Source organism: Clostridium kluyveri DSM 555 (genome assembly GCF_000016505.1).
GTDB lineage: Bacteria > Bacillota > Clostridia > Clostridiales > Clostridiaceae > Clostridium_B > Clostridium_B kluyveri.
In genome coordinates, this window is the sequence record NC_009706.1 from 1,210,908 (window position 1) to 1,268,578 (window position 57,671).

The following is a 57,671-nucleotide window of genomic DNA, read 5'->3' on the forward strand; positions in this document are numbered from 1 at the left end:
TAAAAGGTGATGCTATAGCAGGACTTGTAATTATGGTGGTAAATATAATAGCGGGAATAATAATTGGGGTTGTGGTAATGGGAATGGATATTGCAACATCAGCCCAGACCTATACCAAACTTACCATAGGTGATGGGTTAGTAACTCAAGTTCCAGCTCTTTTAATATCTACAGCCTCTGGTATACTTGTTACCCGTTCTGGAAGCAGTGAAAACTTTGGTACTTCTGCTATGAAACAGCTTACTGGATTTCCTAAAGTAATAGCTATGGCAGGAGCAGTTCTTCTATTTTTAGCAATTATACCAGGTCTTCCTCATCTGGCATTTTTTATATTGGCAATAGCTTGCAGCATAGCAGCTTATCTCCTATATAAAGATGAGAAAGAGCAGAATATGCAGCAGATTGAAATGGAAAATCAAGAAATGACTGAAATAGAAAATAAGGAACCAGAGAATGTAATGAATCTCATATCTGTAGAGCCTATGGAAGTAGAAATAGGGTATGGTTTAATACCACTTGCAGATGAGAGTTCAGGGGGAGATCTACTTCAAAGGATAACCTCGGTTAGAAGACAATGTGCCATTGAGATGGGAATAATAGTACAGCCTATTAGAATTAGAGATAATCTTCAGTTAAAGACCAATGATTATGTTATAAAAATAAGGGGTACTGTAATGGCTAGAGGAGAACTTATTCCAAATATGCTGTTATGCATGGATCCTACTAATTCCAATGTTGCTATTCAGGGTATAAGTACTGTGGAGCCCTCTTTTGGGCTACCGGCTACATGGATTAACAGAGATCAAAGGGAAGAAGCAGAAATTAAAGGATTGACGGTAGTAGATCCTACCACTGTTATGGTAACCCATTTAACAGAAACCATAAAAAATCACTCCTATGAATTACTTGGAAGACAGGAAGTTAAAATAATAGTGGATTCTGTAAAGGAAAAATATCCTACAGTGGTGGAAGAACTTATACCGGATTTACTTACAATAGGAGAAGTTCAGAAAGTACTTCAGAATCTCTTAAGAGAAAGGGTATCTATAAAGGACATGGTAACCATATTAGAGTCTCTGGCGGATAATTCAAGAAGCACGAAGGATATTGAGCTTCTAACAGAATATGTAAGATTCTCTTTGGGAAGAAGTATATGTAATTCTTTCATAGATGAAAATGGTGCTGTAGTAGTAGTTACTTTATCACAAGAATTAGAGAGTTTAATAGGCGGTAATATTCAGAAATCTATGCAGGGTTCTTTTCCTTCTGTAGATCCTGAAACTACAAATAAAATATTAAATTCTATAAAAAAAGTTCTGGATTCAGTTTATTTCTATGAAAATCAGCCTATAATATTGGTTTCGCCTAAAATAAGGGCACCTTTTAGAAAGTTAATTGAGATGGTATTTCAGTCTGTAAATGTGCTATCGTTAAATGAAATACCAAATGATGTGGAGATAAAGACTGAAGGAGTGATTTCAATATAATGATCATTAAAAGATATAAGGCCAATAACATGAACGAAGCTATTACTAGAATCAGATATGAGTTAGGTAATGAAGCTATAATTATAAGTCAGAGAAAGATTAGAAAAAGCGGAGTAATAGGTTTTTTTTCCAAAAGGATCTTAGAGGTTACTGCAGCTGTGGACAACAAAAAAGAAGAGGATAAAAAGAGACGCCATGATAATAAAGATGATATGAAACAGAGTGTTGAGGCTATAAAAAGAATAATAGATAATAAAATCAAAGATACAACTTTAGATGATAAAGCTGTACCAAATAATATTATAAAAAGTTCCAATACGCCTAGAGGATTTTATGAAAATAGTATAGTAGATAAAAATAATGATGCTATTATAAGAGAAGTACAACAGATGAAAAATATGTTAAATGAAGTAATACAAGGTTCTTACGGAAATATTGGAAGAAGCAAGCTTCAAATAAGACTTGAAAATAGTGACTTTAGCCATAGTGTAGTAAAGAAAATATTAAATAGTATAAATGCAATGGATGATGATAGAGAAGAAGAGGTAAAATTAAAAGAAGTAGTAAAAAGCATGATAAAAGTGGACAATAAAGAACTAGAACATGTGGTTGTCCTAGTAGGACCTACAGGAGTGGGTAAAACAACCACCATTGCAAAACTTGCTGGAAAACTTGTGCTTATTGAAAAGAAAAAAGTAGGTCTTATAACCATAGATACATATAGAATAGGAGCGGTAGAACAGCTTAGAACTTATGCGGATATAATGAATATACCTTTTCAGGTGATATTTTCCATGAAGGATATGGCAAAAGCTATAGATAACATGAAGAGCTGTGATATTATTTTAATAGATACTACAGGAAGAAGTAGTAAAAATGAAATGCAAATATCAGAGTTGAGGGCATTTATAGACAAGGTTCAGACCAGTAATGTACATTTAGTAATAAGTTGTACTACTAAAAATAAAGATATAGATGTAATAGTGAATGGATATAAGAAGCTAAATTACAGTGACATAATAATAACTAAGTTGGATGAGACATCAACTTATGGTTCTATATTGAATATATTACAATTAGCCAAAAAGCCTATAAGTTTTGTCACAACAGGACAAAATGTACCAGAAGATATAAAAATTATGGAGCCTGAAGAATTAGCAAAGCTTGTATTGGGAGAGGATATTATATGCTAGATCAAGCTGAACAATTGAGAAAATTAGCTCAGGTAGATAAACAATCCAAAGTGGACCTGGTATGTAATGCAAAACCCAGGATAATAGCAGTTGCTTCTGGTAAAGGAGGGGTTGGAAAAAGCAATTTTGTAGTGAATGTATCTATAGCTTTGCAAAAAATGCACAAAAAAGTTCTAATATTTGATGGGGATATGGGGATGGGCAATGATGATGTGCTTATGGGATTTTTACCTAAATATAATGTGTATGATGTAATCTTGGGGAATAAAACCATAGAAGAGGTTGTTATTAAAGGGCCTTTTGGAGTAAAACTGCTTCCAGGAGGAACTGGAATTTTAAAAATTGAAGGTATAACAAAAACTCAACGGGAGGATTTTATAAAAAAATTATCTTCTTTAAGTGATGTGGAGTATATAATATTAGATACAGGAGCTGGTATAAATAGAGATGTGTTGGCTTTTATAACTTGCTGCGAGGAGTTTATTACAATAACTACTCCAGAACCCACCTCACTTACAGATGCATATAGTTTGTTAAAAGCTGTAAACCACTTTAAATTGAAGGATAGAGCCAAGGTAATTATAAACAGAGTCATGGACATTAAAGAAGGAGAAAAAACTTTTAACAAATTTAACAGTGTAGTAAATAAGTTTTTGAGTATTGAACTTGAATATTTAGGGTATATATCAGATGATAAAAATCTTATACAAGCTGTTAGAAATCAAATTCCACTTTTAATAAACTATCCAAGTTCACAAGCTTCAAAAGATATAAATTTTATAGCAAATAAGCTTACAGGAATTAAAAATTTCGAATCAAAAGCTAGTGTTCAGAATTTATTTAAGAAAATTTTTAATATTTTTTCATAAAAAGATTAAAGCATACTATGACAGAATATAAGAAAAATGAAGGGAGATTAAAATTATGGCTTTGGCAAATGAATTAAATATAAAAGAAGAATTAGTTAAAAAATATCTTCCTCTAGTGAAATATATCGCGTCTAGAGTCATAATAGGGAAGACTAAATATATTGAATATGAAGATTTAGTCAGCTATGGAACTTTAGGCTTGATGGATGCCATAAATAAGTTTGATAAGGATAGGGGGATGAAATTTTCCACTTATGCTTCCATAAGAATAAAGGGCTCTATGATAGATGAACTAAGAAGAAATAGTCCTATTTCCAAAGGAGCTATGGACAAGCTTAATAGATATAATGCGGCGGTGGAATATCTTCAAGGAGAATTAGGCAGAGAACCTAATAGTGTTGAAATAGCAAGTAAGCTTGGGATATCTTTAAAAGAAATGATGGAAATTGAGAATTATATAAATTATATATCTATGGTTTCTTTAGAGGATCTGGTATTTTCCGATGAGGATAATATTCCTATTATGGGTACCATAGAAGATACTAAAAGTCCCAGTCCAGAAAGGAACTTGGAGGAGAAAGAAAAATTAAAATATTTAGCCAAAGCTTTAGAACTTTTAAATGAAAAAGATAATTTAGTACTTACTTTATATTATTATGAAGAGTTAACATTAAAAGAAATAGGTCATATTTTAAATGTATCTGAGTCTAGAGTATGTCAACTTCATAGTAGGGCAATAGTGCATTTGAGAAAAGCCATGGCAAAATTGAAATATATGTAAATTCATAATAAGTAATTAGTGTTTTAAAAGAGGAGTTAATATGAATTTAATTATACTGATGATTATAATGGGAATACTTCTTATAGTATTGAATTTAAATGCAGTGATTAAGGAAAAGAAATCTTTTCAACATCAATTAACTGTGAAACAAAATAACATGGAGGATTATAGAGCTGAAATTGCTAAGATAAAAAAAGAATTTTCAGAAACAATACTCAAACTTCATGAGGAAATAGAGAGTTTAAGATATGAAAGAAAAAATCCAGCTGCTGAAGTAATGCTTTATAATGGCAGAGGTCAAAAAATTACTGAAAATATTGGTTTGGATAATAATGAGGCAGATAATAATTCAAGATATAATCCGGTTGATATTTTAGAAAATAAAAATGGGGATATATACAATGAAAATATTATTGTAAAGCAGCCTGAAGAATATGAAGAATTCACCAGCGGCGGGCAGGAAAGAGAAACTGGCAATAATGTTAAAATCCATAAAATAAGAGAATTGCTTAAAGAAGGCATGTCTATAAATGAAGTGTCTGAAAAAACGGGCATTGATAAGGGGGAGGTTTTATTAATAAAAGAGTTATATACAGAATAAAATTAATTTTTGATTTTTTTAGCGATAGAAAAATATTAATAGGCATAGGCATAGGTATTCTAATAACTACATTTGTTATGAGTGGCGTAAAAATTCAATATGAAATGAGTAAAAGTCAAATTGAGGATAAGGCCCGTTCTATGGGAATGAAATATCCAGATGAAGTGAAGGTCATCAATAGTGGGGAGGAAAATAAATGATTAGAAGCTTTTATACAGCTGTATCTGGTATGATAGTTCAAGAGGCAAAGCAGGATGTAATAACAAATAATTTAGCTAATGTAAATACTGTTGGATTTAAACAGGACGACTTAAAAAGTACCCCATTTAATGAAGTACTTATACAGAATTATGATAAAGTAGTAAATGGAAAAAATGTAAGAAATGTAATAGGATCTATGACACTAGGAAGTAAAATAGATTCAGTGGATACAGGATTTACTCAAGGTACCATAGAGTCCACTGATATATCTACAGATTTTGCTATTGATGGTAGAGGATTTTTTACAGTTCGGAGAGAGGACGGAAATGAGTTTTACACAAGAGACGGACATTTTCATGTAAATACACAGGGAATACTGGTAGATGATTCTGGAAATACAGTTATAGGAAGAGATAATCAGACAGGAGCACTGGGTGCCATAAATGTAGGTAATGGAGATATAACTTCAGATGCTTATGGAAATATAAGTATAGATGGAAATGAAAGGTATAAAATATATACGGTAGATTTTAATGACTATAATGATTTAACCAAAGTTGGAGATAATTTATATACTGGAGAAAATGCAGCAGAGATAAATACAGTAGTAAGACAAAAATCACTGGAAAAATCCAATATAAATTTAGTAAATACAATGTCTGATTTAATAACCACTATGAGGACTTTTGAAACAGATCAAAAGGTAGTTCAGTCAATAGATGGAACTTTGGATAAATTAATAAATGAAGCGGGAAAAGTATAGAGTATATAAGAATTACTTTAGGAGGGATTTTCATGCTTAGAGCTATATGGAACAGTGCAAGTGCCATGAATGCCGAACAGGAAAAACTCAATAGTATATCTAACAATATGGCAAATGCAGAGACTGTTGGCTATAAAAGAGAGGTTGTAAATTTTCAGGATCTGGTATATGAAACTTTAGATAGGAATGGATATCCGGTCAATGATGAAGGGCAAAACACTATTAACGGTACGGGAGTTAGAACTACAAACTGGCTTAGAGATACTTTACAGGGCAGTCTTCAGGAAACAGGGTTAAAAGCAAATATGGCAATAGACGGAGAAGGATTTTTTAGAGTGACTCTTCAAAACGGTACTCAAGGCTATGAAAGAGCAGGAAATTTTAATGTGAATTCAATGGGAGAACTAGTGGATCCAGATGGAAACAGGTTGGAGGTAAATCTTACAGAAGAAGGAGTTAACTTGATAAATTCAGGGGTTTTACTTAATAATGATAATTTTACAGTAGATAAAAAGGGACAAATATATGTGAATGTAGATGATAATAGTGTATTGTATGGAAAGATAAATGTATATAATGCAGTAGGGCAGGATTCTATGTTATCCATTGGCGATAATCTATATTTGCCTGCAGAGAATGTTCAAGTCACTGAAAATCAAGATGCAAATATACTTCAGGGGTATTTAGAGCAATCCAATGTTGATTTGGGTAGGGAGATTACAGATATGATATTGGCTCAAAGAGCTTTTGCCTTGGGGGCAAAAGGGCTTACCACCGCTGATGAGATGTGGGGACTTATAAATAATATGAAAAGATAATTTTATGTAAACATATGTATTATATAAACATATAATGTATAGATGTAATATTTTCAGGAGGAGTTATATTATGTACAGGTGGCCAGATATGGAGCCGGATGAATATATGGACGAAAATGATTATATGTACGATGACATGGAGGATGATTATCAATACCCTATAGATATGCCTTATTATTATGAACCTGCTTTTTGTAAAATGTATCCTGTTTTTATGGGTGGTGTAAATCCATATATGAGATATATGTATCCGGCGAATTACATGCCTCAAATGCCCCCACCAATATATCCTTATTATGAGGGATATTCCATGCCTTATTACAGGCAGGATTTAAATGAGGAAGAAGATTTAAGAGAAGAAAGTATTAAAGAGGATAAATTGGAAAAAGAGGATGAAGCAGATGATTTAGAGTACTTAGAAGAGAATGTATTACCATATGATGAAAATTGTGATGTAAAGATGAGAACTGTAGATATGTCAGATATACGAGATTAAATATATAAAGGACCTGAAAAAGCATACTTTTTCAGGTCCTTTATATATTTTAAACTAAAAATTGCTTGATAATAAATTAAAAAATAATAAACAAATACATATAAATATATACAAACAGTTAAATTACAATGATATAATAATAAATAGCTTATTAGAAAAATTTTTAATGTTCTTTTATAATTTTTGTAAGGAGAAGAGGTAATATGAAATGCAAGGTTGAGTTTGTGATTAATAATAGAATTGAAATAGATGATGGCGGAGAAATATATAAAAGTAATATTCAGGATGTATCGGAAGATTATATAGGCATAAGTGTTCCTATATGTAATCATAAGTATATGTCTCTTCGAAAGGGAGATAAAGTGGAGGGAATATACTACGAAGGGAAAAATATATATAAATTTTTTACGGTGGTTATTGGGCGTAAAATAGAGAAAATACTTATAATAATGCTTAGAAAACCAGAAAAAATGGAACTTTTTCAAAGAAGAAATTTTGTAAGAGTGCCTTTGATAGTAGATATATTGTGTGCATTAATTCCTGTGGAAAAAAGTTTAAATAATTTAAATGATCAAGTAGAGGTATTTAAAGCATGTTCTTTGGATATGAGCGGTGGAGGAATGAAAATGATTGTAGATGCCAGTTTAAAAGATAAATTAAAACTGGGAGATAAAATTATGATAACACTTCCCCTTGAAAATAATAGATTAGATGTAAAGGGAAAACTGGTTAGAATTCATGAGAATAGGGAAAATAAAAAATTAATATGTGGAGTATCTTTTATAAACCTAGATAGATTAAGCAGGGAAAAGATAATAAGAGGACTATTTCAAATAATGAGAGAACATATGAAAAAAGGTGTAAAACAGGATTAAAGCATAATGCAGGTTATTATTAATAACCTGCAAGTTTTATATATTTGGTTTTTTAAGAAGACATTGCGGCAGTAAGAGGTGGTATAACTTGTTTTTTTCTTGATAAAATACCAGGTACATAAGCTCCATTATCTATTAAATTCACTCCAAAAGCCTTGGATACAATATCTTTTTGTGTACCTGCAGCTATGAGTTCAGAACCTTCCCTTAATAGATCCGTTACCATAAGTATTATAAGTCCGAATTCTTCTTCAGAAGATTTTAATTCCATAAAATCCAATACATCCTGCCTTATGCACTTGAATTCTTCAGCATCCATAATTTGAACCTGACCAACTCCTACTTTAACATCAGAAATATTAAAAGTTTTAAAATCTTCATTTAATATTTCTTGTGGAGTTTTTCCCTTAAGAGAAGAAGAAGCTTTGAACATTTCTTTTGCAAAAGCTTCAGGATTTATGCCAGCTATAGCAGATAGCCTTTTTAACATCATTTTATCTAAATCCGTAGAAGTTGGAGATTTAAATAATAAAGTATCTGAAATTATAGCAGCACAGAGAAGTCCGGCGGTTTTTTGAGAAGGCCTTATTCCGTTTTCAAAAAACCTTGAGGCTACTATAGTTCCTGTAGATCCTACAGGTTCATTTCTAAAGTATATAGGAGAACCAGTCTTTACATCACCTATTTTATGGTGATCCAGTATTTCTAGAATTTCTGCATCCTCCAGTCCCTGGACAGATTGAGCTTTTTCATTATGATCCACAAGTATTACTCTTTTTTTGTTCTGCGAGATTAAATGATATCTGGAAATATTTCCTATGACCTTATTTTCAGAGTCTACTACGGGATAACTTCTATATCTGGTTTTTAACATGACTTCTCTTACTTTATCTATAAAGTCATAAGTTTTAAAAGACAATATATCATCCTTTTTCATAACATATCCCACAGGAATACTTTGGGGAATCAACCTGGAAGTAGTAAAGGTATCAAAAGGAGTAACTATAATTGTACACTTCATTTCATCTGCCTTTTTTATGATGTCTTCATCTACTGTGTGGTTACCTGTTATTATCATAAGAGAAGCTTTGCAATTTAGTATTGCATCCTGTGCATCCTGTCTGTCACCGCATATTACTATGTCTCCTTCTTCTATCATAGCCGTCATGCTTTCAGGCTGCATGGCAGCAACTATAATTTTTCCGTTAAATGTGGAGTTTTCATCAAAGGTATTTAGACACTTAGCTGAAAGAGTATCCAATATGTTCTCAAGAGTGGTACCACTTTTTTCTATTATATTGGCATTCCATATATCCATATAATAAGAGGTCACATTTGATTGAGATGCAATTCCTATTAACCTATCCTCTTCATCCACAACAGGAAGAGTCTTTACGCTGGTCTTACTTATCATGGACCATGCGGTTTTTAAAGAGGTCTGTGGAGAGATAGGGTTTACACTATCGATATCTAAATCTGAAATCTGAGCTTTAACATTTGTCATTAACCTTTGGGGCTTTACGTTAAAATAATCTAGAACAAACTGAGTTTCTTTATTTATATCTCCCAATCTTATGGGAATTGCGTTTAAACCTGTTTTATTTTTAAATTCTGCATAAGCTATGGAAGAGCATATGGAATCCGTATCTGGATTACTATGTCCCGTGATGTATATAATGTCGTTCATAAATTTTTCCTCCTAAATATAAAAAACAAATAGAATATTATCCAAAGGCTGTAATATATAACCCTTAGAATCATTTGATTGGTATATAAACAATAATATTATAGCAAAACTCTAATTAATTATCTACATGCAATAGTAACAGCATTCATATAAATAGAGATTATTCTGTCATAATATAAGCTGAAAAGGGCATATATTAGTTGTATAAAATAAATATCCTGGAGGGATAGAATTGGTAGATGAGAGAGAATTAGAAAATGGATTAACTCAAGGGGAAGCAGAGAGAAGACTTAAAAAGTATGGTGCTAATTTACTAGAAAATAAAAAGAGAATATCCCCAGTAAAAATATTTCTTTCCCAGTTTAATGATTTCATAACATGGATTCTTATAGTAGCTACTATAATATCTGGATTTATAGGGGAGAGGGCAGATGCTGTAACTATACTTATTATTGTAATTATGAATGCCATATTAGGATTTGCTCAGGAATTTAAAACGGAGAAATCTCTGGAGGCATTGAAAGAATTGGCATCTCCCACATCAAAAGTGATTAGAAGTGGTAAATTAAAGGTTATAAATGCTAGAGAATTGGTTATAGGAGATGTAGTACTTCTGGAAACAGGAGACAAGATACCTGCAGATTGTATTCTAATGTCTGAAGGTAATTTTATGGTAGATGAATCTATTTTAACTGGAGAATCTTTAGGGGTAGAAAAAAGTACTTCAGGAAAAAATAATTCTATATACATGGGCACCATAGTTGTAAAAGGCAAAGGGAAAGCAAAAGTAGTGGCAACCGGTATGGATACAGAAATGGGAAAGATAGCAGGTATGCTACAGAATATTGAAAAGGAGAAATCCCCTCTTAAAGAAAAACTCTCTTCTTTGGGAAAAGTATTAGTTGTAATATGTATTGTAATATGTATTATGGTAACTTTAACTGGTATGTGGAGGGGACAGGATAAATATCAGATGTTTCTGGTAGGAGTGAGTTTAGCAGTAGCTGCTATTCCAGAGGGGCTTACAGCTATAGTTACAGTTGCACTTGCCCTTGGAGTATCTAGGATGCTAAAAAGAAATGCTTTAGTCAGAAAGCTGCCTGCTGTTGAGACATTAGGGTGTACTTCTATAATATGTAGTGACAAGACGGGGACTCTTACTGAAAATAAAATGACTGTTAAGGCTTTATACTTTAATGGAAAAATACACAAATTAGAAAAGATGAGCTTGCCAGAGAATATTCTTATGAAAAAAGCTTTTACATATTGTAATGACTCTAATTTTGATCCTAAGAAAAAAAAGGTCTCGGAGGCACTTATGGGAGATCCTACGGAAACGGCTCTTATAAAAGCTTTTTTTAAAGAAAGTAAATCTTTGAAGGATTTTTTGGATAAAGGCAGTAGGATTTATGACATCCCTTTTGATTCAGATAGAAAAATGATGTCTGTTATAATGAAGGAGGGCTTGAAAAAGGTATGCTATGTAAAAGGAGCACCAGAAAGAGTAATAAATAAATGTAAATATATATTAGACAGAGGACAGGTAAAACTTTTTACAGCTATTGAAAAAAACAAGGCTTTAAAGTCAGTGGAAAATATGTCCTTTGATGCACTTAGATGTATAGCATGTGCTTATAAGGATAAAGAAGTTTATGCCAATAAGTCTCTTGAGAATAATTTGATCTTTATAGGAGTAGCAGGAATCATAGACCCTCCTAGAAGTGAAGTAAAAGATGCTGTGTTAAAATGCAAACTGGCGGGTATAAGACCTGTTATGATAACAGGAGATCATAAAAATACGGCTTTTGCCATAGGAAAAGAATTAAATATATGTAAAAGCCAAAGTGAGGTTATAACAGGAGAAGAATTAGACAAGCTAAATGATAAACAGCTTTCAGGCCGAGTAAATGATATATCTATATTTGCAAGAGTTAACCCGGGTCATAAGTTAAGAATAGTTAAAGCATTTAAATCCAAAAACAATATTGTGGCAATGACAGGAGACGGGGTAAATGATGCTCCAGCTGTCAAGGAGGCAGATATAGGAATTTGTATGGGCATATCTGGAACAGATGTAACTAAAGAGGCATCTTCTATGATACTATTGGACGATAATTTCAAAACTATAGTATCTGCAGTGGAAGAGGGCAGGGTAATTTATAATAATATAAGAAAGTTTATACGATATTTGCTGTCCTGTAATTTAGGGGAAGTTTTGACTATGTTTTTAACTTCTTTATTTTATTTAGATACTCCGCTGCTTCCTATACAAATATTACTGGTGAATTTGGCTACAGATGGACTTCCTGCCATAGCCCTTGGGGTAGATCCACCTCAGGGTGATATAATGAAGGATAAACCAAGAGCTAAAGATGAAAGCATATTTGCAAGGGGACTTAGTGAAAAGATAATTGTAAGAGGGGCATTGATCGGAGTTTGTACGGTACTTGCCTTTGTAGTAGGTCTTTATTTAGGATTTGGACTTAAAACATCAAGAACTATAGCTCTTTGTACTCTTATAATATCACAACTTATACATGTATTTGAATGCAGATCAGAAAAACACTCTTTATTTGAGATAAGCTTATTTACAAATATTTATCTTTTAGGTGCGGTAGCTACATCTATTTTTATGCTCTTGTGTATACTCTATGTACCATTTCTTCAGGGAGTATTTCATACGTCACCATTAGGCATTGCACAATGGTTTATAGTTTTATTCTTTTCTGGCATAATCGCATTTATTAATGGTATATATTTATACTTTAAATAATATTTAAATAATAAATGCAGGAATTGTTTTTTGCAATTCCTGCATCCATTATTTAAATCTCTTTATTTTTTGTACTTTAGGCATTTTGCCTTCTATAGGTATTAAGTCTTTTTTGGAAGTAATATTCCTTATGTTTATAAGGTCTAAACTTTCTCTGTTTCCCTTTCCTCTTTTCCCCTTAAGACCTTGAACCAAAACCAAATTTCCCTGATTTATAGATATAAATTCCGGTTTTTTAAACCACTTTTTTCTGATATAAGAACACTTTACTATATTTTTACTTCTTTCAGGTCTGACTAAGAGAGTTACTGTTAATTTATTAAATATCCATAGTATAGTTTTTCTGGTTATTTTAATAGATACCACAGTACCTTGTACTTGAGTCAATCTATCTCCATATTTTTTTAGATAGGATTTTGTATAGTATTGTGCAATCTTCTCTTTAAAACTCATATAATATTAACCCCTTTACTACTTTATTTTTATCCTAAGGCTGTAAGTAGCTAATACTCTCATCTTTTTTAAAGTTGGGAGATAAGCACTGCTGCTTTCCTTTATAAATTCTTCTAATATTTAGATGGAAAAAAGTAGTTGCTATGAGCAAACTCCATTTTAAACTTCTGAAACACTTCATAGCAAATTCTACTTGAATATAAGAATAATTTGATATTAAGGCCAAATATTCAACGAAAATAACAGACAAAATTTTATTATATTATATCATAGTTATGTATATTTTTAAAATATAACTGTTTATTCTTAATTATAGTTTCCACATTAGTTTTATATATACTTATTTCTCATTTTCGTTCCTAAATAAGTTTTTAGGAATATTATTATATTAAGTAGCTAAAAAAGGGGGAAGAGATATGGATAGGGAGTTGTCTAAAGAAAAAATTATATATAATTTTAAATTATATGATATTGACTTTGCACATCAAGATAAACATGATATAAGTAAAACATTTAAATTTATACCTGAATATAAAGAAGTATATGAAAAGATTAACATGGCATTAAAAATAAATAAAGAAGGATACAATATATATCTTATAGATGATTTTTCTAGAGATAAACTTGAGAATATTATAGAATTTATAAAAAGTACCATGGAAAATAAAAATCCCTTGAAAGATATATGTTATGTGGTAGTAAAAGATGTGAAAAAACCTAAAGTATTATTTTTAACTGCAGGTAAGGGCAGAGAATTGAAAGTTATGCTGAGAAAGGTGCAGAAGAAGTACTTTGAATGTACCTATGAATTTTATAATGGTTCTTCCCACAGGGAAAAAGAAATTCTGGTAGAAGAACTTCAGAAAGAAAGAAGTAAATTGATAAATAAAATTTTAGAAATATCTAATAAAGAAGGATTTACCTTAAAAATCAATGAAAATGGCTTTAATTTCATTCCTTTAAAACAGAATGGAGAAATGATGAACGAAAATGAATATGAAATGCTGGGAATGAAAGAAAAAGAAAATATAATAGACAAAGTAAATATACTAAAAAATAGTTCAGAAGAAATACTTGATAAATTAAAGAATATAGAACTTGACCAAATTGAAAAAATTAAATTTATTATAAATAGCTATTATGAGAAAGAAACGGAAGACATAAAAAAAGAGTATTTAAAATTATTTAAAGAAGACAATGAAGCTTTAGAATTTCTGAATCAGGCATGCAGTAATATAGAAAATGAAATAAAGGATATATATTCTATAAGCTATGAAGATGATAAAGAGAATATATCCAGGATAATTTATAGATATTCTGTAAATGTTCTTGTGGATAATAGTGAAAATAAAGAACCTCCTATAATTTTTGAAGAAGATCCAAATGTGAATAATTTACTTGGAAGTGTGGAATATGAAAATATAAATGGAACCTATACTACAGGGGTAAATCTCATAAGACCAGGGTCTCTTTTAAAGGCAAATGGAGGCTGCTTAATACTTAGGGTAAGCAGCCTTTTAAATAATAAATCAGCTTATTACTATTTTAAAAAATCTATTATAAGCGGTAAAATTGATTTAAACTATGATAGAGGATATTTGGAACTATTGTCTTTAAGCGGGTTAAAACCAGAACCTATAAAATTTAGTGAAAAAATAATACTCATAGGAGATTATAATACCTATGATTTATTATATAGTTATGATGAAGACTTTAAAAAGATATTTAAAATCAGAGTAGAATATAATGCCCTTTTAAATATCAATAAAGAAACAAAAATATCTTTTCTAGGAAAAGTATTTTCCATATGCAGGAGTAATAAACTTCATGACGTAGATGAAGAGGGTATAAAAGAGTTGGCAAAATTTTTGTCAAGAAAAGCTGAGGACAGAGATAAGTTGTTTATGGATGATTATGAGTTGGAAAGAATTTTAATGATTTCAGATAATAGGGTGATAAAAGATGGAAGAAAAATTATAACTGGAACAGATATTATAAATACGGCATATGAAGAGGAATTAATAGAGAAAAGAATGATGGATATGTATAAGGGAGGACAGATATTTATAGATGTAACCGGAAAAGTAGTAGGTCAGATAAATGGTCTGTCCGTCATTAATACAGGATATTTTAATTTTGGTAAACCTATAAAAATAACATGTACTTGTTTAAAGGGTAATGGAGATGTTATAGATGTACAAAAGGAAAGTGACTTAAGTGGTAAAATTCACAATAAGGCTATAAATATTCTTAAAGGATATATAAAAAGGCTAACGGGAGGGTATGATAAGTGTTCTGTAGATTTTTATTTAAGCTTCGAGCAAGTATATGGACAAATAGATGGGGATAGTGCTTCTGTAGCTGAAGTAATAAGTATGATATCTTCACTTTCTAAAATAGGAATAAGACAAAATATAGCGGTAACGGGATCCATAAATCAGTTTGGAGAAATACAGCCTATAGGAGGGGTAAATGAAAAAATAGAGGGATTTTTTAAAATATGCAAAATACTGGGAGGAACCAAAGGCAAGGGAGTGCTTATTCCAAATTCCAATATTAAAAGTCTGGCCTTAAAAAATCCTGTGGAAAAAGAAGTAGAAAAGGGTAATTTTCATATTTATTGTATGTCTAATTTGAAAGATGCAGTGGAAATTCTAATGGAAAGAGATTATAACACTGTAATTCATACAGCCAAAAGAGAACTAAAAAAATATTCTTCAAATAGATAAAAATATGTGTGAAATATAATTGACAATGTACGCATGTTCATTGTCAATTATACATTTAAACATTAAATCTGAAATGGACTACATCGCCATCTTTCATTATATAGTCCTTACCTTCAAGTCTATAGTAGCCTTTTTCTTTTGCAGCTGACTCTGAGCCGCATTCTATAAGTTTATCATAGGATATAATTTCCGCCCTTATAAATCCTTTTTGTATATCAGTGTGTATTTTGCCTGCAGCTTCAGGAGCTTTTGTTCCCTGTTTTATTGTCCAAGCCCTTACTTCTGGAGTTCCAGCAGTTAAAAAACTCATAAGTCCCAGTAATTTATAGCTGGCATTTATTAATTTATCGAGTCCTGCTTCACATAGTCCGTATTCCTTTAACATCTCCAGTTTTTCCTCCTCTTCTAAAGAGGAAAGTTCTTCTTCTATTTTAGCCGAGATAACTACTACCTGAGAATTTTCATTTTTAGCATATTCTTTAACTTTTTTAACAAATTCATTTTCCAAATTTCCACAAATCAAGTCGTCCTCAGATATATTGGCTACATAAAGTACAGGTTTTGTTGTCAGTAAAAAAAAATCTTTAACAAATTCCTTTTCTTCTTTTGATAATTCTAAAGTCCTTACTGGCAATCCTTTTTCCAGATGGTCTTTTACTTTTAACATAATATCATGCTGGAATTTTGCATCTTTATTTCCGCTTTTAGAAAGCTTTTGTATTTTTTCTATTCTTCTATCCATCACTTCTATATCTGAAAATATAAGTTCTAGGTTTATAGTTTCAATATCCCGGATAGGATCTATATTTCCATCTACATGTACTATGTTTTCATCTTCAAAACATCTTACTACATGAACTATGGATTCTACTTCTCTTATATGGGATAAAAATTTATTTCCAAGGCCTTCTCCTCTGCTGGCACCTTTAACTAAACCTGCTATGTCATAGAATTCAATGGCGGTAGGTATCTTTTTTTTGGAACTATACATTTTCTCCAGTACATCCAGTCTTTTATCTGGGACGCTTACCACTCCTACGTTGGGCTCTATAGTGCAAAAAGGGTAGTTGGCAGATTCTGCCCCTGCCTTTGTTATGGCATTGAACAAAGTGCTTTTTCCTACATTTGGTAATCCTACAATTCCAAGTTTCATTTATGTACATTCCCTTCTCAATTAGTATACGCTAGTGCAAAATTCATTTAAAATTATACTCTACAAATAGTAATATTTCAATGATAAAGCACTTTAATAGATTTTAAAAAAATATTAAAATTATAATAAAAAAAGAGGAATTTACATGTTGATATAGAATATTAATTTTTAGTGATTTAAACAGTTATTAAAAAAAGTAAAATAAGTATCATATTAACAAATTATAAGTTTAAAACAGCAAAATTGGAGGATACTTTTTATGGAATTCAAGCATATACCTGTGCTATTAAAAGAAACTATAGATAGCCTAAATATTAAGCAAGATGGAGTCTATGTAGACTGTACTTTAGGGGGAGGAGGCCATTCTTTAGAAATATTAAAGAGGTTATCTGACAAAGGAAAATTAATAGCAATTGATCAGGATATTTCCGCCATTAATTGGTCAGAAGAAAGGTTAAAGAATTTTAAAAATATTATTTATGTACATGATAATTTTTATAATATACAACAAATTTTAAAGGAATTAAAAATTGATAAAGTGGATGGTATAATTATGGATCTAGGAGTTTCTTCTTATCAATTAGATGAAGGAAAACGGGGATTTAGTTATATGAAGGATGCTCCTTTAGATATGAGGATGAATAGAGATAGTTCATTATCTGCTTATGAAATAGTGAATCAGTATAATGAAGAAGAACTTTGTAGAATTATAAGAGATTATGGGGAAGAAAATTTTTCTAGAAGAATATCAAAATTTATAGTAAAGGCAAGGGAAGAATCTCCAATAAGTACCACACTGCAGTTGGTAGGTATAATAAAAAAGGCTATACCTTTAAAATTTCAAAAAGAAGGTCATCCTGCAAAGAGAACCTTCCAGGCCATACGTATAGAGGTAAATGAAGAACTGAAAATACTTGATAAGGCAGTGGAGGATGGTGTAGCAAATTTAAATACAGGAGGAAGGATAGCCATTATAACATTTCATTCTTTAGAGGATAGGATAATAAAATCCAAATTTAAAATGCTTGAGAATCCTTGCACTTGTCCAGCGGACTTTCCTATATGTATATGTGGGAAAAAACCTATTGTAAAGATTGTAAATAAAAAACCGATAGTTCCTACAGAAGAAGAAAAATCTATAAACCCGAGAAGCAAAAGTTCTAAATTAAGAATAGCTGAGAGAATTTAGTTCTAAAGTTTAGGTGAGGTGAATAAAGTGATATTAATGAATGAAGAAGATATGGTAAATGGTAATACCGTTTTGCAGCCAGAGTACAGACCTTATGTAGAAACTGAAGAAAAAAAATATGGTGATAAAAATACAGGAAAAGATAAAAAGAACCGTATAAAAGTAAAGAAAAAGCTTAAGATTATAAGAAACATAGGTTTAGCTTTTATAGTAGGTGTTATTTTGGTGTATAGGTATTCTGTAATATATGACATGCAGACTGAATTAAATTCTGTAGAAATGAATATAGATAACATTAGCAGAGAAAATGAAAATTTAAAAGTAGACCTGGTAAAATATAATAATTTGCAGTACATAGAGAACACTGCTGTAAATAAACTTCATATGATAGTTTCAGACACAGGGAAAGCGGTTTATGTAAATATAGATAAAAAAACTGTAAAAACACAAGAGGATGTAGATGAAATAAAAACACAAAAAGGAATTTTAAATAAATTGAAGCAATTAATATGGAGGTAAGTAATTTTGTCTAAAATGGAATATAGGGACAGGGTGATTATCAGAAAGAGAATGATAATTGTTTTTAGCTTCCTATTTATGGCATTTTTTTTGTTGATAATTAGAATGTGTTATGTAATGATATATAATTCACCTAAACTTAAATCTATGGCAATAGCTCAGTGGACAAGTGACGTGAAAATTGATGCCAAAAGGGGGAGGATTTTAGATAGAAATGGAAATGAACTGGCAGTTAGTGCAAATGTATATAGAATAGATTTAGATATGAATACCCTAAGAAGTACTATGGAGGAGAAGAAAATATCACAAGATAAAGTGGCTAGTGATCTTGCCGGTGCCCTTTCTATGGAAAAAAGTGAAGTATCTAAGATATTGAATAAAACTCTTCCAGGAGGACTTCCTATTGCTTCTGCTACTTTAAAGAGAAGAGTTGAAAAAGATGCAGCAGATAAAGTTTCTGCTCTAAATTTAAATGGAGTCTTAATATCGGCAGATACTAAAAGATATTATCCAAATAGCAATTTTTTAGCTCAGGTACTAGGACACACTAATTCAGATGGAGTTGGTCTTACTGGAGTAGAACTTTATTATAATAAGGAACTAGCGGGAACTCCTGGTAGGAGAATTGCAGAATTAGATAGGAAAAGTGAGGAGCTTCCCTACACTATATCGGAATTTACAAAGCCTGTAGATGGAAAGGATATAGTTCTTACTATAGATGAAATGATTCAGCATTTTGCAGAAAAGTCTGCACAGCAAGCATTAAATGATTATAAGGCCAATGCAGTTTCAATAATAGTTATGGATCCTAAAACGGGAGAAATACTTGCCATGGCCAATAAACCGGATTATGATCCAAATAATCCCTGGATAGAGAATAAAACCTATGATGAATTACAGAAGATATGGAGAAATAGAGCGGTAAGTGATACCTTTGAGCCGGGTTCTATATTTAAAGTGGTAACTGCACAAACTGCCCTTGAGACAAATTCTGTAGGGGAAAATGATACTTTTTCCTGTGATGGAAGTATAACCATTGGTAACAGAACTATACACTGCTGGCAGACTTCCGGTCATGGAGTGCAAACTTTTCCGGATATACTTAAAAATTCTTGCAATGTGGGATTTGCTGAACTAGGAAAGAAAATAGGGAAAGAAAAATTAAATGCCTACATACAAAAGTTTGGTTTCGGACAGAAGACGGGAATAGATTTGCCGGGAGAAGCTAAGGGGATAATAAAAAAGACAGAGAATATAAGTGATGTAGATTTAGCTACTATTTCCTTCGGACAAGCAAATACTGTGTCTGCAGTTCAGTATTTAAGGGCCTTTAATGCAGTGGCAAATGGAGGCACTTTAATTACTCCTCATGTTATGAAGGAAGTACAGCATTATGATGAAAGTAAAGGAAAAGAAATTGTTGATGAAGAATATAACATTAAAAATAACAGCAGTAAAATATTAGATGAAAATAAGACTGCACAGCTTAGAGGATATTTAGAGAATGTAGTTTCAGAAGGTGGAGGTAAAAATGCCTTTATAGATGGATACCACATAGCGGGAAAAACTGGAACAGCACAAAAAGCTGGAGTTGGAGGATATCAGGCTGGAAAATATGTAGCATCTTTTGCAGGAATGGCTCCTTCAAGTGATCCAAGGATAACAGTATTAGTATCCATAGATGAGCCAGATCCTTATAATTATTATGCAGCTCAAACAGCTGCTCCTACGGCGAAACAGCTTTTTGCAGATATATTTAATTATCTTGCTATAAAAGGAGACTCAACCTCTGGAGATAGTAGTACAGCACAAAGTAATAGTACGGGAATTATTAGTACAGAAAAGGGCGATTAAAGTTATTGTTTACAGTTGGCTTTAAGAAAATTATAATAAAATAATGGAAGAGTCAATAGAAAATTAGTTTAAGGCATGCAATACCGTTATATACAAGTGTTGCATGCCAATGCTATGTATAAATTTTATTTCATTGATTTGGTTGAATTTAAAAGTAAATTCTATAATATAATTTAGGAGATGATATTTTGAATCTAAAAGATGTATTGAGGGGAATAGATTACAAAATTATTAAAGGAAAAAATAATCTAAATATAGGAGAAATTCAATATGATTCAAGAAAAGTTAAAACTGGAGATTTATTTGTCTGTATTGCAGGGTACGTTACTGATGGACACAAGTATATAGAAAGTGCCTTTAAAAATGGAGCAGCAGCAATTGTATTAAGCAAGAAAGTTGATTTCATTCCCGATTGCACTGTAATAGAAGTAAAAGATACCAGAAAGGCATTGGCACTCATGTCATCAAATTACTATGATAATCCTGCTGAAGATATGAAAATAATAGGTATAACTGGTACCAATGGCAAAACTACCTCCACATTTATGGTAAAATCTATATTGGAGACTGCAGGTTATAAAGTGGGAGTGGTAGGTACCATATCAAATTATATAGGAAATAAAAAGATACCTTCCCATAGGACTACACCTGAATCCTTAGAACTTCAGAAATTATTCAAGGAAATGGTAGATGATGGTGTGGATTATTGTGTTATGGAAGCATCTTCTCATTCCTTATACCTAGATAGGGTATATGGAGTAGAGTTTTGTCAGGCTCTATTCACAAATTTAACCAGAGATCATCTGGATTTTCATAAAACCTTTGAAGAATACTATAAATCAAAAATTATTCTATTTAAAAATACAGTTAATTCTGTAATAAATATAGATGATAAATATGGAGAAAGGGTATATGAAGATGCCAAGGGTAAAAAATTAACCTATGCTATAGATAAAAATGCAGATTTGATGGCGGATAATTTAAAAATTCATTCCAGAGGAGTAAATTTTAATATATCATATGAAGGGAATACAAAGCATATAAATTTAAATATACCAGGAAAGTATAATGTAATGAATGCTCTTGGAAGTGCAGGGGTTTGTCTGGCGGAAGGAATAGATTTAAATACTGTAAAAAAAGGATTAGAAGATATGCCTTCTGTGCCAGGTAGATGTGAAATAGTCACAAAATCATATAATTTGGGATATGAAGTTGTAGTAGACTATGCTCATACTCCAGATGGACTTGAAAATATATTAAAATGTGCCAGGGAATTTACCAAAGGAAAACTTATTTCTGTATTTGGGTGCGGTGGAGATAGGGATAGCACTAAAAGACCTATAATGGGAAACATAGGTACAAAATTTTCTGATTTTGCAGTAGTGACTTCTGATAATCCTAGGGGAGAAGAGCCTATGGCTATAATAAAGGATATACTAACAGGTATTAAAAAAAACAATTACATTGTAATTGAAAATAGAAAAGAAGCCATAAAGAAGGCTATGGAAATGGCTGAAACAGGAGATGTAGTAGTTATAGCGGGAAAAGGCCATGAAGATTATCAGATTCTAAAAGATAGAACAATACATTTTGATGAAAGAGAAATAGTAGCAGAAATCATAGAGGAATCCACAGTTAACAATTAACAATTAACAATTCACAATGCACGATTCACAATTGTGAACTGTGAATCGTGAACTGTGAATTGAAAAAGAGGTGTTGGTTTTTGGAGCATATGAGTTTTGACGATATAGTTAGGGCTGTATCGGGGAAGGTAATATTAAAAGGAAAATATAAAGGCCATAAAAATATAAGTACAGACAGTAGAAAATTACAAAAGGGAGATATATTTATTGCCTTAAAAGGAGAAAAATTTAATGGGAATGAATATGTAGAGAGTGCAAGTAAAAAAGGGGCATCTATTTGTATTGTAGATGAGGTTAAATTTGAAAGTGAGAAAATAAGTGAATTTACTACTATAATTAAGGTTCAAAATGGAAATACAGCACTACTTGAACTGGCGGAATTCTATAGAAGCAAGCTTGATGTGAAAATAATAGGTGTTACAGGCTCTGTGGGAAAAACTACTACCAAGGATATAATTGCAGCTGTGCTTGGTGTTAAATTTAAGGTATTTAAAACAGAAGGAAATTTTAACAATCAGATAGGGTTACCTCATATGTTATTTAAATTAGATAATAGTTATGAGGTGGCAGTACTTGAAATGGGGATGAACCAGAGAGGTGAAATACATAATATGGTTAAGGCTGCACGACCTGATATAGCAGTAATAACCAATGTTTTAAGAGCACATATAGGAAATTTGGGAAGTAGAAAAAATATATTAAATGCCAAGCTTGAAATAACAGATTTTTTTTCTAAGGAGAATACATTAATTATAAACTCAGACAATGATTTGTTAAGTACTTTAGAGGAAAAAAATTTTACTTTAAATAGAGTAGGATTGGGAGAAAATTCGGATGTTTCAGCTTATGACATAGTAGTAGAGGAGGATTGTATTGAATTTAAGGTGTGTAAAAATAATGTTAAAACAGAAGAAAGATTTTTAATAAATATGCCGGGAAAGTATAATATAGTAAATTCTCTTTTAGCTATTTCTTGTGGAAGACTTTTAAATATGAGTTATGATGAAATAAGAGAAGGTGTTAAAAATATAAAGCTTACTTCCATGAGAATGGAAATAATCAGGAAAAAAGAATTTACCATAATAAATGATTGCTATAACGCAAATCCTGAATCTATGAAAGCAGCTATTGATGTTTTGAAGGAGTTTAAATCAAATAGAAAAATAGCTGTACTTGGTACTATGGGGGAATTAGGGGAAGAAGCATATAAGATGCATCAGGAAGTTGGAATGTACGCAGGAGAAAAGGATATAGACCTCTTAATAGGCATTGGAGAATATAAAAAGGATTTTGAAAGAGGGTTTAAATCAACTAATAAAAAAGGAAATTTTATGGGTTTTGATAAATATGAAGATTTAAAAGATTTTATTTTAAAATATATTGAAAGAGGGGATACCATACTTGTAAAGGCTTCTAGGTTTATGAAATTGGAAATTATAATAGAAACACTAAAGAAAAGCAGCAGTTATTAGGAGGTGAAGACCCTTTTTATTTAGGGTATTTATATGTATAAACTTATCTATTCTGTATTAATAGCATTTTTTATAGCTATGTTAGAAGGACCCATTTTAATTCCACTTTTACATAAGTTTAAATTTGGACAGAGTATAAGGGAAGATGGTCCAAAAACTCATCTTAAAAAAGCAGGCACTCCAACTATGGGTGGAATAATATTTATATTGGCAACTTTTATAACTATGGCAGTAATAGTAAAAAAGCCCTCTGATGAGGCTATGATAGCTTTATATGCTTTTATAGGCTTTGGAATAATTGGAGCCATTGATGATACTTTAAAAATAGTAAGAAGAAAAAATTTAGGACTTAGGGCCTATCAAAAAATGATATTGTTGTTGGCCATATCTGGAATATTTGCTTATTATTCTGCTAATAATCCATATATAGGGACTTCTATAATAATTCCTTTTAAAAGGGATACCTGGGATCTGGGAGTATTTTATATTCCTTTTATAATAGTGTATTTTGCAGCTACTACAAATGCAGTAAATTTAACAGATGGACTTGATGGATTGGCCACATCTGTTACACTCTTGGTAATGACTTTTTTGGCATTGGTAAGTTTTGCTATGGGACATATTACCTTAGCTGTTTTCTGTGCAATCTTAGCTGGTGCACTTTTGGGATTTTTGAAGTATAATGCTTTTCCGGCTCAAATCTTTATGGGAGATACGGGTTCACTGGCACTTGGAGGTGCCATAGGTGCAGTAGCTATGATATTAAAACTTCCATTATTGGTTATAATAATTGGAGGAATATATGTATTAGAGGCATTATCTGTTATATTTCAGGTGCTTTCCTTTAAACTTACAGGCAAAAGAATATTTAAAATGGCTCCTATACATCATCATTTTGAACTTTCAGGCTGGCACGAAACCAGGGTAGTTTCTGTATTTTGTATAGTCACAGTAATATTATGTCTTGTAGGATTTTTGTCCTTATAAATTTTAGATAAAATGTAGGGATTTTACATATTTCTGTGGGCCTTGTAAAGTAATAATCTAGGAGGATTTTTATGAAAATTGATAAATCAGATGCTAAAATGAGTTCTATAGATTTTCCATTATTTACAACTATAATGTTATTAACGGCTATTGGAGTAGTAATGGTTTATAGTGCAAGTTCTTACAAAGCATTTTTTGACAAAAGCACACAAGACAGTATGTATTTTTTAAAGAAACAAGGCTTATGGGCACTTATAGGAACATTTTTTATGTTTTGTACAATTAAAGTGAATTATAAAAAAATAAGAAAATACACAAAGATACTTATGATAATATGTGTGGTATTTTTGCTTATTGTATTTGCTTTTGAATCTACTAATGGTGCTCAAAGGTGGATAAGAGTGGGAACTGTTGGATTTCAACCTTCAGAATTAGCTAAATATATTGTGGTTTTATATATGGCAAGAAGCATAGAAGTTAAAGGTGGAAGGAAAATAGAAACACTACTCTATGGAGTAATTCCCTATCTTTTAGTATCAGGATTTTATGCAGGACTTGTATTTGCAGAAAAAAATCTTAGTATAGCAGCTGTAATAATGATAGTTACCCTTATAATTTTATATGTTTCTGGGGCCAAAATTATCCACATGCTTGGAGTTGTGGGAGTGGTAGGACTTGGAGGAATAGCTGGTATAATATTTGAACCTTATAGAATGGCTAGATTTACAAGCTTTTTAAACCCCTGGGCAGATCCTAAAGGAAGTGGATATCAATTAATACAATCTCTTTTGGCATTAGGCTCTGGGGGAATATGGGGGATGGGGCTTGGGAAATCAAGGCAAAAATGTTACTACATACCGGAACCTCATACGGATTTTATATTTTCTATAATTGGAGAGGAACTTGGACTTATAGGATGTACAGTTGTGGTAGTTTTATTTGTGGTACTTGTATGGAGAGGTATTGTAATTGCAATAAAGGCTAAAGATACTTATGGCACTTTAGTAGCTACTGGAATAACTTCAGTTATTGCAGTGCAGGCTATAATAAATATAGCAGTTGTAACAGGGGCTATGCCGGTAACAGGAGTTCCATTACCTTTTATAAGTTATGGTGGTTCCTCACTTGTAATAAATATGATAGCCATGGGAATACTTTTAAATATATCAAGGCAAAGCAAATATGGTTAGATTATGGCATTACAAAATCTGTAATGCTATAATCTATATAATTAATATTTTTGTAATAAAAAATATATAAAAATTTAATGGATATTTTTAATGAAATTAATTTTATTAAATGTTAATATGTATATGTATTTTAAGTTTATTATTTCATTTGTGATGCTAAAGTGAGTTGATATAATATGGGCAAGCTTTTCAAAAAAACAGACAATCAATTGATTCTTAAAAGAAGGAGAAAAAAAAGGTTAAAAAAGACATGTATGGGTATGGTTTTCCTCATAGCGGTATTTCTTATACTATGTTTAAAATTGCCTTATTTTAATATACACCATATTAAAGTATATGGTAATAAAAGTATTTCAAGTAGTGAAATTATTCGTAATTCCAAAATGTATACGGGAAATAATATATTTTATATTAATCTAAGAAGTATAAAGAACAATATATTGACTAACCCTTATATAAAGGAGACTACAATAACTAGAGTTCTTCCTGATACTATAAATATAAATGTTAAAGAAAGGTCTTCTATATTTTATTGCCAAAACAGTAATACATATTTTGTTATAGATAAAACAGGTATTTTGCTTGAGGAAAGAGATAACATAAATAATATGCAGTTAGTAAAATTAGAAGGTATAAATTATAGTAACAAAGATATAGGTAAAACTACAGAAAATAAGGATGATAGGAAAATTAAAGCTATAACTGCTTTTGGAAATATGGTTGAAAACAATGACTTGTCTTTTAGAGTAACTGATTTAGATGTGAGTAATCCAATAGATATTAAGGTCTATTTTAATAATATATGTGTAAAGTTAGGAACTGTAGATGATATAGATAAAAAAATAAATAGGGCGGTAAATGTATTATTAGATGCAAATTTAGTCAGTGCTAAAGGATACATAGATGTAAGATTTAATACCAATCCTGTATTTTTTACTGAAAACTAGGAGGAAAAAAATAAAATGCGTAAGTTAACCTCTCAAATTAGTATGGCTTTAGTATGTGGTATACTTGGATTTATGCTTGCTTACCAGTTTAAAGTACTTATGAAACAAGAAAATGCCTTTAATTTAAGTAGAGAAAATGGTACAGATATCACGGTAGAGATAGAGCAGTATAAAAAAGAAAAGAGTGCATTGGAGGCAAAAGTAAGTGAGCTTCAAAATAAAATAAAAGACTATGAAGATGCTATGGCCAATAAAAGTGACTCTACAAAAAGTCTTCTGAAAGATTTGGAGGATAGTAGAATGCTTACAGGAGAAGTAGATGTAAAAGGTCCTGGTGTAATAATATACTTGACTCCAGATAGTAAGCTCTTTACCAATAATAATATTGGTAATCATATAACTGATAAGGATTTAGCTTATTTGGTAAATGAACTTAGGTTTGCAGGGGCAGAGGCTATATCTATAAATGATATAAGGATTGTTTTGAGGACAGGCATAAGAACTGCAGGCAATTATATACTTATAAATGATGAAAAAATATCACCTTCAAGTAGAATAGTAATAAAGGCTATAGGAGATAAAAATTTACTTTACAGTGCCATGGGATTTCCTGAAGTGTTTACAGATCTGAAAACCATATGTGAGGTTAAATTTGAAAAATCAGACAGCATAAATATAGAAAAATATAGTGGCACATATAAATTTGAGTATGCAAAACCTGTAAAAGAATAATAGGGTGTGGTGAAAATGATAGGTTTTATTGGTCTTATACTAGGAATAATTATAGGAATAGTCTGGAATGTGAATATTCCAGATAAATTTTCCCCTTATATGTCTGTGGCAATTCTAGCTTGTTTAGATTCTGTGTTTGGTGCCATAAGGGCTAATCTGTCTAAGCATTTCCGATTGGATATTTTCATATCTGGCTTTTTTGGAAATGCAGTACTGGCAGCAGCACTTGCTTATTTGGGAGACAAGCTTGGGGTGCCCATATATTTAGCGGCAGTTATAGTTTTTGGAGGAAGAATATTTGATAATTTTGCTATTATACGAAGGCTGTTAATAGAAAAAACCAAATTACGTCAATGAGGTGAAGTAAATGAAGGCCACTGAAGCCAATATTTTTGTTTTTATAGCTTCTGTAATTATAGGTATACTTATATCTATGAATATAAGTATTTACAAGGGAAATACTAAAAAAACAGTATTTTTAAGTGCAAAACAGTATCAAGATGCATATAGTTATAAAAATCAGCTTTATAGTGAAATATTATCATTAACAGGTCAGTATAATGACAGCTATGATAAACTAAAAAAATATATGAATAATGAGGAAAATGAAGCTCAGGTTATAAGCACTATAAATGAAGAGATAGATAAAGCTAATATATTACTTGGAAAGGTAGCTGTGGAAGGTCAGGGAATAAGCATATATTTAGATGATGCTACCATGGAAGATGGATTGGATGTATTTGAATATCAGATGAGAATTGTTCATAATACTGATATTATACAGGTAATAAATGATTTAAAAAATGCAGATGCAGAAGCAATTTCTATAAATGGGCATAGAATAGTAGATAGTTCTGAAGTATATTGCAGCGGACCTTTTTTAAGAGTGAATGGAGTGAAGATTGCAGCTCCTTTTTTAATTGATGCCATAGGAAATAAAGACGTACTCTATAATTATATGATGTCAAATGAAAATTATTTAAAGACAATGATGATTAGAAAAATAAAGGTGAATGTGGAAAAGTCTGATAATATACAAATACCTGCTTATAATGGAGAATATAAAGTACATTTTATGGAGAAGGAAAATTAAATATTTTTATACTTTCTGCTTTATGTAAATTTATTAGAAATTAATAAAAAAAATAATTTTTGAAGGAATTTTAATATCTATGAAGAATAAATAATCTATAAGGTATTTTTGTAGTGTTTATTAAGTTGTGTTTAAGGATATAAGGAGACGGTATTATTGTCAATTAAGGAAAATTTAGATAAGATTGAAGAAGATTTAAGGGAAAGTAATGTTATTTTAGTAGCAGTCTCAAAAACAAAATCTATTAAAGATATACAGAAAGTCTACGATTTAGGTATTAGAGACTTTGGAGAAAATAAAGTTCAGGAATTTGTAAGTAAAGAACCTAACTTACCTGAAGATATAAGATGGCATTTTATAGGACATCTTCAAAGAAATAAAGTAAAATATATAGTAGGAAAGGTAGAACTTATTCATTCTCTAGATGGTGTAAAACTCCTTCAGGAATTAGAAAAACACTATAAAGCTAAAAATTTGACTGCAAATGTGCTTATTCAAATAAATATAGGATGTGAAGAAAATAAGACAGGCATATATTTAGAAAATTTAGAAGAATTAATAGAAGCCTGTGAGTTATGTACTAATGTTAAAGTTAAAGGTCTTATGTCTGTAATTCCAATAGGAGATGAAAAAAGTTGTAGAAACTATTTTCGAAAAATGAAATATATTTTTCAAGATTTAAAAAATAAGAAGTTTACAAACATCAGTATGGATATACTATCCATGGGTATGACTCATGATTATGGTGTGGCTGTTGAGGAAGGCTCTACTTTGGTAAGAATTGGGGAAGGTATATTTGGAAAGAGAAATTATAATAATAAATAGGAGGTATTTTTTATGGCTGGCAAGATGATAAACAAAATGATGGGATTTTTAGGGTTAGAAGATGATTTAGAAGAGGATATAGAAGAAGTTGAAGAGGGGAAAAATACAAAAAATGATTTTACAGATGTAGAGAGTATTATGAATTCTAAAAGACAAAATAAAGTTGTAAGCATACATACTACAATATCAGCTAAAGTTAGGATAGTTAAGCCAACTACCTATGAAGAAGCAGCGGATATATGTGATGAACTTAAAAATAGAAAGATTATAGTTATAAATACTACAGGATTAGAAACCAGAATAGCCCAGAGATTGTTAGATTTTATGGGTGGAGCAAGTTATGCATTGGGTGGAGATCTGGAGGAAATAGAAAAGGGAGTATATATACTTTCCCCATCTAGTGTAGAAGTTAGCAGTGATTTAAAAAATGAGTTATCTGCAAAAAAAATATTTGGCTGGAAATAATAGTATAAATAAAATAATTGGAGGCAAAAATGATAAGCAGTACTTTAGCCGTTGCAATATCTCTTTTATTTAGATTTCTCGAGGCTGCTATTATATTGGATGTAATTTTATCATGGATTATGCCAGGAAGAGGTAATGCTTTTGTAGAACTTTTGCATGTGTTTACAGAACCTCTTATGAGGCCTGGTAGAATGCTTCAAGAAAGAATTATGCCTGGGCTTATGATAGATTTTTCACCTATAATAGCTTTTTTTATGATAGATATAATAAGGGGAATTGTATTTGCAATAATTGGAATGTTTGTGTGACAACTTGCAGAAATTTCAAAGGAGAATTATGGACAAAAATACTTTTTTAAGTAAATTTCACTTTCATAATGAAAGTGAAATACTATCTATATACGATAAAATAATTTTAGCAAATAAAATTCATAAAAATATATTTACGTCGGAGTTTTATCCCCCAAATCTCTGGAAGACCTTAGAGGATTTTAAAGGGCAAGTCGGGATAAATGTGTATAGCCATGGCATATTTGAAAATGCAGAAAGAAAGATTTTAGTATTTTCACAAAGTGAGGTATTAGATTATCCTGTAAGGCTTATGAAAATAAAATGCAGCTCCAAGTTTGTCAGCCTTCAACATAAAGATTATTTAGGGGCACTTATGGCACTAGGAATTAAAAGAGGAAAATTTGGGGATTTGATAGTAAAAGAAAATAATGAATGTTATGCAGCTGTTCATGAAGATATAAGTGATTATGTATATATGAATTTAAGCAGTATAGGAAAATGTGAATGTAATATAACTTTTTTGGATACTAATATAACTGAAATTCCTGACTATAATTTTAAAACTTTTGATATAAATACTTCATCACTTAGAATTGATTGTTTACTCAGTTCCATGTGTAGAATATCTAGAAGTAAATCAGAAGAACTTATGAAACAAGGAAAGGTACTTTTAGATTATTTGCCTGTGACTAAAAAAGATAAAACTATAAACGATTCTGGGTGTGTTATAACTGTGAGAGGATATGGAAAGTTTAAGGTTGTAAAAAAGTTGGGTTATACTAAAAGAGGAGGATGTAAACTTCACATAAAAAAATTTAATTGATTTGAGGTGCTTAGTATGTTGATAACTGCTGGAGAAATAACAAATAAAGAATTTAAAAAAAGTCTTAGAGGATATAATATAGACGAAGTAGATGAATTTTTGGATAAAATAGCAGAGTCTTATGAAGCTATGTGTAAAGAAAATTCTCTCTTAAAAGAAAAGCTTCAGCTTATGGAAGATAAGGTAAATCATTATAACAAAATGGAAAATACCATAAAAGGAACTCTCCTGTTAGCTCAAAATACCTCTGAACAGGTTAAGGAGAATGCAAAAAAGGAAAGTGAGTGTATATTGAAAAATGCCAATGATACTGCCCAGAAGATAATAGATAAAGCTCATAGTGATGTAATTCAAATTAATGATGAATTTGAGAGGGTAAAGCAGGAATTTAGTAAATTTAGAACAAAGTTTAGAAGTTTCGTTAAAACTCAATTGGAAATGTTTGATGATATGGAAAAAGATTTTGTAAAGAACTATGATATAGGCTATGAGGTAGATGAGATTCCTGAAGAGGATGTTCAGGTAAAAAGTATAGAAAAAGTAGAACCAAAGGGTATTGAATTTTCTCCATCCTTAAGAGAAAATAATTTAAATAAGGAAGAATATGTAGAGCCTATAGATAAAGATGATGTATATGTGGATAAGTATGATACCAAAGAAATAGGTGACATTAAAGATGAAATTTTTACAGAGGAAGATGAGTTGGAAGAAATTAAAAATTTCTTTGTAAGAGGATAAAAAAAGGCCACTCTGAAATTAGAGTGACTTTTTTATTTCCAAGGTTTCCGTATATGTAAAAGTTGACAATTCAGAGTAAGTTATATATGCTTTTAGTAAGATTGAGAGAGGTGAGTGTATTTATTATGATTATTGGAATTATTGGAGCTATGGATGAAGAACTAGAGATAATATTGTCTGAATTAAAAGTTCATAAAACTCGATTAAAAGCTAATATGAAGTTTAATTCAGGAAGGTTATATGATAAAGACATAATAGTAGTAAGAAGTGGTATAGGAAAAGTAAATGCAGCAATATGTACTCAGATACTTATAGATGATTTTAAAGTGGATATAATAATAAATGTGGGTATTGCCGGGGGAGTAGCAGATGATATATATCCTGGAGATATAGTTATAGCAGATAATTTGGTACAGCACGATGTTAATGCTGTAGCCTTTGGATATGAAATAGGACAAATCCCCAGAGTAGATACATATGATTTTAAATGTGATAAAAAGCTTATAGAAAAAGTTAAAGATGCTTGTTCCAAGATGGAAAATAAAAATAGTTTTGTGGGAAGAATAGTTACAGGAGATGAATTTGTTTCAAGTGCAGAAAAAGTAAAATATTTATACAAGGAATTCAATGCTCTTGCTTGTGAAATGGAGGGCGGAAGTATTGCCCAGGTAGCTTATTTAAACAATGTGCCTTTTGTTATAATAAGATCTATATCAGATAATGCAAATAATGGTGCCAGCATAGAATATGAAAAATTTGCACCTATAGCTATAAAAAATTCTACAGAAATATTAAAAAGTGTAATTAAAAACTTATAATGCGTATTAAGTGATTCAGAGGTTCAAATGGAGTTTACTTATGAGGAATGCTTTTTCTTCATCTGAACCTTATTAACAGAATTCTTAGTGTCTTTAGCACTTTAAGAATACGTTATCCTTTAGGGAGAGCTTATCCAAGTGCATAGAAGCTTCCTTTGAATAAAAAGGGAGTATTAGGTGACTGCATTGCCGCGTTTGGATAAAATAAACAAGACTGGAGGCATTTAATGGAGATATTTATAATACTACTAGGGATTGCGGCAGATAGACTTACCAAAGTGTGGATCATACAAAATTTATCCGAAAATTCTCATATGGATGTAGTGAGCAATTTAGTATCATTCCTTTATATAAAGAATAAAGGGGCTGCCTTTGGAATTTTACAAAATAAATTATATTTGCTTGCTGCAATAACAATAGTTGTAATCATAGGCATGATATATTATATTTTTAAATTCAAGCCTCAATCAAAAATAATTAAAATAAGTCTGTCACTTATAATAAGTGGAGCTTTGGGTAATTTGATAGATAGAATACTATATAAATATGTAGTTGATTTTATAGCATTTCATATTGGAGATATTTACTATTTCCCTATATTTAATATAGCTGATATCCTAGTGGTAACAGGTACTATAGTATTGGCATTTTATTTGTTAAAGGAAGAAAAATATGAAAATTAGAAATTTTTTAGTAAATGATGATGAAGAAAATTTAAGATTGGATTTATTTATTTGCAAACATATTCAGGATAAATCCAGATCCTATATTCAAAATTTAATAGAAGATAATTTGGTGGAAGTAAATCATAGGATGAAAAAATCCAATTATAAAACTAAAACAGGAGACAACATTAAGGTTTCTTTGCCAGATGCTGTGGAACTTAATATAAAAGGGGAGGATATAAAACTTGATATACTATATGAAGATAGTGATGTAATTGTGGTAAATAAGCCTCAGGGAATGATAGTGCATCCAGCTTCAGGAGTATATACAGGTACTTTAGTAAATGCACTTTTAAATCACTGCAGAGAGGATTTGTCAGGTATAAATGGAATTGCAAGACCAGGTATAGTACATAGGATAGACAAGGATACTTCTGGAATACTTGTTATTGCCAAGAATGATATGTCTCACAATAAATTATCAGAACAGTTAAAGGATCATTCTATGACCAGAGAGTACATAGCCTTAGTTGAAGGAATTATAAAAGAAGAAAAAGGAAGCTTGGATAAACCTATTGGAAGACATAAAAAAGATAAAATAAAAATGGCAGTGGTAGAAGGTGGTAAAAGAGCTGTCACCCATTATGAGGTAATTAAAAGATTTAAAGAGTACACTCTGGTTAAATGTATACTTGAAACAGGAAGAACCCATCAAATAAGAGTACATATGTGCTATTTAGGACATCCTGTTGTGGGGGATCCGGTGTATGGGTATAAAAAACAGAAGTTTAATTTAAAAGGCCAGCTGCTTCACGCCCAAAAGTTAGGGTTTATACACCCAGGTACAGGTACATACATGGAGTTTCAGGTGGAAGTGCCGGAGTATTTTAAGAGAATAATAGATATTTTATCTAATGAAAGATGAAGTGTGTAAATATTTAAATCCACACACTTCATCTTTTAATTTTTAGTTTGAATTTTTTAATTCAGCAGCACTTTGCTGTGGTAGTATTAAATTTAATATTATTCCTATAATAGTTGAAAGTGCAACCCCAGATATTTGTACTGGAGAACCTCCCAAGGTAAAATCTAAAGAAGCTCCTCCTATGCCTATTACTATTATTACAGAAGCAAGTATAAGATTTCTATTTTTACTAAAATCTATTTTATCTTCTACAAATATTCTAAAACCAGAAGATGCTATTATACCAAAGAGCAGTATACTTACCCCGCCTATTACAGGCATGGGCATATTCTCAATAAGAGTGGCTACAGGTCCTATGAAGGATAAAACTACAGCTATTACTGCAGCACCCCCTATAACCCATACGCTGTATACTTTAGTTATAGCCATAACACCTATGTTTTCTCCATAAGTTGTGTTTGGAGGTCCTCCTGTAAAACCTGCAAACATTGTGGCTACACCGTCTCCCAATATAGATCTGTGAAGACCTGGATCCTTTGTAAAGTCTCTGCCAACTACATTGTTGGTCACATAGACATGTCCTATATGTTCTGCCAGAGTAACGAAGGCAATGGGAGCCATAAGCAGCATGGCATTTATATTAAACTTGGGAAACATAAAAGCAGGTACTTTAAAGAAACTACTGGATAGTATAGAATTTATAGCTTGTTTAGGTATAATACCTAAAGTCAGTGAGAGTATATAACCTACTATCATAGCTACAAGTATAGGTATTACAGCAAGAAAACCCCTAAAATACATACTTCCAATTACTCCTACAGCTAGTGTAACTACTGAAACTGTTATCCAGGCCCACCTTGGAACATTTTGCATTTGATCGTTTACAAAAGAAGGATTAAGCCCAGCCCAATTTATAGCTGTACCTGCAAGACCTAAGCCTATAACTATAACTATGGAACCCACAACCACAGGGGGAAGAGCTCTATTTAGCCAATTTACCCCACAAAGTTTTATTATAATTGCTACAATCACGTAAACCAATCCAGAAGCTATTACACCAGAAAGCATGGCTTCCGGTCCATAGTTTTTTGAAGCTATAAGTATTGGAGTTATAAAGGCAAAGGAAGAACCTATATATGCAGGAAGTTTGGCCTTGGTACAGAGTATATACAAAAGAGTTCCTACACCACTACAGAATAAAGCAATGGATGGACTCATGCCAGTAAGTATTGGTACAAGTATAGTAGCACCTACCATGGCGAACAAATGTTGAAAACTCAGCGGCAGGGTAATCTTTAAAGGTAGTTTTTCTTCTACGTCTACATAATTTTTCATTTACAAACACTCTCCATTATTTTAAAAACTTTAGACTTCATATATTTTTACGGAATTACATTTATCTATTTCTGAAATTTCTACAGATACTATTTCGTCTCGAGATGTAGGAATATTTTTACCCACATAATCGGCTCTTATAGGAAGTTCTCTATGACCTCTATCTATTAATACAGCCAGCTGTATTAATTTTGGCCTTCCAGAATGTATGATTGCATCTATTGCAGCTCTTGCGGTTCTACCAGTATAAATTACATCATCTACTAATATTATTTTTTTATCTTCTACATCTATTGGATGTGATTTTTTTATGGCAGGTTGATCAGATAATCTGCTTAAATCGTCTCTGTAAAGACTTATATCTACACTTTCCACCCTTAACTTAAGTTTTTCAATTTTATAAATGTTTTCTGATATTCTTTTTGCAAGAGGATATCCTCTCCTTTTTATACCCACAAGTACTATATCTTCTGCACCCTTGTTTTTTTCTATTATTTCATGGGATATTCTGGTTAGAGTTCTATTCATGGCTTTTTCATCAAGTATAAGTGCTTTTAATTTCAATGGTTTCACCTCCTTATATTGTATTAATTAAATAAAAAAGCCCTTCTCCAAACGAGAGGGCATAGAAGTATCTATTTTAATTGCCTTAGTGACCTCACGGGATCATTTTAAAGGATATTAAATTTCTAATTAATTATAAGATAGTTTATAGGTGATTGCAAGTTTTTCATGAATTTTTGAATTTAGTCTATTTGCTCAATAGAAGGTTTCTCAGGGGTTATGTATATAGTTTTATTGGAGTAGTATATTACCATTCCAGGTTTAGCTCCATTTGGCTTATGCATATTTCTAACCTCCGTATAATCTACAGCTACTTTTGAAGAATTTCGGGCTTTGCTGTAATAGGCAGCAAGACTAGCAGCTTCTTCCAGAGTTTTGTCTGGAACTTTACCAAAATTTTTTACTATTACATGGGAACCTGCAGTATTTTTTGTATGAAACCATAAGTCTCTTTTGTCTGCAAATTTTAAAGTAAGGTAGTCATTTTGCAGGTTGTTTTTACCTACGTATATTTCTATACCGTCACTTGATATAAATTTTGCAGGTTTGGAAGCTTTAATTTTTTTCTTATTTGTTGATTTTTTAAATTTAATATATCCTGTTTCCATAAGTTCTCTTTTTATTTCTTCAATATGCTCATAGCTGTCAGAATTTTTTATATTTATAAATACAGAATTTAAGTATTCAATTTCTTCTTTAGCTATTTTTAATTGTTCTTCAGCTGCTTTTTCTGTTTTCTTTAGTTTATTATATTTTTTGAAATAGCTTTGAATATTTTCAGAAGGTGTCTTGTTTATATCTAATTTTATGGTTATATATTCTAATATATTACTATAATAATTTTGAACTTTTACTTTGGAATCTCCTTTATGTATATTGTAAATATTTGAAGTAAGTAGCTCTCCTTGTATTCTATATGTATCCTTATTTTTACAATCCTTTAAATTCTCCATTAAAATTTTAACTTTTTTATTACATCGTTCTAAGTTTATATTTATTAGTTTCTGCATATCAGAACTTTTGCTGTTCAATCTGTCTGCTTTATCCTTTTCATAGTAAAAATCATCTATAAGTTTGGAAGGAGTAGAATAATGTACTTCCATGCAATCTTTTAAATAAGTCAATTTGCTGCAGTAGAAGTCTTTCATTTTTCCATCTTTAGTGTAATAGGCAAAATAAAACTCGTTATTTTTAAACTCAGAAAAAATTTTGCTGCAGAAACCATGTAAGACAGTTATAGTTGATTCTTTAAAAATATCCAGTTCAGATAACTTTAATTCAGATAGCATGTAATATAGTTCTTTTGAAAAAGAAGTACTTACACCTGTAAATATTTTAGAAAAAGATTTAGTATCTAAGAATTTCATTTTTTGCAGTACATGTTTGAATTCTTCTCTCTTATAACAAAAAGGATTTAATTTATTGGAAATAGGCGGAAAAATATATTTAATTCCAGGAAATAAGGATCTGATAGAATTAATTTCTGGTGTTATATGTTTTATACTATCCATAATTATAGTGTCTTTTTTACGAATTAAAGTTATATTGCTGTGTTTTCCCATTATTTCTATGACTAGGGTATATATGTTGTCAAAACCTAATTCATTTAAGCTTTGAAAGTCTAAAAATATTACCCTATCTGTATCCAATTGGGATATATTAATTAATTTTGATGAATTCAAATATTTTCTTAAAATCATACAGAACATAGGAGGCTGCAGGGGATTTTTTTTATTTTTATCCGTAATATGTATTTTAGGATATATTGAACTAGAACTTATTAATAATTTATAGGGTGTTTTTTCATTTCTAATAGTCAATATTATTTCATCTTTTTCTGGTTGATTTACTTTTTCAACCTTTCCTCCCAATAACTTTGATTTTAATTCTTGCAAAATGCTGTGTATAAAAATACCATCTAAGGCCATAAGGTTCATCCTCCCGTATAGTTGTATATTTAATAGATTATATCATTTTAAATTTTTAAAATAAAGTTACAAAATTATTGTTGATAAAAGGGTAATACAGTAGTAAACTTAATTTGAAATATTTAGTGTATTTTTATAGGAGGGCGAAACATAAAAATGAAATTTACTAAAATGCATGGAACAGGAAATGACTTTATAGTTATTGATGATAGAGAAAATAGATTTTTAGGAAAAGAAGAAGAACTTGCCTTAAGACTTTGTAATAGACATTTTGGTATAGGAGCAGATGGAGTATTAATAGTGAGAAATAGTGATATTGCATCTATTAAAATGGTAATAATAAATTCAGATGGATCCTACGCATCCATGTGCGGAAATGGAATAAGATGTTTTGCAAAATATATATGGGAAGAGAATCTAGTAAAGGATAAGATTTTAAAAATTGAAACAGGAGATGGAATAAAGGAGGCCGTTGTAACCATAAAAAATGGAAAAGCAGAAGAAATTACCATTGATATGGGAATGCCCTCTTTTGCTCCGAGAAAAGTACCCGTTGAGTTTAAAGAAGAAGTTATAGAAAAAGAAGTAAAAATTAAAAATAAAAATTATATTATAACTACTTTATTTATGGGAGTTCCTCATACAGTTATATTTGGTAAGCTTGAAGATTACGATGTGGCCGAGGGGGAGTACATTGAAAAATATCCTGTGTTTACCCAGGGAACTAATGTTAACTTTTGTGAAATTGTAAATGAAAAAGAAGTAAAAGTGAAAACCTGGGAGAGAGGTGCAGGACCTACTTTGGCCTGTGGCACGGGAAGTTGTGCCTGTGTTGTGGCTGCCAATAAAATTGGCCTTACAGGAAAAGAAGTTAAAGTTTCAGTGCCAGGAGGAATACTGTTAGTAGAAATAAAAGATGATAATAGCGTGTTTATGACAGGTCCTGCAGCAATTTCTTTTAAAGGGGAATATGATATTTAATGCAATATTTTAAAAAAGTTATACTTTTTATGGTGCTATTTATTGTGAATGTTACTTTGACTGGATGTGTTAATAAAAGAGAAGATGAAACTGAAAAAGTAAAAATACCTAATTATTCTAGTACTATTGTAACTGAAAGTAATGAAAATGAAAAAAAGGTATATAATGTTGATAATTATAACTTGTATGAAAATGGAACAACTGATGATGCAGCGCAAGTATTATATGACAAAGAAAAATCTCTCTATATATATTTAGTTGATAAGGATGCTGTGGGGCAATCGGCTGGTAATGAAATAATAGTAATAGATAAGGGAGTTAAAACTAAAATTAAAGATTTTTTTTCTGCTGTGGATATAAAATTAAATTCTTCTGGAGATAAAATCGCCTATAGGACCTTTAAAAATGATTCACCAGCTAGTGCACAGGGAATGAAGATATATGATTTAAAAGGTAAAAAATATGTAAAACTTAACTCTAATGTATTAGTTTCAGGTAATCTATATAGATGGCTTGATGATCATAGAATAATATATTATGGTAGTATGGAAAATAAAAAAAATTCTGATAAGATATATATATATGATTTAAATACCTCTAAGGAACAAGTTTATTTAGAAGATACTAAAGGGTATTGTATCTATTTTACTTCTTTGGGAAATAATTTATTATTTCTTTCAAGAATGGGAGAGAGTTTATATTTATATTATTATGAAGATAAAAATAAGAAATTCAAACTTTTAAGTGATGACTTTGGAGAAATATATAAATCTCTGTCAGAAGAAGAAAATAAAACCATATTTTTCTTTGCAAATGTGGGAGAAAAGGGTACAGCAGTATATAAATTTACGGCTGATAACTATGAATTAAAAAGGATTACATATGATTTTCCTGAAAATATCAAAATTTCTTCAGAAATGTCTAGAGATGAAAATGGTAATGTGTATTTTGTAGGGTTTGAAAGTGAGGAAAGCAGCGGAGAGATATTTATGTATGATATACATGAAAAATCCATAAATATTATATCGGATCATGAAGGAAATTATAATATTTATGGAGATAGAAGTAAAATAAGATTTAATTAATAATAAAAAGTACTGTGAAAATTTATTTACTGTACTTTTTATTATTTTAATTTTAAAATAAATGTTTAAAAAATTATATGATGGATATAATTTCAGGTATATAAATTAATAGAAAGTGAGAGGTATAATGTTTTCTGTGGAATTAAAATATATAGATATTGAAGATGTTGTTTTAGACACAGAAATAGTTAAAAAGATACCAGAAGAAATAGCTAGGGATAATTGCTTGATAGCTTTAAAAAAGGTTAATGAAAAATTTATGATAGTCATAGGTAAAAAATTAAATTTTCCATTAATAGAAGAGCTAAAATTTATATTGGGCAGTGAATTATTATTTTTCAAATCAAATCAAAAGAAAATATACCAGTTAATAAATACTTATTATTGCAGACAAAACTTAGATCTTGCCTTAAAAGACATAAAATTTCATAAAGACATTTCAGAATTGACAATGAACTTCACATCTTACGGAAATAAATTTCAAAATTCTCCAGTGGTAAAGGCCATTAATTATATAATAGATAAAGCAATAGACGAAAGAGCCAGCGACCTGCATATAGAGCCCTTTCAGAGCAGTGTAACTATAAGGATGAGGATAGATGGAATAATAGGGGAGTATATTAAAATTCCTCTAAATGTATATCCACTTTTATGCACCAGAATAAAAATAATGGCAGATATGAATATAGCAGAAAAAAGAATGCCTCAAGATGGCAAAATAAAATATGTTAAACAAAAACTAAACTATGATTTGAGAGTTTCTACACTTCCCACTATATATGGGGAAAAAATAGTTATAAGAATTTTATACAAAGATGAAGGTATAAAACACTTAAATACTCTGGGCTTTTTAAAACAAGATGAAAAAAAAATAAGAAATATGATTTCTAAAGGTCATGGACTCATTTTAGCAGTAGGTCCCACTGGTTCTGGTAAATCTACAACTCTGTATTCTATTTTAAATACTATGGATAAATATGAAAAGAATATAGTAAGCATAGAGGATCCTGTGGAATATACTGTGGAAAATATAAATCAGGTAAATGTAAATAGTAAAATAGGGCTGGATTTTGCCAAAGGGCTTAGAAGCATATTAAGACAGGATCCAGATGTAATAATGCTTGGAGAGATAAGGGATGAAGAAACAGCACATATAGCCATAAGAGCAGCAGTAACAGGTCATCTAGTTATAAGTACACTTCATACAAATGATGCCTTGGAATCCATAGTAAGGCTTAAGGATATGGGTATAGCGGAGTATTTCATTGAAGACGCATTAATAGGAATAATATCTCAGAGATTAGTTAGAAAAATATGTCCCTATTGTAAGACTAAATATGTGCCTTCATCTAGAGAAGTTAAAGAATTAAATTTGCTTTCTACAGATGTACTGTATAGGGGAGAAGGATGCATAAAATGCAATTATACGGGATATAAGGGAAGGACAGTGGCCTATGAAATAGTCCATAGTGGCCACATTGAAAAAGGATGTTTAAAAAATAATATTGCTAATATTAGAGAAAAGGTTAAACAATCAAATATGGTTTCACTTAAGCAGAATTGTATAGAGCTTATTAAATCAGGGGTTACTACTTATGAAGAGTTTCTAAGGATAAGTTTTTAGTGAAATGAGGTGGTAAAATATAATAAAATATTGGGCACTTAATAAAAGTGGAGAAAAAATTAGGGGTTATTGTGAGGAATTTGAATTTGAAAAGCTTACATATGATTTAAAAGAAAAGAATTATTTTATATATAAGCAAGCCTTTGTAAAAAAATATAGAGAATTCTTATTAAAAAGAACTAATGTATTAGACATAAGCATTTTATGCAGTCAATTAAGTCTTATGCTAAATACGGGTATACCTTTATTTAAGGCATTTGAAATTTTAGAGACTCAATACAATAAAAGTAGGCTTAAAGTGGCTTTAAAAACTGTAAAAGAAGATGTTATAAAGGGCAATAGCATACATGAAAGTATGAAGAAAGTTAAAAACATATTTCCACAATTTATGATTGAGACTGTTAAAATTGGGGAAGAAGCAGGGAGACTGGAGGAAATATTAAAAAGATTATCCTCTTATTATGAAAAACAATATAATATAATGGCTGCTGTAAAGAATGCCCTTACATATCCTTTGTTAATTTTAATAACAAGCATCATTGTAATGATATATTTGATGACTAAAATAATCCCCCAATTTGTAGATATCATCCTGTCTGCAGGAGGAGAAGTGCCTATTTTAACTAAGGCAGTAATATATAGTTGTGAATTTTTAAGACACCACTATATGAAAATATGTATAGTGTCCATACTAGCGGCAATTTTATTATATAAATTTAGTAAAAATGATAAGGTGGAAAAAGTTTCAGAAAGTATTAAAATGAAAATTCCTTATTTAAGAAAAATATACATAAACTTAATCATTTTTAAAATATGTTCTTCCATGTCCATACTTATGAAGTCAGGAATAAATATAGTTAAAGCTTTAAGAATTACAGGAGGATTGTTAGAAAGTAAAGTTATGACTGAAAGGGTAGAACAGTGTGTAAGATGTATGGAGCAGGGAGAAGGTATATATAGTGCTTTAAATAGATTGCAGATAAATGACAGTATATTTTTATCACTTATTAAAACAGGTGAGGCTGCAGGTGAAATGGAAGAAATATTTTCAAGTCTTGAAGAATTGTTTGAAAACGATATAAATAGGTGTTTTAAAAGATTGACTAAGGTTATAGAACCTGTCGTAATAATATTTTTATCATTATTTGTAGGGATATTTGTCATAGCAGCTCTTATGCCAATTTTCAGCATAATGGATACTACTTTATAATATGCATTTCTTGTCTGAACGCCAGAATTAGCTAATACTCTTCTATAGCAGACTGTATTTGAACCCAAGAATCACTTGATTAAAAAGGAAAGGAGGTGGAACATGAGAAGAACAAAAGTATTTAAGAACTGGAAAAGAGAAGGATTCACACTTATAGAACTTATGCTTGTAGTGGCAATAATCTTAATTCTTTTAGGGTTTTTGATTCCCAAATTTTCATCGTATCAAAACAAGGTAAAGACTACTAAGGCAATAAATACAGCTAAACAGATTCATACAGCAGCTATGGCCAGTTATGGAGATAACGAGGGAAATTTCAATGAAGAAGATGTAAAAAGTTATGTATCGGAACTTACTTCTGCAGAAAATCTACAGATTCAAGAGAATTCGAGCAATACTCAATTTATAACAGTAAATTATAAAAGTCATGAAAATACATATACATTAGAGATAGATGCAAAAGGTAATTCCTGTATAGTGAAGCAGGGAGAAAAACAAATATACCCTAAATAGATTAAATTTATTCCAAGGAGATAATTTATAATGCTTGAGATTAAGTTAAAAGGATTTACCCTTATAGAATTGATTCTAGTAATAGGTTTATTTTCCATACTTTTAAGCTTTACTCTAATTAATATGGGAGCTTTCAGCAGTATGAAAAATAGAATAGATGTTGATTTAACGGGCAATAGAATCATAAATTTTATAAATAATTCTAAGATTTATTGCAGGGATAAAGGTAAACAAGGGGGATACATATATTTTAATGTAAAAGATGGGAATATAACTTTCAGTAGTGGCTTGGAAGAAATATTTAAAATGGAATTACCAGAGGGCTTTACTTTAAATCAAGTAAGTAATGACAATAGAATAAAAATAGATAATAGGGGTATCACTGCAGATGCCTGCAGTATAAAATTTAAAGATAGAAAAGGAGAGATGCATTGTCTTACCATGTGCGTTGGAACAGCTTATGTGGAATTCAAATATTAAAGTGCAGTATAAACAGTATTTTAAAAAAGATAGAATATTGATTAAAAAAGGATTTACTTTAATTGAAGTGTTATGCAGTATAACAATTTTTTCAATATTGTTCATGACAGCTGTCTCTATACAGTTAAATTCATTCAAAGTAAAAAAATATAATAAAGATTTATATAACTCCATTTTAATTATGGAGTATATTAAAAATAATATTATTTACAATTGCAGTTATGATGAAATTATGTATTTAAATAGTATGAATAAAAGATATATAAGCTGTAATGATTTAAATTTCCACAGTATTAAGGATAATAATCTAATTAATTTAGTCTCAGATGCAGTACCTGATGAGGAGCCTTATGTTGTTTTAAGTATATCAGGAGCAGAAGTTTTAAAGGTGAATTTACAATTTTATGAGAATATATATGGTAGTATAAAAGTTCGGGAGTGTGAATTCTATAAGGGAAACTATAAAAAATAAGATAAAGATTAAAAAGGGCTTTACAATTATAGAAATGGTTATGGTTCTATCATTAATAGGCATAATAATTAATCTTCCAATAACTGCCCTATCAAAGTACATGAAGTTACATAGAGAAGAAATAAATTATAGCAGAGAGAATTTTTATGTAAATGAAGCATTCATTATAATTGAAAGTGAAATAAAAAATGCAAAGTATGTAGATATAAAAGATAATATGATAATTCTAAGAAGATATGACAATAAAGGGTATGATTATATAAAGAAAAATAAAGGCACTGCAATTGTAATTTCTTATGGGGCCGTTAATTCATCTAGTGTAAATAACATATTGAAGAATATAGAGAATTTTCAGCTTGAAAGACAGGAGAAAGTATTCTATGTATCTATAAAGATGAAGAGAGGTGAGCCTTATAGGAGATGCTTTGCCATAGAAAGAGAGAAGTTAAGAGAGGATTCATATTAGTATATGTGCTATTTATAGGGTGTATTTGCATTCTTATTTCACTTGGATGCTATAGTATGGAAATGAATATCAGATCTAATGCAGTAGACACACATAAACAAACTTTTAAAATTAATATAACAGAGAAATATAAGGAATATCTTCTCACTGAATTAAATCAGTATATATGTGAAACTATATTATGTGAGACGACTAATGTGAAAGAGTATATGAGTTCTTTAGGTAATTTTAAAATATATTTTGAGGAATCCTGCATTTATTATGATGGAAATACAGATTGTTTTATTATTGAATATGTGATTGATGGGGATTTTTACAAACAGGAAACTTTTGAATATGAAATAAAAGGTAAGGATGTGGTATTTAGTTGTATAGATTATTCCTTTAAGAAAGGAGATTGAAATATGTGGCAAAAATCATTTTTAGAGGTAGGAGGAAAAAACATAATTTATAGAGAAATATATAAAAAAATTTTTTTCATAAATTTATTTAATAGAAGTAAAAAAAGAATTATTTTTTCAAATAAACTTCAAGATATTAAAGTCAATTTAAAAAACAAAAGATTATGTATATTGGTCCATGGAGAGGAGATATATATAACATACATGGATTTACCTAAAATGAAAAGAGAAAGTCTTAATAGAGTTGTAAGAAATGAATTAAAGAGTAGATTTAAAAATATGGATAATATAATGTTTTCCTATGAAATAGTTAAGCATAGTAAACACAGCTTAGGGTTAATTGTTTTTTGTATGAATTGGAGCAATATGAACATAGCAAAAGTATGTGATGATAAAGGAGGTAACATTAGAGGAATAATGCCTATTCAATTTTATATTTGGTCAACTTATAAAGATAAATTGGGAAAGGGAAATTATATATTTACTTTAATTAAAGAGGATACCTTGTATCTTATGGCTTGTGAAGATGATAAGGTTGTATTTAATAATGTATTTAAAAATATAATTATTAAAGAAGAATTTTTAGGGATTTTGGAAGAATTTAAATTTAAATTAAATATTCTAATCCCCAAAATTAAGTTTTCTACCATAGTATTTGTGGATTTCTTATATAAAGACATAATAAAAGCTTTATATAAAAATTATACTTGCAAGGATTTGGGAAGTTTTAGTATTAAATAATATATAAACCCTATTAATATACACTAAAATTTAAATATGTTTGAATTCAAGAGGGGCAATTTTAATTATGAAAAACCTATATTTTTTACCATACTGGTATATACAAAATAGAGAAAATAAAAAAAATAAAAATCTGAAAGTTTTTATTTTAATAATTTTAATTTTTAATATTATAATATTCAATATATATTCAATAAATAGAGATAAACTCAGCAGCATAGAAAATAAATTGAAAGAGCATACTTCTATAGGGAAGTCACAATACAGCGGAGATAATACTATTAAAAGTTTCATGGATTTTTGTGATTATATATCTAAAGAAAAAAGTTTTAAAAGTATAAATATTGAAAACAGAAACATAGAAATAGATATAATGGGAAGAGAACAAGAGTGTTTTTCTTTAATTAAAGACATGGAAAATTCTAATAAATTCGTGGTAAAAAACTTTAGTTGTTTAGGAAATGATAAGGAAGAAAGTACAAATTGGAAAATAAGCTTGTTTTTAAAGTGATTCTATTTGAATTAAGGTGGAATATTAACTATGAATAAGGTAAATAATTTATATAGAGTTATTATAATATTTTTAATTTGTATAGGTGGTACACTTTTGGTAAAAAATTATAAAGTTGTTTCTCTTATAAAATATCAAGATAATAAACTTCAATTGTTAGAGAAAAAAGAAGTTAAAAAGAACTATAAAATAAGCTGTGCAGAAATTTTAAGTGAATTAAATAATATAGAAAATCTTAATATACTAAACTTTACAAATTCCAATAGTGAAAGCCTGTCGCTTCAGGCTGAAATAATAGGAGATAAAAATAAAGTAAAGAATATTTTAACGCAAATTAAAAATAGTGATAATTTCTATAATATATCAAGTATTAGAATTCAACAGGAGGAGTTAGATAATATGAAAGTAGTAGCAGATATAAAATTTAGGAGAAATGAGTAATATTTTCTGAATTTACAGATAATATACAATGTATAATGTAGTGTTAAATAAAAATATTTATTAGTTTTTATTTAAATATGTTTAAATAATATGTTTGCAAATAATCATTAGTTTTGATAAAATAACATTGTTTAAGGTAATACTGTAGGGTTGTTTAGTACAGTTTTTAATACAACTTACGGCATTTTTCAGCATAAAGGTTCGCTGTATTTGCTGTTATTTGGTGAGTAGTGGTTTTTAAATTTTAAGGGAGTAATAAAAGTCCCATAGGTAAAGGTTTAATATGTACAAAAGTGTTATTCCCTATTAGAGAAAAGGGGGTAATTTAAGTGTTCAAAAAAAGAATTGAGAAATTAAGAAAGGCCATGAGGAAAAAGGACATTGATGGGGTCTTGTTGGTAGGAGATGCCAATAGAAATTATTTAAGTGGATTCACAGGAAATGAGAGTTTTTCTGTTATAACTTGTGATAAAGCTTTTTTTATAACTGATTCAAGATTTACAGAACAGGCCATGCAGCAAGTTAAAGATTATGAAGTGGTAGAATACGGCAGAGGTGTTTCTCTTATAGATTTTCTAAATGACTTGTTAAATAAAATAGATGTTAAAAGAATTGGATTTGAAGAAAACATACTTTCCTACAGTCAATATACTCTTTATACTAATAAATTACAATGTGAATTTGTTCCTATGGATGGAATTATAGAAAAATTAAGGACAGTAAAAGATGAATTTGAAATAAAATCAATACAAAAGGCAGCTGAGATTGCAGATAAGGCTTTTGAACATATAATAAAATTTATAAAATGCGGTATGACAGAGAGGGAAATAGGTTTAGAGTTAGAATTTTATATGAAAAAATTAGGAGCTAAAGAGTTGTCTTTTCCGTCTATAGTTGCATCTGGAATAAGATCCAGTCTCCCACATGGGGAAGCAACAGATAAAATTATAAATAAAGGCGAGTTTTTGACATTAGACTTTGGATGCATATTTGACGAGTACTGTTCTGATATGACAAGAACAGTTGTAATAGGCGAGCCAACACAAAAAATGTTAAAAATATACAATATTGTGCTGGAAGCTCAACAATTGGCTCTAAAGGAATATAAGCCTGGAATATCTGCTGCAGATGTAGACAGTACAGCTAGGGACTATATAGAAGGGGAAGGTTATGGAAAGTATTTTGGCCATGGCCTAGGACATGGAGTAGGAAGACAAATTCATGAAGCACCTACCATATCATTTAAGAATAAGAATAAGTTAGAAGTGGGTATGGTAGTTACGGATGAACCAGGAATATATATACCACATTTTGGAGGAGTCAGAATAGAAGATTTACTAGTAGTTACAGAAAAAGGAGGAAAGGTCCTATCAAAATCCTCAAAAGAGCTAATATGTATAGGGTAATTATATAATATAATATTATATTATTATAATAGATCACAAAACCAGATAAAAATTGAAAAAGGTCGAATAAGAATGAGAAAGGGGTTAAAGCCGTTGTATCAACATTTTATATGTTGATTATGTAGGGTGATGTACATCCGAATTTATGTCCTTGGAGTGTAAGACCAGACCGAAATTAGCTAATTGCGAAATCGATACACTATGAAGAGGAAAGTAAGCTTAAAATTCATATGATCTAAGTTTACATGACGGCATGGATATAATGATATCAGCAGGAGATTTAAGAAAAGGAACTACTTTTGAACAAGATGGACAAGTGTATACAGTAGTAGACTTTCTTCATGTAAAACCAGGTAAAGGAGCAGCATTTGTAAGGACAAAACTTAGAAATGTTATAACGGGATCAGTTACTGATACTACTTTTAATCCCAGTGCCAAGTTGCAAGAAGCAGTTATAGAGAGAAAAGAAATGCAGTACTTGTATTCAGATGGAGAATTATATTATTTTATGGATCAGGAAACTTTTGAGCAAATTCCACTAGAATATGCAAAGGTACAGGAAGCAATAAAATTTTTAAAAGAGAACATGTTTGCTATAATAAAGTTTTATAAAGGAGAGGCATTTTCTGTGGAAGCTCCAAACTTTGTTGAACTTCAGGTAACCCATACAGAACCAGGAGTTAAGGGAAATACTGCTACAAATGTGTTAAAGCCAGCTACTCTTGAAACAGGAGCAGTTGTGTCAGTACCTATATTTGTAAATCAAGGAGAAACTATAAGAGTTGATACAAGAAGTGGAGAATATATGGAAAGAGTTTAGGAAATACTAATGGCAAAATAAATTTAAGGATGTGGTATCATGCATTCTATTATATCTAAAGTATCTTATCTTAAAGGTTTAGTAGACGGATTAAAAATTGATAAAAATACTAATGACGGAAAAGTTATTATAGAAATTGTAGATGTGCTTAAAAGTATAGCAGAGGAAATAGAGAACATATCTGAAGACCAGAAGGATATGAGGGCTTATATAGATTGTATGAATAAAGATCTGGCAGATCTTCAAGATAACTTATATGATGATGATTACGAGGCTTATAAAGATGAAGGAGAAAATTTTACAGAAATTCAGTGTCCCAATTGCAATGATACGGTATATGTGGATAAAGATATATTAGAAAGAAGAAAAGAGTTAACATGTCCAAATTGCCACAACAATATATATATTAAAGATGATGATGTAAAAGATGAAGTATAGATTGCATTCTTATCTTCCACTTTGAAGAATGGCAGCATTCGGATAAAAAATACCACCAAGGTTCATGGATCTTGGTGGTATTTTTTATTTTTTTATTTATATGGAATAATTCGTGGAAAGTAAAAATAAAAATTAATATAAAAGAAAGGAGATGAAAAATATGGATACTAAAGAAATTTTAAATATTATACCTGAAAACTTAAAAAGGGCCTTAGGAGATTTGATAAAATCCCCTGATTTGCAAGAAATAAGAATAAGGACAAATAAACCTTTAATAATGCAGCTGGGCAGAAAAGAAGTTGTAGTTCAATATATACCTAAATTAGAAGATTTAAAGGTGATAGTTCAAAGAATGAGTAATTATTCCATTTATGCCTTTGAAGAAGAAATTAAACAGGGATATATAACTATTAGAGGGGGACATAGAGTTGGCATATGTGGAAGGTGTATTATCGAAAAGAATGAGGTAAAAACCATAAAAGATATTGCATCCATAAATATAAGGATATGTAGAGAGATTATAGGATGTTCTGATTCTATTATGAAGTTTATTTTAAAAAAGGATAAAGTAATAAATACTATAATAATTTCTCCACCTAAGTGTGGAAAGACTACCCTTATAAGAGATATTGTAAGAAATATTTCTCAAGGAATAAAAAACGTAGGGCTTACAGGAAAAAAGGTCTGTGTAATAGATGAAAGAAGTGAGATAGGAGCTTGTTTTAATGGAATGCCTCAATTAAATGTGGGCATGAGAACAGATATATTAGATGGATGTCCTAAAAGTCAGGGTATAATTATGGCCATTAGAAGCATGTCTCCAGAGGTTATAGTTTGTGATGAGATTGGAACTTATAAGGATATGGATAGTATTTTAACTGCTCTGAATTCTGGAGTAAATTTAATTACTACTATTCATGGCTATGGAACAGAAGATTTGTACAGCAGACCTGTGTTTAAGGAAATAGTTGAGAATAAGGTATTTAAAAGAGCCGTGGTATTAAGCAGCAGAGAGGGCTCCGGCACAGTAGAATATATATATAATTTTTCAAATGACTCAGTAATATGGAGGTCATAAAAATGGTGAAATTTTTAGGATGTATGATGATATTAGCTGCATCTACAGGAATAGGTGTTATATATGGGGAAGGCTTTAAAAAGAGAGTAAAACAGCTAAAAGAAATACAAAGGTGTATGTATCAGCTTCAAAATGAAATAATATACACTCATACACCTCTGCCAGAAGCTATTTCAAATACTGCATGTAAAAGTGTAAGTCCTATTAAGGATATATTTAAAGATATTTCTCAAATGTTAGAAAAAAATTCTGTTGATAGTGTGTATGAGGCTTTCAGCCATACATTAAAGGCTAAGGAAAATACTTTGAATTTAAAAAAAGAAGATACAGCTGCCTTGTTAGATTTATCTAGAACTCTTGGGGAATCAGATATAGAGGGACAGAAGAAGATGTTTTTACTAACTCTGGAAAATATAAAAGAACAAATAGAAACTTCTCAAATTTTAATGAATAAGAATTTAAAAATGTGCAGGAGTTTGGGTTTTTCATTAGGAGCCGTAATAGTAATAATTTTAATTTAAGTAATTTGCGTATGCTTTTTATGGTTTCTGAATGGTTAATGGGAAGGAAAAGGGGAGATAATCAAATGATGGACATAAGTTTAATTTTTAAGATAGCAGGGGTAGGCATAATTGTTATCCTTATAAATAAAGTTTTAGAAGCCAGCGGCAAGGGGGATTATGCAGTGGTAACCAACTTGGCGGGAATTTTAATTGTACTTATGATGGTAATAGATTTGGTAAATAAATTATTCAATACAGTTAGAACTATGTTTCAACTTTAGGAGAGCGCCATGGAGATAATTAAAGTAGTAGCATTTGCATTTGTTGCATTATTTATAGTATTGCTGTTTAAAGATAAAAGAGATGATATAGCAGTTTATATAAGTATAGTTTCTGGGGTTATGATATTTTTGTTTATGATAACCAAGATAACGGCCATACTGCAATTTATACAGCAATTAGCGGCTAAGGCAAATATAAATTTTATTTATTTAACCACTGTATTTAAAATACTTGCTATTGCATATTTAGCTTCTTTTTGCAGTGAGATATGCAAAGATGCAGGACAGGGGAATTTAGGTGCAAAAGTTGAATTTGCAGGTAAAATTTTAATTTTAGTACTTGCAATTCCTATACTTATGGCTGTATTACAGTCAATTTTAAAGATTATGTAGGTGTTAATTATGAAAAATAGTATATTGATACTAACTATAGTTTTATTAATATGTTTTAATGTACAAGCTTTTGATACAAACACTGCAGAAACAAATACACAAAGTAAAATAAATGTGGAAAATATTCAACAAAATACTGTAAAAAATGAAGAAGATAAAAGTGATCAGGAACAGATAAATCAATTCTATGATTATATAACAAATATGAAGACAGATAATGAGTTATTAAATGACATAGATGTGAAAACCTACGTAAAAAATTTTTTAAAAAGTGGAGAGGGAGGCATATCATTTAAAAAAATTTTAAGTGCAGTAATGTCCTATGGAGTAAGAGAGTTAAAAGCGTCTTTAAAGTTATTAGTACTTTTAGTAATAATCTCAATTATATGCACTCTTCTTACCAATTTACAAAGAGCCTTTAGCAGTGAACAATTATCTAATATAGCATATTTTGCATGTTACTCACTTATAATAATAATAATGTCAAAGAGTTTTTATATAGGAGTGGATATAGCCAAATCAGCTATAAACCAAATGACAAGTTTTATGGTAGCCTTAATACCTGTGCTTATAACCTTGGTAGCTTCTGTGGGAGGTTTTGTAGAAGCCGCAGTTATGGATCCAATTATAATAGGAGCTATAACTATAAGTGCAAATTTATTTATGTATGTTATAATTCCTGTAATATCCATGTCTTTTGTACTTCAATTTGTAAATAACTTGTCTTCCGAGTATAAGATAGACAAACTGACCAAGCTTTTAAATCAAGGGGCATTATGGACCCAGGGGATTATAATGACTATATTTATAGGGATAATAACTATAAGGGGAATTACTTCAAAAACTATTGATCAGGTTACAGCAAAAACAGCCAAATTTGCAGTGGATAATTTTGTACCTATAGTAGGAAAGAGCCTGTCAGATGCTATAGCTACTGTAGCTGGATATTCCGTATTATTAAAAAATGCATTGAGCAGTTTAGGGCTTATAGTAATTGTAGCGATGATTTTATTTCCTATAATTAAATTAATAATTATGATAATTTTGTATAAATTAACAGCAGCCCTTATAGAGCCCATAAGTGATGGAAGATTGGTGAACTGCATAAATTCTGCAGGAGATTCTCTTATACTTATAATGTCTTGTCTAATATGTGTGTCTATAATGTTCTTTATAATGATATCAATTGTAGCTTCAGCAGGAAGAGTTATGATATGAAAGGGGTGAAATGTTATGATTGAATCCCTGAGACAGTGGCTAGTAGGCATATGTACAGCCGTATTTTTCATTACTGCCATAGAAATGCTTTTACCAGATAATAGCATGAAAAAATATTGTAAATTTGTATTGGGGCTTATATTGATTACAGTATTCATTAATCCACTGATAAAGATATTTAATAAGGATTTTGATATAAACAGCTATACGGCAAAAGCTATAGAGAGCTTTGAAGAGAATACTAAAAGTGAAAAATCTTTAAAAGATTTTAATGAATATAAGGAGAAAAGTAAAGCAGATACCATAGAAGCCTTTGAAAGTAATCTCAAGTTAAGCTGTGAAAAAAACTTAAAGGAAAAATATCCAGATGGAAATTATAAAGTAACAATAAAAGCTGATTACGATGAGGAAAGTAATATTGTATATGTAAAAAATGTGAATGTAGAAATTCAAAAAGGCAGTGTTGAAAAAGTGAAAAAAGTAGATGTGAGTGGTAAAACTACTTCTGTGAGTAATTTTAATGAAGAAAGTAATGAGCAGTGTAATAAGATAAAGAACTACTTAAGCAAAGAATTAAATGTATCGGAAGATGTGATACATGTAAATTCTTGATGAGGAGGGGTAATTTTGGATTTTAAAAAATGGCTTAGCGAACTTCTTAAAAAAGGTAATAAAAAAAATTCTAATGATAAAAAAAATATTATGAATTTGGCTATAGTATTTCTAATAGGGTTGCTCATAATTATAACTATAAATTTTTTTAGTGGTTACAGTGAAAATACATATAATAATTTAAATAGTAATAAAAATAGTAGTACAGATGAGACTAAAAAGGATACCACTGAAGAATCCACCTCCACAGATGAAAATAGCTCCCATGATTATGAAGAATCCATACAAAAAAATTTAAAGAATACTTTAGAACAGATAGAAGGGGTAGGAAAAGTAGAAGTGATGATTAGTTTTGAAAGTGGAGAGGAACATGTACCAGCAGTAAATGTAAATGATACAACTAATACCACAGAAGAGAAGGATAATGAAGGAGGAACGAGAAATACCACTCAAAAAAATAATGGAAGCACAGTGGTTATCACAAACGATGGAAGCAAATCAGAACCACTTATAGTAAAAACATATAATCCTAAAATATTAGGTGTGTGTGTGGTAGCTGAAGGAGCTGAGAATAAAGTAACTGAACTTAGGATATCAAAGGCTATAACTGATTTATTTGGATTATCTGAAGATAAGGTGAATGTATATCCTATGAAAAAGTAGTATATAAGTCTACTTTTAAGCATATAATTTTTTAGAGTTAGGCATCTTAGAATAAATAACAAATTAAAGATGTCTTATATAGAGGGGGAATTAAAATGAATAAAAAACAGGCAGTTATAATTGTGACTCTTTTGGCGTTAATAGTTTGTGTAGGAGTAGTTGCCACAAAACTCAATAGTCCTATAAATTATGTGAATGGTTTAGATAATAATGGAACTAGTAATAGTACAGTATCATCCAACAGCACTAAAAGTAAAAGTACAGAGTCCGATACTACACAGTCTAAAGACAGTAAGTCCCAGTTTTTTGAAGAAACAAGACTTACAAGAGATCAAAAAAATGCAGAGACTCTTCAAACCTTAAAAAATTTTATAGATGATCAAAATGTATCCCAGGATAATCGTACAGATGCTGAAAAAAAATATACTGCCCTGGCTATGAATGCAAATTATGAAATGAAGATAGAAAACACTTTAAAGAGTAAAGGATATGAGGATGCCATATGTTCTATAGAAAATGATAAGGTTAGAATAATAGTTAAAAATAAAGAAAAATTAACAGATAAGAATACACGGGAAATAAAAGATGTAGTTATGAGTATTTCTAAATTGCAGGATGTGGAGATTGAAGTGAAGGAAAGCTAAATTTTCAAGATTAAATGCAGTAAGGATAATTACATAATGGATATAACATATGTGAAGATAATAATAAGTTAAAAATAGTTAAATTAATTGTAAAAAAAAAATTCATTTGATATAATGTATCTAATGTTAATCTTTCCATGATGTGAAATCTAGGAGGTGCAGTTATGGAAGAAAATATGAATAATGAAATTAACATGGGTATTGTAAAGATATCTGATGAAGTTGTAGGTGTAATTGCAGGTCTTGCTACTACGGAGATAAATGGAATAGTCGGAATGAGTGCCAGTCTTGTAGGGGGGATTACCCAAATACTAACAGGTAAAAAGAATTTGTCAAAGGGCGTCAAAGTAAGTGTAGGAGAAAATAATGCAGCTATAGATTTGTTTGTGGTAGTAGAGTATGGAGTAAGAATTCCTGATGTGGCATTAAAGGTTCAACAAAATGTAAAAAGGGCAGTGGAATCTATAACGGGATTGGAAGTTTCAGCTGTAAATATACATGTGCAAAATGTTATGATTTCTAAGGCAGAAGAAAATGATAATATTGATATTATGGAAGAGTAAAATACTAACACCCTCTATATTAAGAGGGTGTTTATATTTAATGCATGTATTAAAATACTTAGATTGTGTATAAATATATATTTGCATATAGATATACTTGAACTAGTATATTAGTTTAAGTATAATTATATCTGAAATGACAATAATTATTTTTAAAAGAGTATATATCCAGGCGGGAGGAAAAGATGAATAGAAAAAAGACTAGAGAATTGACTATGAAATTATTATTTCAAATGGCTATAAATAAAGAAAAGGCTGATGTTATTATATCAAATTTAAAAGAAAATATTGAAATGGAGCAGGGAAGTCAAAAAAATAGTATATCACAGATTTATGGAGAAAATATGGGCGATTTGAAAAATATAGATATAGATTATGTAGTAAGAGTGCTAAGGGGAATAGAAAAAAATGAAGATATGCTAAATATTGAGATTGAAAAATATTTGAGGAATTGGAAATTGAATAGATTATCTAAAGTAGATTCTGCAATTCTAAAAATTTGTACATATGAATTTTTACACGAAGATGACATACCTGAAAAGGTATCTATAAATGAAGCCATAGAATTGGCTAAAAAATATTCATCTGAAAAATCTGCCTCATTTATAAATGGAGTACTTGGAAACATGATAAAAGATGAAAAAATAAAAAAGTGATAAGATATAAGAGGTAAGGTATGTATATTAAAACGTTAACAGTGTCTGATATTAACCGTTACATAAAGAAAACTCTGGATAATGATTTTATACTTGGTAATTGTTCTGTTAAAGGAGAAGTTTCGAATTTTAAGTTTCACAGCAGTGGACATATGTATTTTTCTTTAAAAGATAAGTTTAGTAAAATAAATTGTATCATGTTTAAAAGTTCAGTGGAAAAGTTGAATTTTATGCCGGGAGATGGTATGAAAGTTATAGTTAAAGGAAGAATATCCCTCTACGAGAAAGAAGGGGTGTATCAACTTTATTGCAGTGAAATGAAGCCGGATGGAATGGGAGAATTATATCTGGCTTTTGAAAAACTAAAGATAGAATTAGAAAAAAAGGGGTTATTTGATATTTCACATAAGAAAAAGATACCCCTCTATGCTAAAAAAATAGGAGTAATTACATCACCCACAGGAGCAGCAGTTAAAGATATAATAAATGTAACTAGAAGAAGAAATAAAAAGATAGAACTTTTAATTTATCCTTCACTAGTACAGGGAACAGGTGCTAGTGATAATATTATAAAGGGGATTGAAACCTTCAATTCCATGGAAGATGTAGAACTTATAATCATAGCAAGAGGAGGAGGTTCTATAGAGGAGCTTTGGTGCTTTAACGATGAAAAATTGGCAGAAGCTGTGTATAGTTCTAAAAAACCTATAATAACAGGAGTGGGACATGAAATTGACTATACTATAGTGGATTTTGTATCTGACATGAGGGCACCTACCCCTTCTGCTGCTGCTGAAATTGGAGTTTTTAGTCTGGAAGAATATGTGCAGAAAATATTAAATTATAAAAATAAGCTTTATAATAGTGTTAAAAATACAGTAAATGATAAAAAGAATAGACTGGCTTTTGTAAAGAAAACTTTAGAGGTGAATAATCCTTTAACTTACATAGCAAATGAATATGAAAATATAGACAAAATCAAAGAATCCTTAAACTTCAAAATAAAAGTAATCATTAATGGAAAAAAAGAAAAACTAGGAAAAATAAATGCACTTCTTTCTGCCCATAATCCATTGAATATTTTAAATAAAGGATATTGTATAATAGAAGATGAACAGAAAAATGTTATATCTTCTATAGAAGAACTAAATAAAAAATATAAAGTTGATATTATCATGAAAGATGGAACTTCCAAAGTTGAGCTTATCCATTACAAAAAGTGAGGTGATTGTGGATTTATGCCTAGGAAAACGGAAACTTATAAAAGCATAATGTTAAAACTGGAAAATATAGTAGCATCTATGGATAGTAGTGAGTTGTCTTTGGAAAATAGTTTAAAAAGTTATGAGGAAGGGGTAAAACTCTGCAATAAGTTATATAAGATTTTAAATGAAGCTGAAGAGAAAATAAAAGTTCTTACTGAAGAGGGAGAAAGGGATTTTGATATTGAATCTTAAAATTATGGAATGGAGAAGTATACTATGGAAATTAAAAGGGTATTTAAATCTCTAAAGGAGGAACTAGATATATATTTGAGGGAATATATGAAAGATAGAGGAACCTATAATAGAAAAATATATGATTCCA

General features: G+C 30.2%; 65 protein-coding genes (2 of these 65 cut by a window edge). 59 read left to right on the forward strand and 6 right to left on the reverse strand.

Annotation, left to right across the window (positions count from 1 at the left end):
• The 10 genes from flhA to CKL_RS05780 all read left to right on the forward strand — a co-directional run.
• On the forward strand, positions 1 to 1,487 hold the 3' portion of the coding sequence (gene flhA, locus CKL_RS05740) for a flagellar biosynthesis protein FlhA (RefSeq protein WP_423200915.1). It extends 529 nt beyond the left edge of the window; 1,487 of the gene's 2,016 nt are visible here — the last part of the coding sequence; its start codon lies off the left edge, out of view; the stop codon is at positions 1,485 to 1,487.
• On the forward strand, positions 1,487 to 2,680 hold the full coding sequence (gene flhF / locus CKL_RS05745) for a flagellar biosynthesis GTPase FlhF (protein ID WP_012101549.1): 1,194 nt from the start codon (positions 1,487 to 1,489) through the stop codon (positions 2,678 to 2,680). The genes flhA and flhF overlap by 1 nt, the downstream gene beginning before the upstream one ends.
• The gene (locus CKL_RS05750; protein WP_012101550.1) at positions 2,674 to 3,549 is read left to right on the forward strand and encodes a MinD/ParA family protein; all 876 of its coding nucleotides are present in this window, start codon (positions 2,674 to 2,676) and stop codon (positions 3,547 to 3,549) included. Before flhF ends, CKL_RS05750 begins: the two co-directional genes overlap by 7 nt.
• A gap of 55 nt (positions 3,550 to 3,604) precedes the next feature.
• Positions 3,605 to 4,330, forward strand: a complete 726-nt coding sequence (locus tag CKL_RS05755) for a FliA/WhiG family RNA polymerase sigma factor (RefSeq protein WP_012101551.1) — start codon at positions 3,605 to 3,607, stop codon at positions 4,328 to 4,330.
• Positions 4,331 to 4,370: 40 nt separating this feature from the next.
• Positions 4,371 to 4,931: a hypothetical protein gene (locus CKL_RS05760; protein ID WP_012101552.1), complete on the forward strand. Its 561-nt coding sequence runs from the start codon at positions 4,371 to 4,373 to the stop codon at positions 4,929 to 4,931.
• Positions 4,932 to 5,008: 77 nt separating this feature from the next.
• Positions 5,009 to 5,131, forward strand: a complete 123-nt coding sequence (locus tag CKL_RS21500) for a hypothetical protein (RefSeq protein WP_278184435.1) — start codon at positions 5,009 to 5,011, stop codon at positions 5,129 to 5,131.
• Complete coding sequence (locus CKL_RS05765; RefSeq protein WP_012101553.1) at positions 5,128 to 5,895, forward strand: flagellar basal-body rod protein FlgG; 768 nt, start codon at positions 5,128 to 5,130, stop codon at positions 5,893 to 5,895. Before CKL_RS21500 ends, CKL_RS05765 begins: the two co-directional genes overlap by 4 nt.
• Positions 5,896 to 5,927: 32 nt before the next feature.
• The gene (locus CKL_RS05770; protein ID WP_012101554.1) at positions 5,928 to 6,713 is read left to right on the forward strand and encodes a flagellar basal-body rod protein FlgG; all 786 of its coding nucleotides are present in this window, start codon (positions 5,928 to 5,930) and stop codon (positions 6,711 to 6,713) included.
• A 70-nt stretch (positions 6,714 to 6,783) separates the two neighbouring features.
• Positions 6,784 to 7,209 (forward strand): hypothetical protein, encoded by a 426-nt coding sequence (locus CKL_RS05775; RefSeq protein ID WP_012101555.1) that lies wholly within the window; start codon positions 6,784 to 6,786, stop codon positions 7,207 to 7,209.
• A 203-nt stretch (positions 7,210 to 7,412) separates the two neighbouring features.
• Entirely contained in the window at positions 7,413 to 8,084 is a 672-nt protein-coding gene (locus tag CKL_RS05780; RefSeq protein ID WP_012101556.1) for a flagellar brake protein, read from the forward strand.
• Positions 8,085 to 8,136: 52 nt separating this feature from the next.
• Here CKL_RS05780 and CKL_RS05785 read toward each other — a convergent pair whose 3' ends face one another.
• Positions 8,137 to 9,771 carry a putative manganese-dependent inorganic diphosphatase gene (locus tag CKL_RS05785; protein ID WP_012101557.1) on the reverse strand — a complete coding sequence of 545 codons (1,635 nt, stop codon included), beginning with the start codon at positions 9,769 to 9,771 and terminating at the stop codon, positions 8,137 to 8,139.
• Positions 9,772 to 10,003: 232 nt separating this feature from the next.
• Here CKL_RS05785 and CKL_RS05790 point away from each other — a divergent pair, with 232 nt between their 5' ends.
• Positions 10,004 to 12,544: a calcium-translocating P-type ATPase, PMCA-type gene (locus CKL_RS05790; protein WP_012101558.1), complete on the forward strand. Its 2,541-nt coding sequence runs from the start codon at positions 10,004 to 10,006 to the stop codon at positions 12,542 to 12,544.
• A 48-nt stretch (positions 12,545 to 12,592) separates the two neighbouring features.
• Here the strand turns inward: CKL_RS05790 and CKL_RS05795 are convergent, their stop codons facing one another.
• Positions 12,593 to 12,997, reverse strand: a complete 405-nt coding sequence (locus tag CKL_RS05795) for a hypothetical protein (protein ID WP_012101559.1) — start codon at positions 12,995 to 12,997, stop codon at positions 12,593 to 12,595.
• A 416-nt stretch (positions 12,998 to 13,413) separates the two neighbouring features.
• Here CKL_RS05795 and CKL_RS05800 point away from each other — a divergent pair, with 416 nt between their 5' ends.
• Positions 13,414 to 15,726, forward strand: a complete 2,313-nt coding sequence (locus CKL_RS05800; protein ID WP_012101560.1) for an AAA family ATPase — start codon at positions 13,414 to 13,416, stop codon at positions 15,724 to 15,726.
• A gap of 55 nt (positions 15,727 to 15,781) precedes the next feature.
• On the opposite strand, the gene ychF is transcribed toward CKL_RS05800, so the two are convergent.
• Positions 15,782 to 16,879: a redox-regulated ATPase YchF gene (gene ychF / locus CKL_RS05805; protein ID WP_012101561.1), complete on the reverse strand. Its 1,098-nt coding sequence runs from the start codon at positions 16,877 to 16,879 to the stop codon at positions 15,782 to 15,784.
• Between the two features lie 259 nt (positions 16,880 to 17,138).
• On the opposite strand from ychF, the gene rsmH reads away from it, so the two are divergent.
• The 19 genes from rsmH to CKL_RS05900 all read left to right on the forward strand — a co-directional run bounded on the left by rsmH (position 17,139) and on the right by CKL_RS05900 (position 34,057).
• Positions 17,139 to 18,068, forward strand: coding sequence for a 16S rRNA (cytosine(1402)-N(4))-methyltransferase RsmH (gene rsmH, locus CKL_RS05810; RefSeq protein ID WP_012101562.1), 930 nt, complete (start codon positions 17,139 to 17,141; stop codon positions 18,066 to 18,068).
• Between the two features lie 36 nt (positions 18,069 to 18,104).
• A complete protein-coding gene (locus CKL_RS05815; RefSeq protein WP_172634793.1) occupies positions 18,105 to 18,587 on the forward strand; it encodes a hypothetical protein in 483 nt (160 codons plus the stop codon).
• A gap of 6 nt (positions 18,588 to 18,593) precedes the next feature.
• Positions 18,594 to 20,441 carry a stage V sporulation protein D gene (locus CKL_RS05820; RefSeq protein WP_012101564.1) on the forward strand — a complete coding sequence of 616 codons (1,848 nt, stop codon included), beginning with the start codon at positions 18,594 to 18,596 and terminating at the stop codon, positions 20,439 to 20,441.
• A 188-nt stretch (positions 20,442 to 20,629) separates the two neighbouring features.
• Positions 20,630 to 22,087, forward strand: coding sequence for a UDP-N-acetylmuramoyl-L-alanyl-D-glutamate--2,6-diaminopimelate ligase (locus CKL_RS05825; protein ID WP_012101565.1), 1,458 nt, complete (start codon positions 20,630 to 20,632; stop codon positions 22,085 to 22,087).
• A gap of 80 nt (positions 22,088 to 22,167) precedes the next feature.
• Entirely contained in the window at positions 22,168 to 23,559 is a 1,392-nt protein-coding gene (locus tag CKL_RS05830; RefSeq protein ID WP_012101566.1) for a UDP-N-acetylmuramoyl-tripeptide--D-alanyl-D-alanine ligase, read from the forward strand.
• A 33-nt stretch (positions 23,560 to 23,592) separates the two neighbouring features.
• The gene (gene mraY / locus CKL_RS05835; protein WP_012101567.1) at positions 23,593 to 24,546 is read left to right on the forward strand and encodes a phospho-N-acetylmuramoyl-pentapeptide-transferase; all 954 of its coding nucleotides are present in this window, start codon (positions 23,593 to 23,595) and stop codon (positions 24,544 to 24,546) included.
• A 77-nt stretch (positions 24,547 to 24,623) separates the two neighbouring features.
• Positions 24,624 to 25,736, forward strand: coding sequence for a stage V sporulation protein E (spoVE, locus tag CKL_RS05840; RefSeq protein WP_041700929.1), 1,113 nt, complete (start codon positions 24,624 to 24,626; stop codon positions 25,734 to 25,736).
• A 209-nt stretch (positions 25,737 to 25,945) separates the two neighbouring features.
• The gene (locus CKL_RS05845; protein WP_242652535.1) at positions 25,946 to 26,683 is read left to right on the forward strand and encodes a cell division protein FtsQ/DivIB; all 738 of its coding nucleotides are present in this window, start codon (positions 25,946 to 25,948) and stop codon (positions 26,681 to 26,683) included.
• A gap of 15 nt (positions 26,684 to 26,698) precedes the next feature.
• Entirely contained in the window at positions 26,699 to 27,415 is a 717-nt protein-coding gene (locus tag CKL_RS05850; RefSeq protein WP_012101570.1) for a DUF881 domain-containing protein, read from the forward strand.
• Between the two features lie 15 nt (positions 27,416 to 27,430).
• Entirely contained in the window at positions 27,431 to 27,772 is a 342-nt protein-coding gene (locus CKL_RS05855; protein ID WP_012101571.1) for a small basic family protein, read from the forward strand.
• 10 nt (positions 27,773 to 27,782) lie between these two features.
• Positions 27,783 to 28,508, forward strand: a complete 726-nt coding sequence (locus CKL_RS05860) for a DUF881 domain-containing protein (protein WP_012101572.1) — start codon at positions 27,783 to 27,785, stop codon at positions 28,506 to 28,508.
• A 156-nt stretch (positions 28,509 to 28,664) separates the two neighbouring features.
• The gene (locus tag CKL_RS05865) at positions 28,665 to 29,333 is read left to right on the forward strand and encodes a YggS family pyridoxal phosphate-dependent enzyme (protein WP_012101573.1); all 669 of its coding nucleotides are present in this window, start codon (positions 28,665 to 28,667) and stop codon (positions 29,331 to 29,333) included.
• Positions 29,334 to 29,345: 12 nt separating this feature from the next.
• Positions 29,346 to 29,798, forward strand: coding sequence for a cell division protein SepF (locus CKL_RS05870; protein WP_012101574.1), 453 nt, complete (start codon positions 29,346 to 29,348; stop codon positions 29,796 to 29,798).
• Between the two features lie 29 nt (positions 29,799 to 29,827).
• Positions 29,828 to 30,106 carry a YggT family protein gene (locus CKL_RS05875; RefSeq protein ID WP_012101575.1) on the forward strand — a complete coding sequence of 93 codons (279 nt, stop codon included), beginning with the start codon at positions 29,828 to 29,830 and terminating at the stop codon, positions 30,104 to 30,106.
• Positions 30,107 to 30,134: 28 nt separating this feature from the next.
• Positions 30,135 to 30,911, forward strand: coding sequence for a YlmH family RNA-binding protein (locus CKL_RS05880; protein ID WP_012101576.1), 777 nt, complete (start codon positions 30,135 to 30,137; stop codon positions 30,909 to 30,911).
• A gap of 15 nt (positions 30,912 to 30,926) precedes the next feature.
• Positions 30,927 to 31,649: a DivIVA domain-containing protein gene (locus tag CKL_RS05885; protein WP_012101577.1), complete on the forward strand. Its 723-nt coding sequence runs from the start codon at positions 30,927 to 30,929 to the stop codon at positions 31,647 to 31,649.
• A gap of 125 nt (positions 31,650 to 31,774) precedes the next feature.
• Positions 31,775 to 32,467 carry a 5'-methylthioadenosine/adenosylhomocysteine nucleosidase gene (locus CKL_RS05890; RefSeq protein ID WP_012101578.1) on the forward strand — a complete coding sequence of 231 codons (693 nt, stop codon included), beginning with the start codon at positions 31,775 to 31,777 and terminating at the stop codon, positions 32,465 to 32,467.
• A gap of 227 nt (positions 32,468 to 32,694) precedes the next feature.
• Positions 32,695 to 33,150 carry a signal peptidase II gene (lspA, locus tag CKL_RS05895; protein WP_012101579.1) on the forward strand — a complete coding sequence of 152 codons (456 nt, stop codon included), beginning with the start codon at positions 32,695 to 32,697 and terminating at the stop codon, positions 33,148 to 33,150.
• Complete coding sequence (locus tag CKL_RS05900; protein ID WP_012101580.1) at positions 33,140 to 34,057, forward strand: RluA family pseudouridine synthase; 918 nt, start codon at positions 33,140 to 33,142, stop codon at positions 34,055 to 34,057. Before lspA ends, CKL_RS05900 begins: the two co-directional genes overlap by 11 nt.
• A gap of 42 nt (positions 34,058 to 34,099) precedes the next feature.
• Here the strand turns inward: CKL_RS05900 and uraA are convergent, their stop codons facing one another.
• The 3 genes from uraA to CKL_RS05915 all read right to left on the reverse strand — a co-directional run bounded on the left by uraA (position 34,100) and on the right by CKL_RS05915 (position 37,884).
• Positions 34,100 to 35,392: a uracil permease gene (gene uraA / locus CKL_RS05905; RefSeq protein ID WP_012101581.1), complete on the reverse strand. Its 1,293-nt coding sequence runs from the start codon at positions 35,390 to 35,392 to the stop codon at positions 34,100 to 34,102.
• A 30-nt stretch (positions 35,393 to 35,422) separates the two neighbouring features.
• Positions 35,423 to 35,956 (reverse strand): bifunctional pyr operon transcriptional regulator/uracil phosphoribosyltransferase PyrR, encoded by a 534-nt coding sequence (gene pyrR, locus CKL_RS05910; RefSeq protein WP_012101582.1) that lies wholly within the window; start codon positions 35,954 to 35,956, stop codon positions 35,423 to 35,425.
• Positions 35,957 to 36,138: 182 nt separating this feature from the next.
• Positions 36,139 to 37,884, reverse strand: coding sequence for an Rqc2 family fibronectin-binding protein (locus tag CKL_RS05915; protein WP_012101583.1), 1,746 nt, complete (start codon positions 37,882 to 37,884; stop codon positions 36,139 to 36,141).
• Between the two features lie 156 nt (positions 37,885 to 38,040).
• Here CKL_RS05915 and dapF point away from each other — a divergent pair, with 156 nt between their 5' ends.
• From dapF to CKL_RS06055, 28 genes are all read left to right on the forward strand, one after another.
• Entirely contained in the window at positions 38,041 to 38,865 is an 825-nt protein-coding gene (gene dapF, locus CKL_RS05920; RefSeq protein WP_012101584.1) for a diaminopimelate epimerase, read from the forward strand.
• Complete coding sequence (locus CKL_RS05925; protein WP_012101585.1) at positions 38,865 to 39,950, forward strand: TolB-like translocation protein; 1,086 nt, start codon at positions 38,865 to 38,867, stop codon at positions 39,948 to 39,950. Before dapF ends, CKL_RS05925 begins: the two co-directional genes overlap by 1 nt.
• A 115-nt stretch (positions 39,951 to 40,065) precedes the next feature.
• Entirely contained in the window at positions 40,066 to 41,574 is a 1,509-nt protein-coding gene (locus CKL_RS05930; protein WP_012620356.1) for a GspE/PulE family protein, read from the forward strand.
• A 199-nt stretch (positions 41,575 to 41,773) separates the two neighbouring features.
• A complete protein-coding gene (locus CKL_RS05935; protein ID WP_278184196.1) occupies positions 41,774 to 42,784 on the forward strand; it encodes a type II secretion system F family protein in 1,011 nt (336 codons plus the stop codon).
• A 102-nt stretch (positions 42,785 to 42,886) separates the two neighbouring features.
• Positions 42,887 to 43,297 (forward strand): type II secretion system protein, encoded by a 411-nt coding sequence (locus tag CKL_RS05940; RefSeq protein ID WP_012101588.1) that lies wholly within the window; start codon positions 42,887 to 42,889, stop codon positions 43,295 to 43,297.
• Between the two features lie 30 nt (positions 43,298 to 43,327).
• The gene (locus tag CKL_RS05945; RefSeq protein ID WP_012101589.1) at positions 43,328 to 43,777 is read left to right on the forward strand and encodes a type II secretion system protein; all 450 of its coding nucleotides are present in this window, start codon (positions 43,328 to 43,330) and stop codon (positions 43,775 to 43,777) included.
• Between the two features lies 1 nt (position 43,778).
• On the forward strand, positions 43,779 to 44,249 hold the full coding sequence (locus CKL_RS05950) for a type IV pilus modification PilV family protein (RefSeq protein ID WP_242652537.1): 471 nt from the start codon (positions 43,779 to 43,781) through the stop codon (positions 44,247 to 44,249).
• Entirely contained in the window at positions 44,218 to 44,715 is a 498-nt protein-coding gene (locus CKL_RS05955) for a ComGF family competence protein (protein ID WP_081427962.1), read from the forward strand. The genes CKL_RS05950 and CKL_RS05955 overlap by 32 nt, the downstream gene beginning before the upstream one ends.
• A gap of 56 nt (positions 44,716 to 44,771) precedes the next feature.
• On the forward strand, positions 44,772 to 45,116 hold the full coding sequence (locus CKL_RS05960) for a hypothetical protein (protein WP_012101592.1): 345 nt from the start codon (positions 44,772 to 44,774) through the stop codon (positions 45,114 to 45,116).
• A gap of 3 nt (positions 45,117 to 45,119) precedes the next feature.
• Positions 45,120 to 45,857 (forward strand): hypothetical protein, encoded by a 738-nt coding sequence (locus CKL_RS05965; RefSeq protein ID WP_012101593.1) that lies wholly within the window; start codon positions 45,120 to 45,122, stop codon positions 45,855 to 45,857.
• 67 nt (positions 45,858 to 45,924) lie between these two features.
• Complete coding sequence (locus CKL_RS05970) at positions 45,925 to 46,368, forward strand: hypothetical protein (protein WP_012101594.1); 444 nt, start codon at positions 45,925 to 45,927, stop codon at positions 46,366 to 46,368.
• 30 nt (positions 46,369 to 46,398) lie between these two features.
• A complete protein-coding gene (locus tag CKL_RS05975; protein ID WP_012101595.1) occupies positions 46,399 to 46,809 on the forward strand; it encodes a hypothetical protein in 411 nt (136 codons plus the stop codon).
• A gap of 329 nt (positions 46,810 to 47,138) precedes the next feature.
• Complete coding sequence (locus CKL_RS05980) at positions 47,139 to 48,215, forward strand: M24 family metallopeptidase (protein ID WP_012101596.1); 1,077 nt, start codon at positions 47,139 to 47,141, stop codon at positions 48,213 to 48,215.
• 262 nt (positions 48,216 to 48,477) lie between these two features.
• Positions 48,478 to 49,035: an elongation factor P gene (gene efp, locus CKL_RS05985; RefSeq protein WP_012101597.1), complete on the forward strand. Its 558-nt coding sequence runs from the start codon at positions 48,478 to 48,480 to the stop codon at positions 49,033 to 49,035.
• Positions 49,036 to 49,074: 39 nt separating this feature from the next.
• The gene (locus CKL_RS05990) at positions 49,075 to 49,473 is read left to right on the forward strand and encodes a CD1247 N-terminal domain-containing protein (RefSeq protein WP_012101598.1); all 399 of its coding nucleotides are present in this window, start codon (positions 49,075 to 49,077) and stop codon (positions 49,471 to 49,473) included.
• Positions 49,474 to 49,633: 160 nt separating this feature from the next.
• Positions 49,634 to 50,551, forward strand: a complete 918-nt coding sequence (spoIIIAA, locus tag CKL_RS05995) for a stage III sporulation protein AA (protein ID WP_012101599.1) — start codon at positions 49,634 to 49,636, stop codon at positions 50,549 to 50,551.
• A gap of 2 nt (positions 50,552 to 50,553) precedes the next feature.
• Positions 50,554 to 51,072, forward strand: coding sequence for a stage III sporulation protein SpoIIIAB (spoIIIAB, locus tag CKL_RS06000; RefSeq protein ID WP_012101600.1), 519 nt, complete (start codon positions 50,554 to 50,556; stop codon positions 51,070 to 51,072).
• 65 nt (positions 51,073 to 51,137) lie between these two features.
• Positions 51,138 to 51,335 carry a stage III sporulation protein AC gene (gene spoIIIAC / locus CKL_RS06005; protein WP_012101601.1) on the forward strand — a complete coding sequence of 66 codons (198 nt, stop codon included), beginning with the start codon at positions 51,138 to 51,140 and terminating at the stop codon, positions 51,333 to 51,335.
• Positions 51,336 to 51,344: 9 nt separating this feature from the next.
• Positions 51,345 to 51,728 (forward strand): stage III sporulation protein AD, encoded by a 384-nt coding sequence (spoIIIAD, locus tag CKL_RS06010; RefSeq protein ID WP_012101602.1) that lies wholly within the window; start codon positions 51,345 to 51,347, stop codon positions 51,726 to 51,728.
• 9 nt (positions 51,729 to 51,737) lie between these two features.
• The gene (gene spoIIIAE, locus CKL_RS06015; protein ID WP_012101603.1) at positions 51,738 to 52,946 is read left to right on the forward strand and encodes a stage III sporulation protein AE; all 1,209 of its coding nucleotides are present in this window, start codon (positions 51,738 to 51,740) and stop codon (positions 52,944 to 52,946) included.
• Positions 52,947 to 52,961: 15 nt separating this feature from the next.
• Positions 52,962 to 53,558 (forward strand): stage III sporulation protein AF, encoded by a 597-nt coding sequence (spoIIIAF, locus tag CKL_RS06020; protein ID WP_012101604.1) that lies wholly within the window; start codon positions 52,962 to 52,964, stop codon positions 53,556 to 53,558.
• A 15-nt stretch (positions 53,559 to 53,573) separates the two neighbouring features.
• Positions 53,574 to 54,221 carry a stage III sporulation protein AG gene (gene spoIIIAG / locus CKL_RS06025; protein WP_012101605.1) on the forward strand — a complete coding sequence of 216 codons (648 nt, stop codon included), beginning with the start codon at positions 53,574 to 53,576 and terminating at the stop codon, positions 54,219 to 54,221.
• 95 nt (positions 54,222 to 54,316) lie between these two features.
• Positions 54,317 to 54,865 (forward strand): SpoIIIAH-like family protein, encoded by a 549-nt coding sequence (locus CKL_RS06030; protein WP_012101606.1) that lies wholly within the window; start codon positions 54,317 to 54,319, stop codon positions 54,863 to 54,865.
• 164 nt (positions 54,866 to 55,029) lie between these two features.
• Positions 55,030 to 55,428: an Asp23/Gls24 family envelope stress response protein gene (locus tag CKL_RS06035; RefSeq protein WP_012101607.1), complete on the forward strand. Its 399-nt coding sequence runs from the start codon at positions 55,030 to 55,032 to the stop codon at positions 55,426 to 55,428.
• Between the two features lie 185 nt (positions 55,429 to 55,613).
• Positions 55,614 to 56,084 (forward strand): transcription antitermination factor NusB, encoded by a 471-nt coding sequence (nusB, locus tag CKL_RS06040; RefSeq protein WP_012101609.1) that lies wholly within the window; start codon positions 55,614 to 55,616, stop codon positions 56,082 to 56,084.
• 20 nt (positions 56,085 to 56,104) lie between these two features.
• The gene (gene xseA / locus CKL_RS06045; RefSeq protein ID WP_012101611.1) at positions 56,105 to 57,307 is read left to right on the forward strand and encodes an exodeoxyribonuclease VII large subunit; all 1,203 of its coding nucleotides are present in this window, start codon (positions 56,105 to 56,107) and stop codon (positions 57,305 to 57,307) included.
• A 15-nt stretch (positions 57,308 to 57,322) separates the two neighbouring features.
• A complete protein-coding gene (locus tag CKL_RS06050) occupies positions 57,323 to 57,541 on the forward strand; it encodes an exodeoxyribonuclease VII small subunit (protein WP_012101612.1) in 219 nt (72 codons plus the stop codon).
• A gap of 24 nt (positions 57,542 to 57,565) precedes the next feature.
• Positions 57,566 to 57,671, forward strand: the 5' end (the start) of a protein-coding gene (locus CKL_RS06055) for a polyprenyl synthetase family protein (RefSeq protein ID WP_012101614.1). 776 nt of this gene lie beyond the right edge of the window; only the first 106 of its 882 coding nucleotides appear in the window; the start codon lies at positions 57,566 to 57,568; its stop codon lies beyond the right edge, outside the window.

Coding starts and splice junctions, on each gene's coding strand:
- rsmH (WP_012101562.1), top strand. CDS start 17,139: ATGGAATTCAAGCATATACCTGTGCTATTAAAAGAAACTATAGATAGC.
- CKL_RS05765 (WP_012101553.1), top strand. CDS start 5,128: ATGATTAGAAGCTTTTATACAGCTGTATCTGGTATGATAGTTCAAGAG.
- flhF (WP_012101549.1), top strand. CDS start 1,487: ATGATCATTAAAAGATATAAGGCCAATAACATGAACGAAGCTATTACT.
- CKL_RS05750 (WP_012101550.1), top strand. CDS start 2,674: ATGCTAGATCAAGCTGAACAATTGAGAAAATTAGCTCAGGTAGATAAA.
- CKL_RS05970 (WP_012101594.1), top strand. CDS start 45,925: ATGAAAAACCTATATTTTTTACCATACTGGTATATACAAAATAGAGAA.
- CKL_RS05945 (WP_012101589.1), top strand. CDS start 43,328: ATGCTTGAGATTAAGTTAAAAGGATTTACCCTTATAGAATTGATTCTA.
- CKL_RS05880 (WP_012101576.1), top strand. CDS start 30,135: ATGGACAAAAATACTTTTTTAAGTAAATTTCACTTTCATAATGAAAGT.
- CKL_RS05965 (WP_012101593.1), top strand. CDS start 45,120: ATGTGGCAAAAATCATTTTTAGAGGTAGGAGGAAAAAACATAATTTAT.
- xseA (WP_012101611.1), top strand. CDS start 56,105: ATGTATATTAAAACGTTAACAGTGTCTGATATTAACCGTTACATAAAG.
- CKL_RS05855 (WP_012101571.1), top strand. CDS start 27,431: ATGATAGGTTTTATTGGTCTTATACTAGGAATAATTATAGGAATAGTC.
- CKL_RS06050 (WP_012101612.1), top strand. CDS start 57,323: ATGCCTAGGAAAACGGAAACTTATAAAAGCATAATGTTAAAACTGGAA.
- mraY (WP_012101567.1), top strand. CDS start 23,593: ATGTATAAACTTATCTATTCTGTATTAATAGCATTTTTTATAGCTATG.
- CKL_RS05785 (WP_012101557.1), bottom strand. CDS start 9,771: ATGAACGACATTATATACATCACGGGACATAGTAATCCAGATACGGAT.
- CKL_RS05915 (WP_012101583.1), bottom strand. CDS start 37,884: ATGGCCTTAGATGGTATTTTTATACACAGCATTTTGCAAGAATTAAAA.
- CKL_RS21500 (WP_278184435.1), top strand. CDS start 5,009: ATGAGTGGCGTAAAAATTCAATATGAAATGAGTAAAAGTCAAATTGAG.
- CKL_RS05780 (WP_012101556.1), top strand. CDS start 7,413: ATGAAATGCAAGGTTGAGTTTGTGATTAATAATAGAATTGAAATAGAT.
- spoIIIAA (WP_012101599.1), top strand. CDS start 49,634: ATGGATACTAAAGAAATTTTAAATATTATACCTGAAAACTTAAAAAGG.
- CKL_RS05860 (WP_012101572.1), top strand. CDS start 27,783: ATGAAGGCCACTGAAGCCAATATTTTTGTTTTTATAGCTTCTGTAATT.
- CKL_RS06030 (WP_012101606.1), top strand. CDS start 54,317: ATGAATAAAAAACAGGCAGTTATAATTGTGACTCTTTTGGCGTTAATA.
- CKL_RS05900 (WP_012101580.1), top strand. CDS start 33,140: ATGAAAATTAGAAATTTTTTAGTAAATGATGATGAAGAAAATTTAAGA.
- CKL_RS06035 (WP_012101607.1), top strand. CDS start 55,030: ATGGAAGAAAATATGAATAATGAAATTAACATGGGTATTGTAAAGATA.
- CKL_RS05975 (WP_012101595.1), top strand. CDS start 46,399: ATGAATAAGGTAAATAATTTATATAGAGTTATTATAATATTTTTAATT.
- efp (WP_012101597.1), top strand. CDS start 48,478: ATGATATCAGCAGGAGATTTAAGAAAAGGAACTACTTTTGAACAAGAT.
- nusB (WP_012101609.1), top strand. CDS start 55,614: ATGAATAGAAAAAAGACTAGAGAATTGACTATGAAATTATTATTTCAA.
- spoIIIAC (WP_012101601.1), top strand. CDS start 51,138: ATGATGGACATAAGTTTAATTTTTAAGATAGCAGGGGTAGGCATAATT.
- CKL_RS05755 (WP_012101551.1), top strand. CDS start 3,605: ATGGCTTTGGCAAATGAATTAAATATAAAAGAAGAATTAGTTAAAAAA.
- spoIIIAF (WP_012101604.1), top strand. CDS start 52,962: ATGATTGAATCCCTGAGACAGTGGCTAGTAGGCATATGTACAGCCGTA.
- CKL_RS05770 (WP_012101554.1), top strand. CDS start 5,928: ATGCTTAGAGCTATATGGAACAGTGCAAGTGCCATGAATGCCGAACAG.
- CKL_RS05940 (WP_012101588.1), top strand. CDS start 42,887: ATGAGAAGAACAAAAGTATTTAAGAACTGGAAAAGAGAAGGATTCACA.
- CKL_RS05800 (WP_012101560.1), top strand. CDS start 13,414: ATGGATAGGGAGTTGTCTAAAGAAAAAATTATATATAATTTTAAATTA.
- CKL_RS05760 (WP_012101552.1), top strand. CDS start 4,371: ATGAATTTAATTATACTGATGATTATAATGGGAATACTTCTTATAGTA.
- CKL_RS05875 (WP_012101575.1), top strand. CDS start 29,828: ATGATAAGCAGTACTTTAGCCGTTGCAATATCTCTTTTATTTAGATTT.
- ychF (WP_012101561.1), bottom strand. CDS start 16,879: ATGAAACTTGGAATTGTAGGATTACCAAATGTAGGAAAAAGCACTTTG.
- CKL_RS05850 (WP_012101570.1), top strand. CDS start 26,699: ATGCGTAAGTTAACCTCTCAAATTAGTATGGCTTTAGTATGTGGTATA.
- spoIIIAB (WP_012101600.1), top strand. CDS start 50,554: ATGGTGAAATTTTTAGGATGTATGATGATATTAGCTGCATCTACAGGA.
- CKL_RS05990 (WP_012101598.1), top strand. CDS start 49,075: ATGCATTCTATTATATCTAAAGTATCTTATCTTAAAGGTTTAGTAGAC.
- spoIIIAE (WP_012101603.1), top strand. CDS start 51,738: ATGAAAAATAGTATATTGATACTAACTATAGTTTTATTAATATGTTTT.
- dapF (WP_012101584.1), top strand. CDS start 38,041: ATGAAATTTACTAAAATGCATGGAACAGGAAATGACTTTATAGTTATT.
- CKL_RS05890 (WP_012101578.1), top strand. CDS start 31,775: ATGATTATTGGAATTATTGGAGCTATGGATGAAGAACTAGAGATAATA.
- CKL_RS05815 (WP_172634793.1), top strand. CDS start 18,105: ATGAATGAAGAAGATATGGTAAATGGTAATACCGTTTTGCAGCCAGAG.
- CKL_RS05885 (WP_012101577.1), top strand. CDS start 30,927: ATGTTGATAACTGCTGGAGAAATAACAAATAAAGAATTTAAAAAAAGT.
- CKL_RS05795 (WP_012101559.1), bottom strand. CDS start 12,997: ATGAGTTTTAAAGAGAAGATTGCACAATACTATACAAAATCCTATCTA.
- spoIIIAD (WP_012101602.1), top strand. CDS start 51,345: ATGGAGATAATTAAAGTAGTAGCATTTGCATTTGTTGCATTATTTATA.
- uraA (WP_012101581.1), bottom strand. CDS start 35,392: ATGAAAAATTATGTAGACGTAGAAGAAAAACTACCTTTAAAGATTACC.
- CKL_RS05925 (WP_012101585.1), top strand. CDS start 38,865: ATGCAATATTTTAAAAAAGTTATACTTTTTATGGTGCTATTTATTGTG.
- CKL_RS05870 (WP_012101574.1), top strand. CDS start 29,346: ATGGCTGGCAAGATGATAAACAAAATGATGGGATTTTTAGGGTTAGAA.
- lspA (WP_012101579.1), top strand. CDS start 32,695: ATGGAGATATTTATAATACTACTAGGGATTGCGGCAGATAGACTTACC.
- CKL_RS05775 (WP_012101555.1), top strand. CDS start 6,784: ATGTACAGGTGGCCAGATATGGAGCCGGATGAATATATGGACGAAAAT.
- CKL_RS05960 (WP_012101592.1), top strand. CDS start 44,772: ATGGAAATGAATATCAGATCTAATGCAGTAGACACACATAAACAAACT.